Raw genomic sequence first — 57,671 nt, 5'->3', positions numbered from 1 at the left:
TGCAGGAAGACAAGGCGACCCTGGAACCACGAGATTCTTCCTCAGTTTAGAGGATAACCTACTACGGATTTTTGGTGGCGATCGCGTTGCTGGGTTAATGAATGCCTTCCAAGTGGAAGAAGATATGCCCATCGAATCTGGGATGCTTACCCGCAGTTTGGAAGGCGCCCAGAAAAAAGTTGAAACTTACTACTATGACATTCGGAAGCAAGTATTTGAGTATGACGAGGTGATGAATAATCAACGTCGTGCTATTTATGCTGAACGCCGCCGAGTTCTAGAAGGTCAAGATTTGAAAGAACAGGTAATTAAATACGCTGAAAAAACGATGGATGACATCGTTGACTACTACATCAACGTAGACTTGCCCTCGGAAGAGTGGGAGTTAGAAAAGTTGGTTGAGAAAGTCAAAGAATTCGTCTATCTGCTAGCGGATTTACAAGCGAGTCAATTAGAAGATATCACAGTCAGCGAGATTAAAGCCTTCCTCCACGAACAGGTGCGAATTGCTTACGACCTCAAAGAAGCGCAGATTGACCAAGTTCAACCCGGACTGATGCGCCAAGCTGAACGCTTCTTTATCTTGCAACGCATTGATACCCTGTGGCGGGAACACCTGCAACAAATGGATGCCTTGCGCGAATCGGTGGGATTACGTGGTTACGGGCAAAAAGATCCACTGATTGAGTATAAGAGCGAGGGGTATGAATTGTTCTTGGATATGATGGTTAACATTCGTCGGGATGTGGTTTACTCGTTGTTCATGTTCCAGCCGCAGCCGCAGCAGATGGTGCAGCCTTCGTCTGAGATGGTGTAGTAGGGGATATATCACGCAGAGACGCAGAGGTGCAGAGAGTGCTTTTGCGTCTTTGTGTTTTAAGGCATCTCTCAAAAATACTGTGTTTTCAGGAGTTTGCTGAAATGGGTAAGCTAATACTACCAAATCTTCAGGGTAAGCAAATGGGGCAAGTAATAGTTACCCTCACTGTCACGAATCGAATTGATCGAGTTCTGGCACAACGAGGCTTTATTTCTTCGGATGAAGTTCGCTCTTATACTCTGGATGATGTTTTAGTTGATACGGGCGCAACTTTGCTGTGTTTACCTGCTAACATTATTAGTCAACTAGGTTTAGTCCAAGGTGGAGAAGCCCAGGTAGAAACTGCTGCTGGAGTTAAGCAGGGACGAATTTTCCGAGATGTTGAACTTAGTATTGCAGAGCGTCAAGGAACCTTTGATTGTCTGGAACTCACAGAAGTACCTTATGCCCTTTTAGGTGTAACACCAATGGAAGTTTTAGGGTTAAAACCAGACCTTAAAAATCAGAAGTTGCGGATTTTACCGATGAATTCTGAGCAAACTTATCTGAGTGTATTGTAAGCGATCGCTCTAGATTAAATATTAAAAGGGTTGCACGATACGATCGCTTCAGATTAATTAATGAAAAAGCTTTTATTTATCTGTAGCCAGAATAAACTGCGAAGTCCCACTGCCGAGGCTGTATTTTCTGAATATGATGGATTTGAAACAGACTCGGCAGGTTTAGATCGCCATGCCGAAGTACCATTATCAACGGAGGCTATTCAATGGGCTGACATTATCTTTGTGATGGAAAAATCTCATAAAAATAGACTATCCAAAAATTTTCAGCCTTTTTTGAAAGATAAAAAAATTATCTGTTTAGATATACCAGATGACTATGAATATATGGAACCAGCTTTAATTGAGTTGCTAAAACAGAAAGTTTTACCTCTATTAAAAATAAAAAAATGAATATTCAAGAAGCTTTTAATATTGCCGCAGGAGATTACGATAACTTACGTCGTGTTTTAATTCCCTGTTTTGATGACTTTTACAAAACAGCCGTTGAAATCATCCCAGGCGATTGCACTGCACCGCTGAAGGTTCTAGATTTGGGAGCTGGTACTGGACTTTACTCAAGTATGGTTCAGTCCGTTTTCCCGAATGCAGAGTTCACCTTGTTGGACTTAGCCCCTGAAATGTTAGAAAAAGCTAAGTTGAGATTTAGCCAAATGGGTAAATCTCCCAAAATCTTAATTGGTGACTATATTGAGACTGATTTAGGTAGTTCATATAACCTGATAATCTCTGCCTTATCGATTCATCATCTGTCAGATGTTGACAAAGAACTTCTTTATCAACGGATTTATGATGTCCTCAATCCTGGAGGGATATTTGTCAATGCCGATCAAGTTCTCGGCAAAACGCCTGATTTAGAACAACTTTACCGTCAACACTGGTTAGATTCTGTCCGCGCGAAGAATATCTCAGAGGAGGATCTCAAGGCTGCACAGAAACGCATGGAATACGATCGCATGGCAACCCTGGATATTCAACTTAGCTGGTTAGAAGCGGCTGGCTTCCAAAATGTGGATTGCTGGTACAAAAATTTTAGCTTTGCTGTTTTTGGTGGTTATCGACCAAGTATTTAACCGCTATTTTTGCGATCGAGATTCCAGGCAGAGGAAAATGGATTATTTGCCAGAACAGTAGCTATTAATTTCGTTGACTATTGAACTTTCTTCGCTACTACTCTTTTGCAGAGATACTAAAAAGCCCTTTGCTGCTGGTAGATTCTTTTTATCTATGGCTGTTGCTGCATTATTCAATTCCTTGCTGATGTTCTGATAGAGTGTGAGAAAGCGTCCTTGGAAACCTTGCAATTTTTCATCTTTAATTTCCAGTGCTTTCATCTCTTTGGCAAGTGGGTCTATCTTACCAGAAAGTTCAGTTAGAGCTTTGGAACCTTTTGCAGGATTGGGATTTTTCGCGAATTCCTGACCTAGAGTAGATGCCTGATTGGCAACCTTTATGACTTTGTTACATTGAGCAACTTTACTTTCGCCACAACCTGCAAATAATAAAGCGATCGCAGTAGTGACTGAAAGTATAAAATTTTGCTTAAATACGCGTTGCATAGGTTTTATGATCTCCAACTATGTTTAGTGAAAGTTGGACAGTAGAATGGATGATCGGCGAAAATACTTTTTCTAAAAAGAATATATATTTCTGTTTTTAACCTTCTTTCTGCCCTGTTACTTTATACTTCATTTTTTCGATAATGTGTATGTAATTACACGCAAATAACGCAATTTTAAATTAGATAGTCGTGTCGTCCTTTACTCTACCAATTTTGGAATTAATCTCAGTGTGGCAGTCGTATTTTCTGTAACATCCTTTGATTCCCATCATATTCATCCGTCCAACCAGGAACAGGATAACGCCCATCTCCCTGAGCGCGGATGGGGAATTTACCAGGCATCTGGTAGCCAATATTGCCATCAATATCAGCGTAGACTAAATTTTGAGCCGGGACATCATAATTGCTGGCAGCAGTGCGGAATTCCTGCCAGTTTTGAGCGCGATTTATTTGGGGAACGGCATACGCTAGTTTGGAAGGTGCTAGGGCTGTCCAACGTAGGGCTACGGCGTAATTTTGCGGTAATTCTAGCGGCTGATTTGACTTGAATTGCTTTAGATTTGGCGAAACATCAGAGAGAATCGGCCCATGTCGGGTATAGCGCACCGTTTGCACAATCGGCTGACTTCCGGCTACTTGAATCGTCTCTTGCACGAGTTGCATATCAACCCATTTACCATTTACCTCATACTGATTGGAGTTTTTTGGGTTGATTTTCTCAATGTATAAATCCATCACATCAGATTGTACATTGGTGACACCCCAGGCAATGCGATCGCTATGACTGATAATTACCCCAATCATTCCCGCAAAGGAAAAGCCAGAAACGTTGTAGGGACATTCTGCACTCTTCGGTGTGCAGTGCAAACCAACCTCGTACCAGATAGAGGGTATTTGCACACCTAAATGGGGGTCATTCGCCAAGATAGGTTTACCTGTCGTGGTTCGCTGACCAGATATTACCCAGTTGTTCGAGCCAATACCTATTCCCCTGGGCCCAATGAGTTGTTCTAAGGCTATCATCGGCTTAGTAATTGACTCTAAAGCAGGTAATACATCTGGAGAATTGAGAAGTACTTCAACATTCTTGTTCCTCCCTTTCCCTGCTCTTTCTCCTTGCTGTAACTCAGGTAAAATAACTGGCAAGTCTTGAGGGTATGGTGGAAAAAGTTCCTCTACTTGATTAGGAGTAAGAGTTTTGAGCAAAATAGCACGTTCAATTTCGCTCTCGAAATTTCTGCCCAAGTCGTAAGCCATTACCTTACCCCAAGTCAGAGAATGCAGTATTTGCCAAGGTTCTGGCTTATACCCAGGATTGAGAAACTTTAGCACAGTGTATTCTAGACTCAGGGCGCTACCTTGATGCTCTGTCAAATAGGCATTGACACCATCGGCATAAGCTTCCAAGTATGCCTTCATCTCTGCATTAATTTCCTGAATTTCTTGCTGCGCCACCCTCGCCCAACCCATTGTCCGCAGATATTTATCAGTGTCAACTTGAGAAGAACCAAACATTTCTGAGAGTCGCCCAGAACCAATGTGTCGCCAAAAGTCCATTTGCCAAAAGCGTTCTTGGGCGTGGATATAACCTTGCGCCATAAATAAATCGTGGGAGTTGGCAGCATAAATATGGGGAATTCCCCATTTATCGCGCTGGACGCTTACTTCAGCTTTCAGTTCAGGTATTTGAATTGTCCCGCTCTCTTGCGGAAAGGATTGGCGCACGGTGTAGGTAGCAAATCCCACTAACAATAGCCCTAGCACTAACAGGAAAATCAGAGTAATTTTGAGTCTTTTACGTAACCAACCCTTCCTGGAGTTTTTCATTGGAGATTCCCGTGGCATTGTTTAGAAAAGTGCAATCTACCCATTGAAAATACACCTACATGATCTGAATTTCTCACAAGTGGGTGGGGGTGTGGGGAGTGTGGGAGGTGTGGGAAGTGTGGGAAGTGTGGGAGACACTTTAGAAAAACATGCGCCCATTCTCCTCATCCTCCCCACCCACTTGTGAGAAATCGGGGCTGAGTACACTGCTAAAATTTTGTTGTACTTAGCTGCCAGTGGAACAATAGTATCGCTCTCCTATTTTCCAAAGCTGGAGCGCAACCATCAGAAAGATAATGCCTGCGATTGGTGAGACATAACAAAACCATAAAGGCACTAAAAAAGCATCTTCTTTTTCAAGTACTGCAAGTAAAGGAAAATAGCTGACACAAGCAAGCGGTATCAAGAAAGTAAAGAATCGCTGAAACCACTTACTATAAATTGCAAGAGGGTACTGAGCCGTTTCGACTCCTCCATAAGTGAGGATATTCATAATTTCGAGAGATTCAATAGTCCAGAAGGTGATGGTTGCTTGCATAATGACAATGCCAACAAAGAGTGCAACTCCACCAAAAAATGAAGTACCCAAAAGCCATAAAGTTTTAAAAGTTAAAGGGATGTGGAGTGATGAAAGTGACCACGACATAACAACAATTCCTTGAAATAATCTTCCGATTCGTTTCAAAGTAAATTCTTTACCTAAAAGTTGAAGTGCTGTGGTGCGTGGACGAACAAGTAAACGGTCAAAGTCTCCACTTTTAATTATTGTTGTAAATGAGTCAAACCCTTTTCCAAAAGCATCAGCACAGGCGAAAGAAATATTAATTATTCCATAAAATAGAGCAACTTCATTTAAAGTCCACGTACCAATACTATTAAAACGACTAAAAAGTGCCCAAACTCCAAAAAATTCAACAGCAGTTCCTAAAAGCTGCCCTATGACTTGCAGCCAGAAAGAAACTTTGTACTGCATCTGCGACTTGAAAGATACAGAAATATATCGAAGGTAAAGCAAAAAATCATTCATAGTCGCTTTGTAATTTTTATATAAAATAAATTACTTAACCTATCTTCCTACTAAAAAAATTACGAATTACGAATTACGAACTTGTACTGAGCGTAGCCGTAAAGCCTGCGGCATAGCTACGCTTAGGGCGCAGCCTCTCCAAGAGTTGTATTACGAATTATTTACTTATCCGCCTTGAATGACAAGCTTTCTGATCCCATATTTCACAAGGATACGCCCAATAATAACAATGACAACTATCCAGAAAGTTTGATGCAGCAAAACATTAAATAGGGCATTTGGTTGAAGATTACCATTAAAAAGACGAAAAGGTTTGTCAATTAATCCTGAGAAAGGAAGTACATTCAAAAAAGGCTTGCTCCACTCAGGGAAAAGTGGCAACGGAACAATCATGCCAGAGAAGATACTAACAAGAGTAGGTAGAATACTATTAATCCCCTCGCCCGAAATTGTCCACATCATTGATACAGTCAGAAGCATAGTTAATGCAGACGAAAGTAAAATTGCGCCAATAAAAGAGATAAAAAAGGCAACAAAAGAAGCAAAGGAGGGTGGAAAAGAAAGCGACCATTCATCAAGTCCTAAAAGGGGAAAAAGAAAAATTGTGACACTAAGAAGCGGAATGCTACGAAGTATCAGGGGCGTTGTGCGAAGTGCCAAAGCGCGAGTAAACCAAAAATTATAAAGGTCTGTGGGTCGGAGAAGATCGTATCCTACAGCACCAGTTCGGATGAGTTCTTGAATATCTCTATCACCTCCCCAAGGGACAATCGCCATTAGAAACGCCTGTCCCAGCCATACATATCCTACAGTTTCTGGAAAAGTCATCGGTTGAGCAGAGGTTGTATGAGTAAAGAATGCCTGTAAAACCATTACTTTCACTAACCCCCAGAAAAGCTGAGTTCCAATGCCAGCCAAAGCAGCAGCACGGTATTGTAACAGCAGTGTAAATCTAGCAACAAATAGTGACCAATATGCTTTCATGGGATAATTCCGGCTGAAATTGCATAAAGTTCAGCAACTATCTCTTCAATGGGTGGATTTTCTACAAAAAGATCCTCTACTTCGTGTTGCGAGGTAACTTGGCTAATCAAAGACGCAGCAGAAAGCTTTGTGGGATCGAAGGCGAGAGTTACGGTGCGACCTTCTTTAGAGATAATACTGACTCCTTCTTGTTCAAAAAAGAAATCATCGTTTGCTAGGTCGATTCTTAAGTACCGACGCGAAGAAACTTGAGAACGCAGTGCTGCTAAAGTTCCATCACAAAGGATTTCACCTCCACCAATAATAATTATGCGATCGCACAATGCCTCGATATCATCCATATCATGGGTAGTCAGGATGGTGGTTACTTGATGAGTTTTATTTAGCGCTTTGATAAATTTTCTGACTGCAAGTTTGGAAACTGCATCAAGCCCGATGGTGGGTTCATCAAGAAAAAGAATTTCCGGTCTGTGAAGCATTGCGGCTGCAAAGTCACATCGCATCCTTTGACCAAGGCTTAACTGCCTCACCGGAGTGGAGAGAAAGCTTTCAAGACCAAGCAAATCAATCATTTCTTCGCGTGTCTGGCGATACTCCGATTGGGGAACGCGATAAATATCCCGCAGCAAATCGAAAGACTCTATCACTGGCAAATCCCACCAGAGTTGCGTTCTTTGACCAAACACTACACCGATACGATTAACGTGCTTAATTCGATCTTTCCAAGGAGTTCTTCCGCCAATTAGGCATTTTCCACTGGAAGGTACGAGAATACCGCTTAAAATTTTAATCGTGGTCGATTTACCAGCCCCATTTGGGCCAATGTATCCTACAAGTTCTCCCCGTTCCAGGGAAAACGAAACTCCTTTGAGGGCATAAACTTCTCTAGTTTTTCGCTGCACAAGCCCTCGTATTGAACCGAAAAGCCCAGAGGAACGTTCAGACACAAAGAAAGTCTTCCTGAGATTTTCGACCAGAATGTGAGACATATTTGGGCAGGGGGCAGGGGGCAGGGGGCAGGGAGCAAAAAATGGGCTTGGTGGATTAAGAATTGTCTTGGTAGAGGTAGCTGGGGTGAGTAATGTCGGAGCGATCGCTAGGGGAATGAAAAATTTCGAGATATATCATTTAATAATAAGTAAATTGCCAATGCAATACCCATACCAAGAATCACCCTAGAAGTATCAATCTACATTCCAATACAAAGAAATACTCCCTCGGCAAATGCATTGTAGGATTAGCATAAGAAGAGGGAGAAATGAAGTATTATTGCTAATGATTAAAATCTGTTGCGGAACTTCTTAAGTACCCCTAAGTAAATATACTTGATATCTTTCTTCAGCTATCGTGACATCTGGACAAACAGTCAGGATTCAAATACCAACTTATAACCAGTTAGCAGGTTCCAGTTCTAATCGGGCTGTAATTGTCAATTCACATTTTTGACCTGACATCAGACGCGCTTTAATCTGATTTTGTCCAGTCGTGGTCGCGCAGATAGGATTCAAAGTCGCTTGGGGAAGGAAAGTCACGTTTCAACTGCGCTAAATCCGCTCCGTAGCCGACGTTCTCAAACCAGCGATACATCGTGGTTACTTCCTCTCCGACTTGCTGCTCAAATGCTTCAAACGGAATTTGTTGGTAGTTGACAGTTTTACCCAGAACGCGGCTGAATGCGGCAGCAATTTCTGTCATAGTCATATCTACACTTGCGACTTCTTTTTGGCAATTCAAGAATTCTGCGGGACGCTCGAACACAGAAGCGACCATTTTCCCGTAATCTTCTTCGGAAAGTTGTTGCAATTTTGTTTCAGGATTGAGCGGTTGGAGAAGCGTTCCTTGCTCAATCATCGGACGCATCGTGTTGTAATTATAGAAAAAGAAAACTGGACGCATCATCGTGTAGGGCAAACCAAGCGATCGAATGTATTCTTCGACTTGAAACTTGCTGTCGAAATGTGGAATGCCCGTGTTGCGTTCTGCGCTTCCCACTGAACTGTAGACGAAATGCTGAATGCCTGCCGATGAAGCTGCATCTGCGATCGCTTTGCCATCTCGGATCTCGGCTTCTAATCCGCCTTCTTTAAGAAAGGTCTGCAACGAAAAAACGCCATAAGCACCTTCCAAAGCGCGATCAACGGAAGCGCGATCGCTGAAGTCTCCTGTTACGAGTTCTGCCCCCGCTTGTTGGAGTGCTTGGGCGGCAGGCTTGTTTGGATCGCGCACAAAGGCACGCACCTTGAAGTTACCGCGCTTTAAAAGATGACGCGCCACTGCGCCGCCCTGATTGCCCGTGGCTCCGGTGACTAAGATAATTTGTTCTGCTGTTGTTTGCTGTGTCATGTCTGTTTTTTTAATGCTGTTTGTGTATTTGAAATTTATCTTGTCTAAACAGTAGCTTGTGCAGCAAAAGAGAAAAAGTAGTTAAAATTCAAAACAGTTGTGCAAAAAATTCAAAGATGCGTTTCGGTTAATGGACAAGCTGAAAAGCCTGACGATCTTTATCCGCTCTGCTCAATCTGGCAGTTTTTCGGAAGCAGCACGACACTTAGGTATGGCTCCTTCAGCCGTGAGTCGAGCCGTATTGCGCTTGGAAGATGACTTGGGGGTGCGCTTGCTCCAGCGAACAACTCGTAGCTTGACGCTGACCGAAGATGGCAACCGATTTTATCAACGCTGTCAGCAAATTCTCAACGATTTGGAAGAAGCCGAACTCGAAGTCAAACAATCGCAATCAATGCCGCTTGGAACATTGCGGCTCGATCTGAGCTTTGTGTTTGGCAAAATACATATCGCTCCGGCTCTGCTGCAATTTGTCACACAATATCCAAAGCTAAATCTGAATGTTTCTTTTAACGATCGCACCATCGATCTGATTGAGGAAGGTATTGACGCGACAGTGCGGATTGGAATGAGCAGTGATAGCCGTTTAATCATGCACCATCTGGCAACTGCACGCTACATCACTTGTGCCTCGCCGCAGTATCTCGCCCAGTATGGCACGCCTACAACACCCACAGAACTTTTGCAGCATCGCTGTGTCAACTTTATCTATCCACAGACTGGGCGAGAGCCTAAATGGAAGTTTGAACAAGATGGAAAAGCGATTGACCTTTCTGTTGACAGTTATCTGCGATTCGATAATTCAGAAGTCATTTTAGAGGCGGTCATTCAAGGAGCCGGCGTAGTTCAATTTCCCAAATTTATCGCAGCCAAAGCGATCGCGCGTGGAGACCTCCAACCAATTCTTCAATCCTACGCGACCCAAGTTGGATTACCGATCTCCGTGTTGTACCCGCAAAAACGCTATCTCTGTGCTAAAGTTCGTGTCTTTATTGAGTTTATGACAGAATTGACGGGTGCATTAAAGCGAGTTGATGTTGTAGATTGAAAGCTCGAACTAGTGGAAGAACGACTAGCCCAACGGCAAAGATTGCCCTGAACTCTTCAGACCTGACGCAGGCATTCACTTACACAGCTAAAATGATTTTAAGGAAACTCTTCAGCAGAAACACGACGCTGAAAATTAGCCTGTAAGGATTATCTGGTGCGATCGCAGGAGGAAAAAAATGGGCTTGGCTGGATTAAGAATTGTGTTGGTAGAACCAGCTGGGCCGATCAATATCGGCGCGATCGCCAGGGTAATGAAAAATTTCGGTCTATATAATTTAGTATTAGTGAACCCCCAATGCGATCCGCTATCGACGGAAGCTTTGATGATGGCTGTTCACGCTCAAGAAATTATAGAATCTGCGGTATTAGTGCCGACATTACCAGAAGCATTGCATGGATGTGTACGGGCGATCGCTACTACTGGTCGCGTTCGCAGTTTGGAAACACCCTTAGAAAATCCTCGCACTGCACTACCCTGGTTACTGGAGGAACCAGAAAAACCCACAGCCCTGATTTTTGGCAGGGAAGACCGGGGATTAAGCAATGAAGAATTAAATTATGCACAGCGGTTTGTTGGCATTCCCACGAGTCAAGATTATGTCGCCCTGAATTTGGCTACTGCTGTCGCAATTTGTTGTTATGAATTGTCACAATCTGCCCAAAAACTTGACATTCAAACCTTACCTCAAACTGAATTCGCACCTTTGGATGTTGTGGAAGGATACTACCAGCAATTAGAATCAATATTACTGAAAATTGGTTATGTATATCCCCATACGGCAGCTAGTCGTATGGGAAAATTTCGCCAATTGTATAATCGCGCTCACTTGAAAACTGGGGAGGTAGCTATGTTGCGAGGAATTTTGCAGCAGGTAGAATGGGCCCTGAAAAACCAGAGGGATAGTGAAAACTTGTAATTATTCGTTTAATATATACGCAATCATCCCCCCAAAATAATTAATATGGCTTAAACTAAACACAAAAATGCTACTTAGTGGCAAAGTGGAATTTGAGTATTAATATTGCTTAAAGATTAAGTTTGGGGTCAAGAGTCGGCAAGAAAACAGTCAAGTCGGTCACAAGGAGTAACGGTGTCAGAATCAAGTGGCGAACTAACAGCTTTCTCGCGGCGTCAACCCTTAAATCGTCGCCAGCAGCCACAAAAAGTTCAAAAAGTGGTCAAAAAGAGAGTTAAAGCTAACAGTCAGCAGCAAATTACAAATGGCCAAGAAGGGGTACTAACACGCCCAAAAAATCAAATCAGTCCTCCCCCAATCTCTGGCGCTACACGTAAGGTAAAATCGGGGTTAGTCATGCCAACATCAGTAAAACCAATACCTAGTGTCAAGGGAAAAATTCCTCCCTTCCGACCAGGTGCTGTGATGGTTAAAACAGTGCGGATGGAAAAGCCAAAAACAGGCAGACGCTCATCGCGAAAAACCCAGTTAAAGCCAATGGCCAAAACCGTATTGTATGTTTTGCGGTTATTGATTGTGGGTGTTGGGATGGGTGCAATTGTGGGCACGGTGTTGTCAGTATTAGACCCAGCCAATCGCATCAGCACAAATTCGGCGTCGCAATCTAATAATAATGTTACTAATGTGGCGCGATCGCAGCCACAACCTACCCAAACTCCCCCAGCCGCAGCTTCGAGTCTATACCTATCTCAAGAAATTACCTCTTTGAAAAATGCCGTGCAAAATTTGGCGGCTACCAACCCAAATCTTACACCTGGAATTTTCTTAGTAGATTTGGATACTGGTAATTATGTAGATATCAATGCCTCTACCAGTTTTCCGGCAGCTAGTACGATTAAAGTACCGATTTTGATTGCCTTTTTTCAGGATGTGGACGCGGGGAAGATTCGCCTAGATGATATGCTGACCATGCAACAGGATATGGTAGCCGGCGGTTCGGGAGATTTGCAATACAAACCACCAGGAACTCAGTATGCCGCTTTGGAAGTAGTCACTAAAATGATTACAATCAGCGATAACACGGCGACAAATATGCTGATTGCCCGACTGGGAGGAATAGACGCTTTAAACCAGCGTTTCCGTAGTTGGGGATTGACAACCACAACAATTCGTAATCAACTCCCAGATTTGCAAGGGACAAACACCACTAGCCCCAAAGAACTAGGGAATTTGATGGCAATTGTGAGTCAAGGAAATTTAGTCAGTATGCCATCACGCGATCTCATGCTTGATATCTTGCGTCGCACCCAAAAAGACACTCTGCTGCCATCAGGTTTGGGGACAGGTGCAAGAGCATACCATAAAACGGGTGATATCGGCACAATGTTGGCAGATACAGGTTTAATTGTTGTTCCAACTGGCAAGCGCTACATAGCCTCTGTAATGGTACAACGTCCAGCAAACGATCCCCGCGCCGAAAAATTTATTAGCTCAATTTCTCGTGCAGCCTACCAAGAGTTTAGCCAAAATCCTGTCACACCCAACGCCACTACAAACACTGTACCTGCAAATGGTTATCAGCCCCAGGTTGCGAATCCTGCTTTACCTAACGGCGCAACAGGCACTGCGCCCATGAGCATTTATCAGCCTCCTGTTGTCACTCCTGTACCTAATGGGATAGGAAGTACAGTACCCACAAACGGTTATCAATCTCCAGTTATGAATCCCCAGTATTATCCTCAAAGATAATTTGTAATTCGTAATACTCTCAAATATGTAAAACTATTAAGATTTGATGATTTGATTAGGGTCTCAATTACCATTCAAATCTTAAGAGTTCCCAATTCCTAATCCCTAGTTTCAACACCAAACGCAATTTCTTTTGAATACTTATAGTCAATTGAATTGTTCTAACAATGTCTCAACACTAGCATTTCGATCCAAAAAAGAAAATAAATGCCAGTAGCGCAGTTTTCCTTCTTTATCTAATACAAACTGTGCTGGTAAAGGCGCTCCTAGTGCCTGTCCTGCTTGATATGTACGAAATACTCGACAACTAGGATCGCTCAATAGTGGCATTTTTAAGCCTAAATCTTTGACAACTATTTGACTCTGCCTTTCATCGGTACTAGTAATCATTAAAACTTCTATACCGCGATTTTTAAATTGCTCGTAATTTTTATTCAAAGCTTTGATGTGAGGAAAACACAAAGGGCAATATTGCTTTTCGGTAAAAATGCGAGTAAAGGCGAGTAACACAGGTTGTTTGCCTTTATAATCAGACAATCTTACTAAAGTTCCGTTGGTAATATCTGGCAATTGAAAGTCTGGTGTTCCCACTCCCAATCTAAGTTGATTGCTAGCTGGAACTGGTAAAAAGTTGCGGAAGAATCGCTCATTTAATAAGCCACTAAAGTCAGTTGAAGTCAACATATTTTTAACCTTGATTATTTAAATACTATTTTATAAAAAACCACAGATATTTACGCAGGTTGACATTGTTTAATGTGTATCTCTGTTTATCTGTGGTTTTCATTGATTTTGCTTTCAACTCCAAAAGGCTGGATTAGAGTTTTTTAGCTAGCGAAATTTAGACAGCAGAGAAGTAGACTTTAGACTTCACTGGGTCAGGATTCATCGTCTTGTCACCAGGTTGCCAACCAGCTGGGCAAACTTCATCAGGGTGAGACTGAACATACTGAATTGCTTGTAATGTCCGCAGGGTTTCATCAACGCTACGACCAAAAGCTAGATTGTTAATGGTGGCGTGCTGTATGATACCATCTTTATCGATGATGAACAGACCACGCAAGGCAATGCCTGCTGCTGGGTCAAGAACGTTGTAAGCGGCGCTGATCTCTTTCTTGATATCGGAGACTAGAGGATAATTCAGGTCGCCGACGCCACCAGACTTACGATCTGTTTGAATCCAAGCGAGGTGAGAGAATTCACTGTCAACGGAAGCCCCAAGGACTTCAGTATTGATTTTCTTGAATTCTTCGTAGCGATCGCTAAATGCTGTGATTTCAGTAGGACAAACAAAGGTAAAGTCTAATGGGTAGAAAAAGAGAACAACATACTTACCGCGATAATCGGAAAGTTTGATTGTCTTAAATTCCTGATCTACCACAGCCGTTGCTGTGAAATCGGGAGCTTGTTGACCAACGCGGAGGCTTCCTTCGGTTCCGTAAGTAAGGGACATTAACCTAATTCTCCTTTATCGGTTTAGTAGCGTTGGAATTTGGGTCAAGTAAAATTTACCCATCCACGCTCTCACAGTTTAATTACGATCTGTTACGACTATATCATACTCATAACGATTTTGAGTAGCAAATGCCTGATTTAGATACAAGAGAATGGTTGCTTACCAACGGCTTAGGAAGTTTTGCCAGCGGTACAGTTTCTGATGTCCGTACACGCACCTATCATGGTTGGCTGTTTGCCGCCACAAACCCACCTTCTGGAAGGACTCTGCTGTTTTCGCACCTAGAAGCTAGCTTGGAAATATTAGGGCGCGTTGTGGCGTTGGGGACAAATGTTTGGGGTAACGGTCAGATTGAGCGGACAGGCTACGAACAGCTACGCCGTTTTGATATTAACCCAGTTCCTAAATGGACTTGGGGTCAAGATAACTGGCAATTAACCAGACAATTGGTAATGCCCTATGGTTTGGTGGGGGCTGGGGGCTGGGGGCAGGGGGGCGGGGGAGCAGGAGAGCAGGGGAGCAGGGGAGAAGTTGCAGAAAGTTTTTCCCCTCCGCCCCTCTGCCCCTCCGCCCCTCTGCCTCTTATACCCAATGCCCAATTTTGCCATCGAATTTTAATCCAGTATCGCTACGAGGGAACTGAAACAGCGATTTTACGGTTGCGACTGTTGATAGCAGAACGTGACTTTCACCACCAGCAGACTGCTCAAGAATTACAGTTTTCACAATTGCTAGGGGAACAGCAAGTCTGTTTACAAGCAATCAATTCTGGGCGCTTCGGTATACCTTGGCACTTGCGCTGGACACAAGGAAATTATCAACCAGATGCAGTTTGGTATTGGGATTATAGATTGTCTGAGGAGACAAAACGGGGATTAGGCGACAACGAAGACCTCCACAGTCCTGGTTACTTGATAGTCACACTTCAACCAGGAGATACGGTGACTTTAGAAGCACGAGTCGGTTTTCCTGACTCAGTGCCAGGTGTTCTCAGCGTCAAAACCTTCGCAGAAGCTGTGGAGGCAGAGCAAGAAAGGCTCTCACAGATTTTTGGATGGAGAGAGAGGGGCAGAGGGGCAGGGGAGCAGGGGAGCAGGGGAGCAGGGGAGCGGGAGAATAACTACGAATATCCAATGCCCCATACCCCATGTCCAATTCCCAATGCCCAATTCCCAATCTGGCAACAACTACTCAAAGCAAGCGATCAGTTTATCGTCTATCGAGCCTCAATTGCAGGCCCTACGGTCATTGCTGGTTATCATTGGTTTAATGATTGGGGACGCGATACATTAATCGCTTTACCGGGGTTGGCACTAGTTCCACAGCGCTTTGACCTAGCAAAAGGAGTACTGCGAACTTTTGGGCATTATTGTCGCCACGGTTTGATTGCGAATGCATTTCCCGATCTCAATGGCGAACCAATTTATAACAGCATTGATGCGGCATTGTGGTGGATTGAAACTTTAGGACTTTATTTAGAAGCTAGCCAAGACTGGGATTTTTTGGCAGAGCAATTCCCTGTAGTACAGCAAATCTATAAAGCATTTGTCGGTGGTACACATTTCAATATCCAGGTTGATGCTACCGATGGGTTAGTTAGTTGGGATGCTCGTGGTGTAGCTCTCACCTGGATGGATGTGGTAATTGGGGCACACCCCGTCACACCCCGTTACGGGAAGCCCGTGGAAATCAATGCGCTGTGGTATTCTGCTTTATGTTGGCTGAGTCAGTGGGCAGAGCGCCTGAGCCAAATAGAATATGGCTCACCATTGCGTCTCACTAAGCAAGCACTGCGTTATGCTAACCAAGCACAACACGTGAAAACCTCACTGCAAAAATTTTGGAATCCTCAGCTAGGTTATCTGTACGATACTATTGAGCCGGACGATCGCCGGAATTTTCAAATTCGTCCGAATGCCGTTTTGGCACTGTCGCTACACCATTGTGGGTTTCCCGAACAGCAAGGGTGTCAGATATTAGATTTGGCAACTACCAGCTTGCTCACACCTTATGGTCTTCGCAGTCTCGATCCAGGAGATCCCGAATATAAAGGGAAATATGAGGGCAATCAACAGCAACGCGATCGCGCTTATCACCAAGGCACTGTTTGGACTTGGCTAATTGGGCCGTATATTCGGGCTTGGCAACGTTTTTATCCACAACAATCGCTGCCTTTTGATTGGCAACCCTTGCTAGATCACTTTTTCTTTGATGCTTGTCTTGGTTCTATTTCTGAGATTTTTGATGGCGATTCACCTCACACACCCAGAGGAGCGATCGCTCAAGCTTGGTCAGTTGCCGAAGTAATCCGCCACATTAAATAGTTGTAGGCATACAGATGGTCTGGAATAATTATTCTTGATTAATATCTGTTCACAAATTAATGTTGCTAGTTGGAACCTAGAAAAACCTTACTATACAAGCTTTTTATTAATCGATCTGATTATCCAAAAGCGATTAGATATTTTCGATGATTTCACAAATTGAGGCCGCAAAACCAAAGATGTTTATTTTTTTCTGTGAGAAAATATGTGATGATAAAACTCCATGAATAAGATGTAGTATTATTTATAATGACAATGTATTTCAGGTTTCATTTAGATACTCTAGAGGATGAATGATTGACAGCGCCATTACTATTTATAAAGCTGATTTTACATTCCCTGATTATAAAACACATCATATCTTAACGCTAAATAAGCCTAAAGAAGTATAGATATAAATTGAGAAATCAATTAATAAAATAAAGTACAAAAAATCAAGTCCACGTAGGAATAATTGTAAATAAAGTGACTCAACCTAATAACAATACTAACCTTCAAGAGGAAACAGATTTAGGGACTTTCATTGCTCAGGCTACTACTACAGATAAATGGCAAGTATTGTCGTACAATGCTCCAATCCTACCTATACATGCCGCTCTACTTCGTACTGGTAAGATATTCTTTTTCTGTGGCTCAGGTAACGATCCCAATCGGTTAAATACTCCCTATGACAGTGTGGTCTGGGATGTCAAAAAGGGAACCTTTTCCCGGCAAGCGCCTCCATTGGATAGTAACAATCAACCGATGGATCTTTTTTGCGCTGGTCACTCTTTCCGCCCTGATGGTCAGTTACTAGTTGCAGGTGGAACTTTGCGTTATGACCCATTTTATGGTTCACCTTATGCTCTGATGTTCGATCCGATTGCTGAGAAATGGGTCAAGATCCTATCAATGAATAATGGTCGCTGGTATCCTACTGTGTTAACACTAGGCAGCGGTCGAGTCTTAGCAGTGTCTGGGCCGGATAAAGATGGCAAGCTCAATAGACAACCAGAAATTTATTCTGCTTTCTTTCCAAATGGTTGGAAAGCTTTTCCAACAACTAGTGCTTTACCGGCATACGCACATTTGTTTTTACTAAGTAGTGGAAAAATTTTTTATTCAGGTGCCCAGATGGGTGGCACTGGAGTGACACCAAGGATATTAACCCTGCCAGAGACATTTACACAATCCATTACAGAAACAGTGGTGACAGGGCTGCAAGACATAGCTTTTGGCGATCAAGCTGCCAGTCTTCTTTTACCACCCGCACAAGATCAAAAGGTGATGATTCTCGGTGGGGGTAGTGGTAAGACAGCAACAAAGAGGGTAAATATTGTCGATTTAAAAGCTAGTAATCCAACTTACGTAGCAGCAAAGCCTTTAAACTATGCCCGGATGCATCACAGTGCAGTTTTGTTGCCCGATCGCACAGTGTTTGTTTGCAATGGTAGCAAAATGAATGAGGACACAACACAATCAATGCTGCCAGCAGAAATCTACAATCCAGCGACAAATACCTGGACGGTAGTAGCTAAACAAACTATCCCCCGCGTATATCACTCCGTAGCCTTGCTGCTACCAGATGGTAGGGTCGTCACAGCTGGGGGGAACCCTCAACGAAGAGTCAATGAACTGCGATTAGAAATCTACAGTCCTGCATATATGTCGCGATCGCGTCCAGTTATTCAGAGCGCTCCTCAAACTGTTACCTACGGGCAGCAATTTACGATTCAGACACCCCAAGCTGCGAATATTAAGTGGGTTAGTTTTATTAGACCAATGGCAACTACCCATTCCTGCGATACAGAACAAAGGTTAGTGGATGCACCCATTGTTTCTAGAAACGCTACTTCTCTTAAGGTCACGGTCATAAACAATCGAAACATCGCACCCCCAGGCTGGTACATGCTTTTTATTAGTGACAAGAATGGAACACCCTCAGTAGCAACCTGGACGCAAATATATTAGAGGATGTTTGAAAAAGGTTTGCTTGAGCCTCAAGTCTACTCAGGAGCGCGATCTTAAATCCCAAAATTCCGATTCTCTCGTAGCAGTTCTCGGTAGCCAGGGTAGTGAAACACACGCTTGAGGACTTTTCAAACAACCTCTTAGCCTTATCTGTTTATGTTCGCACTGCTACCTAATAAAAGTCATTAATTTTAGGAAGGAAAATATGAATTACAAGGTATCACGCCGACGGTTTGGACAGTTGGCACTTGCTGGAACTCTAGTATCTGGACTTAGTTATCTAACCAAGAAAGCCTTGGCAGAAACACCAAGTTTAAATATTGTAGGTATAGGTTCTAGCCCGATCGTTACTACTGACCAAAGGGTTATTACAGAGGTAAACACCACTGAATTAGTAGAGAACACTGCCCTAAACAGTGTAAGCACAGATATTAAGCCTGTAGGACTAGTTTTGCAATCTTTAATGACAGGAAAAGCTCAGGTACTTACGGATAAAAGTACACCTCTATTAGAGCCTAATGAGATATTGAGTGGTTTTACCTCTTTAAGCGATGGCACACTTGTTGTAGCCATTACTCCGGTTGCGATTAGTCGGAGACAGGCCACACCTACTCGCATTACATTTTTGGGTACACCTGTAAAAACTTTGATAGTCTCAGGACTTAAACCAAATCAACAGCTTGGGAGCTTGCTAGGTACTAATGATGGACGACTCATTGGTCTAGTAGGTAAGAAGAATGGTACACCACCGATCAGATTGGTGGATATTAACCTTCAAACAGGAGAGATAAGTTCTATTAGTAAGGTTAAATTCCTGGACGATGAGAGAGTCAGCAATCTAGCTGAGTGCCCAGATGGAATACTTTATACCTCTATAGTTGGTGCGTATGGTGAGACAACTCTGGTGCAGCTAGATCCAAATCAAAAAAAGCCGATCAGACTAGGACAATTGAAAGTTAATGGTCAAGCATGGAATAATGGCTTACAAAGCTTAGTTTGCTCTACAACAGGTCAACTCCTCGCCTTTGGAGCGATGAGATATGAGACACCTAATGCTGTGTTTATTGTTGATAAGAACAGTGGAAATATGACTCGGCTACAAGACTTTGATACTACTCAGATTACGCGTACTCGTGCTTAGAAGGAATTGAGATCGTATCTCTAGCAAAAAAACTGCCTAGCCCTCATCTTTGTTTGAGGGCTTTTTATTGGCATTGATTGGTGCAGCTTATTATTAAGAATATTTTTGACCGATTTTCTAATTAGTTAACCTGGAAATTCTGATTAATACAGAACAGCAGTAACTTAAACAAATTTATAATAATTTTGAGAGATAGCTTATATCAGGAAAGGTTGCCAAAGTTCAAAACTTACTCATTAGATTCTCCTTTGGAGTACAGCGATCGCCTTTTCGATAGCTAAGAATCTAATGAGAGTGTGTTAGCATAACTAACCGAAAGTATTACTAGTTGTTAATTACGACGGAAATTTCTCTTGCGTTGTTTGTGTCTAGCGACTTCTTTGCGCTTGTGTTTTTCCAAAGGCGTTTCAAAGTGACGATTCTTTCTCATGTCTGGAAAAATACCTGCTTTGGAAACTTCCCTCTTAAATCGGCGTAAGGCTGACTCAATTCCTTCATTTTCGCCCACAAATACTTGGGTCATTTATCATCTCCTACTTAATTGGTACTGGGCAATTTAAGCCATCCAGTAGACCGGAGCGCAAAAAGGGCAGATAATGATTCTGCCCTTTAGACGTTAAAACTTAATTTTTGATCTTAAAGCTTAGTAGCGGGATCTATTGTATCCACCACCACCACCACCGCCGCGGCGATCGCCACCACCACCAAAAGAACCACCTCTATCTTCTTTTGGTTTAGCCTTATTGACTTTGAGGTCGCGTCCCATCCATTCAGCTCCATCAAGAGCGTCAATGGCAGCTGTTTCTTCAGCTTCTGTGCCCATCTCTACAAAGGCAAAGCCGCGTGGACGTCCTGTTTCACGGTCAGTAGGTAACTGAACCCGCTTTACAGTACCGTGTTCGGCAAACACAGAATTGAGGTCATCTTGTGTGACCTCGTAGGATAGATTACCTACATAAATTGACATGCATTATCTCCAAAATCATAGGTGTGTAGAGATTTAGATTTCGGAGGCAAGCTTGTTAAGACCAAAAGGAAAAAGCCTGTCAATACTAAAAACAAAGAATGTAACCGAATTTTATTCTCACTTGATTATCTTAGCACATCATTGAGTTCTTACCCACCGTAACTCAAGATTGGGGATTGGAGATTGGGCACAAAAGGCAGAATTGCAAAGGGGCACAGAGTAAAAACTTACTGCAACTTCTCCTCTGTTTTTGCACTCACTCATACCAATTTTAAAAATGATTGCGACAGATGGATTCACACCAAGCCAGAGGCACCAAGGCAATTCCCAATCCAAAATCTAAAATCGTTCGACTGAACGTAGCCGTACTCCTTCGGAGAAGCAAGCTACGCGTAGCGTTCCGCAGGAAAGTCTAAAATCTAAAATGGTATCATCTCCCCCAGTACAGAGTCTCCTCGTAATATTGATTAGCAGAAATTACCCAAATAATTGCAAAATAAATGCAGTTCGTCATTGTTACTAATTGGAAATGCCGACTACACTTGCTGACGCACAAAATTTACTTTCTGACCTGATCGCTCGCTACTCAGGGCGTGTAGATTATCTGATGATTCGCCTTGAAGAAGCAGAAGGGACTGATATCTTGTTGCGTGGCGACAAGGTAGAAACCCTCAGTGAAGGCATCTCCATTGGTGGTCATATTCGCGCTTGTTATAAAGGCGGATGGGGGTTGAGCTGCTTTAACCAGCTGGCAACAATCAAAGATCGCATAGAAGAAGCGATCGCGGCTGCGCGGATGGTTGGTGATGAAGAAACTTTACTTGCACCCATTGACCCGGTGCAAGCAGTATGCGTTCTACCCCTAAAAGGTACTGACCCCCGAAACATCCCACTCTCGCAGAAAAAACAATTGTGCGATCGCTATGCCCAATTGCTTAAAAGCGTCGATCCCCGAATTACCACTACCTCGGTGCGTTACGGTGACAGCGCCCAAAAAGTCATCATTGCTACTTCCGAAGGTACTTCGATCGAGCAATCTTGGGTGGATATGGAAATGCGCTTTGCCGCCACCGCCAGAAATGGCGAAACCGTACAAACTGGACGGGAAACTAATGGCTCTCGCAAAGGTTACGAAGATTTAACTGGTTTAGATGAACAGGTAAAAGGTGCAGCTCAAAGAGCGATCGCCGCTTTATCTCTACCACCAGTCAAAGGCAATACTTACACTGTAGTCATCGATCCAATTCTCACGGGTTTATTTGTCCACGAAGCCTTCGGACATCTTTCTGAGGCTGATATGGCTTACGAAAACCCCGATATCCTGGAAGTTATGACCATCGGACGGCGGTTTGGCCCAGAAGAACTGCAAATTTTTGATGGTGCGGCTCCAGAGGGACATCGCGGTAGCTATTTTTACGATGATGAAGGCACACCTGCCACTACTACTCAGCTAATTAAAGATGGAGTTTTAGTGGGACGTTTACATTCTCGTGAAACCGCTGGCAAATTGGAGGAAGCGCCTACGGGTAACGCCCGCTGTCTTAACTATCACTTTACTCCCATTGTGCGGATGACAAATACCTGGATTGAACGGGGTAAAACACCAGTTGCAGACTTATTCACCGATATCAAGGAAGGAGTTTATGCCCGTAATTGGTTGGGTGGGATGACAAATGGGGAAATGTTTACCTTTAGTGCTGGGGAAGCGTGGATGATTAGGAACGGCAAAATTGCTGAACCTGTCCGAGATGTAACGCTTTCGGGAAATGTATTCCAAACTTTAGCGGATATTGAGGCACTTGGTGATGATTTTTATTGGGATGAATCTGGCGGTTGTGGTAAGGGAGGGCAAAATGGCTTGTCAGTGGGTTGTGGTGGCCCTAGCCTCCGAATTCGAGATGTAGTGGTTGGCGGAGAAACATGAACTATCCGCTTCAGTCGTAAGAATCATAATCTGCAAAAGAATAGGAATTGGTTTTGCCATAACCTCTGCCAGACGAACAACACAATTGAGTATAGCGATCGCTTTGCACTAATGCTTAACGTGAGCCTCCGTTGGAGGCTCACGTTAATCCTTATTTTAAGGCGAACAACATCCCTCCCAAGTATGAAATTAACTCATAACTCTAGGTAGTAGCGCTAGTAGTTAAAAATAGCTAGTCTAGACAAAGTTGATTCAATATACCCTCTAATTTGATTCATCACACTAATCCTCCGTGGCGCGTGCTGGGGATTTACAGTTAGTCTGGATAGTTGAAAACTATTCATAATCGATTGCTTGCAGACTCACTATTACTGCGCTAACGTAATTCGTAATTAAAGACTATTTCAGACTCTTATTTAGAGCCAAACTGAAATAAAGCCACGTATATATAAAGGCGAATTACACTCAAAAATTACGAATTACGAATTACGAATTACGAATTAGTTAAACGTTCCTTAGCACAGCGACAGATATGAAAGCAGACCAACTCCTGAAAAACTATGCCGCAGGTGTCAGAGACTTTACTGGTGTGAATCTGAGCGAGGCCAATTTAAGGGAAGCCAATCTCAGTGGCGTAATTTTAGATCGAGCAATTTTAGATGGAGCTAATCTGAGTCACGCTAATTTAGCCCACGCCAGTTTGATTGAAGCAGACTTAAATGGAGCAGATTTGAGCAATGCCGATCTCAGTAGTAGCAACTTAAGCGGAGCAATTTTGGATGGAGCTATCTTGGATGGAGCAGATTTGGATGGAGCTAATTTGAGTCATGCTGATTTGACGGTTGCGAAATTGATTGAAACTAATTTGAGTGAGGCGGATTTGCAGGAAGCAAACTTGATTGCGGCGAATCTAGATGGAGCGGATTTAAGTGGTGCAGACTTAACTGTAGCCGACTTATCTCAGGCAAATCTCACTCAAGCAGATTTGAGCCAGACAAATTTGAGCGGAGCCAATTTGGATGGAGCCAATATAGAAGGAACTATTTTGGATGAGAATGTTTAATCTCATTTTCCTACAGAGCAAGGGTTCTGGGTTGCTGAATCAATACATAAACCAAAACAGTACCTTGGAACACCAAGATTAAAACTCGAAACTTGAGCTTCATTTTATGTTTGTTTGATTACTTAACTAAACCCGGAGAACCTCACACGCCAGATGCTCTACTTGGCGAGACCCCAGACGTTCGCAGACTCGCTATCGCTCTTGGAATCTCCTCTTGTCCCAAAGAGAGAGGCTAGCGCTAAGGGGGAAGACCGCGATGGTTCCCTTAATTTCCTCTCCGCAGGTGCGACAGCTTACACACAAGTTTTTTAGAGTTGCAATGCCATTGTTTCGACTGACAATGCGATTATTTCGACTGACAATGCGATTGTTTCGACTAACAATGCGATTGTTTCGGTTAAGAGACTTCCAGTTAAACAATAGACCTCTTGCATAAGTCGAATCGACCCCCCTTAATCCCCCCGATATATTGGGAGGAAACTTGAAATTTTGCTCCCTCCCCAATACATCTACGGAGTATACACAAGTCTTCTAGAGTTGCGCCACAGGCTTTTGATCCCCCCAACCCCCCTTAAAAAATGGGGCAAAAAGCTCTCAAAGTCCCCCTTTTTAAGGGGGATTTAGGGGGATCTAGAACGATTTTGGTTTTCTAGAAAGATGTGTGTACACCGTAGCCCCAATACATACGAGGAGGGTTGGGGAGGGGTGATTCAACGATTTTTGCAAGTCCCTAACAATGACATGGAGATGAGAACTTGGAATATTGCATAAAAGTCTATAACCTTTGTTTACACACGATCTGCTTCTCAGAAAAAGTCAGGTGGATATATTTTCTATACACAAAGATATTACTGTGAAAAAGTTTGCTACAAGTAGTGTTATTTACGATTGTCATAATTAAAACAATTGACTCTCAACTATCAATGGTGAACTCTACCCTCGTCGTCACACTTTATGTCAATCCTATGACAGGGAATGATAGCAATACTGGTTCACGGTTGAGTCCATTTAAAAGCCTCACCCGTGCTTTAAAAGTAATCAAAATCCCGACGATAATTCATCTGGAGTCGGGGACTTACAACGCCACTAGTGGTGAGGTGTTTCCACTAATCGTCCCTGGAAGAGCGACAGTGGTGGGTAATGAAGCTAACAAAGGTGCAGGGATTGCAATTTCTGGGAGTGGCGAGTTTCAAAGTCCCAGTTTTGGTATACAAAATATTACGCTGCTCTTGGTAGATAATGCCAGTCTTTTAGGTGTAACTGTCAACAATCCCTCAGTCAAGGGTACTGGTATCTGGATTGAATCGGCTGCACCTACTTTAAGTAACAATACTCTGAGTAACTGTGGGCGGGAAGGTGTCTTTACCACTGGTACTGCCAAACCTACAATTTTAGATAACGTATTTGTGCAAAATACTGCTAGCGGGTTAGTAATGGCAGGTCATAGCCAGGGAGAGGTACGGCGGAATGTATTTCAAAGAAACCCTTTAGGCATAGCAATTAGTGACTTTGCCGCGCCAACGATCGCCAATAATAAGTTATCCGAAAATCGCACCGCGATCGCACTTTCTCGCCATGCCCAACCTGTACTACGTCAAAATCTCATTGCTAAAAATACTCAAGGTGGTTTATTAGTCAATGGCAATGCAGTACCCGATTTAGGTAATACCGAAGATCCAGGTGATAATATTTTTCGCGATCATAGTGAATTTGATTTATATAATGCCACTACACAAAAGCTAATTTCCGTAGGTAATCAATTAAATTTGTCTCTAGTCAAGGGTTTGGTAGAATTACTCCCAAACAATCGAGTCGCCACTTTGACCGAATCCTCATCTCCCGAATTAGAGGGACATTGGGCAGAATCATTTATTCAGGCATTAGCGAGCATGGATTTAACTCATGCGTTTGCCAATGGTAGTTACCAGCCAGATAAACCCATGACTCGCGCCCAGTATGCAGCTTTAGTGGCGATCGCTTTTAACCCATTTCCCAAAATCCCGGCACCGGATTTTACGGATGTACCCAAAGATTTTTGGGCTTATAGCGCTATCCAAATCGCGGCTAGCGGTGGCTTTGTTGGCGGATTTAGCGATCGCACTTTCCGCCCCGATCGAAGTGTGCAGCGGCTACAGGTGATTGTCTCCTTAGTAAACGGACTGGGACTACCAGCTGTCGATCGCGATGTTTTAGAAGTATATAGCGATCGTCATACCATTCCCGACTACGCCCGAACAGCTGTTGCTACTGCTACACAACGGGAAATCGTTGTCAACTATCCAGATCCGAAAGTGCTTGCACCTTTACGTTTGGCAACACGTGCCGAAGTTGCAGTGATGGTTTATCAGGCATTAGTCGCCATTGGGCGGACATCTGCGATTAAATCAGTCTATGTGGGGTTGCATTCTAGAAGTTGACAAGTAGAATAAGGAACACTGCCTATTGGCTTAATAACTATTGGAAAAATAAACCATGTAGTTAAAAGCACGCTAGGCTAATATGCGATGGGTGACAAATCTTAGACCTATTGCCTAAAGCTAATAGCCCCATGTTAACAACACTTCCAGACACCTCTGCCAACTTGGCGATCGCCTTATTAATTAACTATAGTTTCGATCTCAGTGGGTATAGTGCCAATGAGCTAGTTGAGCGTTGGCAAACGCAATACCCCCTTAATTGGCTACACCTGGCAGTGATTGAGGCACTATATCAAGGTCGTTATAAAGCCGTTTCCGTGCAACAAATTTTAGTATTTTGGCAGCGCCGGGATCAAGCTACATATCATTTCAACATGGAATTTGAACGGATGATTTGTAGCAAATTTCCCCAAAGCTTAACGTCATCGGCTGCACCAGTTCTACCGCCAGCCAAGAAAAAACCCACTGTAGAGCAAGTGACGAGTCCTCAATTACCACCAGCTAGGATTCGCAATGGCTATCAACACAGCAATACTGCGACTCTCCAACTGAAAAGTTATGAACCAAAGACACCTTTGAGCGAAGAAGAAGGAAAGCAGGAAGATAGAGATAATAAAACTGTTTTGAAGTCTCCGCTTTCTGGGAAATTTACCTCTTCGGCAACCCTTGAGCGATTATCTGCTGTCAGCCAGAGGCAAACTTCACAAGAAAGTCCAGCGCCTTCCCCATCACCAAACCATCATCAACGACAGCCAAAACTGCTCCCACCTGCTCCTATTCATGCCCCAATCGGGCAATTTACCCCCGAAACAAGCCATCGCTCTGATTCTTTTACATCTAAGCTCAAAGCTATGTCTAGCGAACATAACCCAGGTGTGGGGAGCAGGAGGGCAGGGGAGCAGGGGAGCAGGGGAGCGGGGGAGCAGAGGAGCAGAGGAGCAGAGGAGCAGGGGAGCAGGGGAGCAGGGGAGAATGACGAATGACAAATACTTCTCTGCGAGACGCTACGCGAACGACTACGCTCAGTACAAATGACGAATGACAAATGACATTTTATTGTGCAACTAACAGCTTAAAGCGCTCATCGTCGGCAATATCATCAAAATCTAGGTCAGTTGCTGCGTCTTCTTTATACCTGGGATTAAGTTCAATTGCTTGTTGTAGAGTTAACAGAGATCGGTCAACTTGTCTTTGTAGTGCGTAACAGGCTGCTTTGTTGTAATAGGCACTGGCATAATCGGGCTTAATTTCTAAGGCTTTGTTAAAACTAGCGATCGCTTCATCATCGCGTCCCAATCTTACCAATGTATAACCATGTTTATCCCAGATTTTGGGAGAATTAGGTTGGAATTCCAGCGCTTTCTCAAAGGAGATTACTGCCTCTTCGTATTGTTCTAATGCTACTAGAGAAAGACCGCGATTTAACCAGGCAACGGCATCGTCAGGTTTGATATGTGTAGCTTTGTCAAATGAGGCAAAGGCTTGCTGATGCTGTTGTAAGTTTCCAAAAGCAACGCCGCGATCGCACCACGCTTGATGATAATCTGGCTGAATCGCAATCGCTTTATCATAAGATGCGATCGCATCTTGGTAGCGTTTCAACCTTCCCAGAGTTAGACCACGTTTTAACCAACTCACAGGTTCATCAGGTTGGATTTTAACTGCTTGGCTGTAAGCTGCGATCGCATCTTCGTAGCGCCTTTGAGAAAACAGATCGTCTGCCTGTTTTACATACTCATCGGCAGTGAATTCTGGTTGTTGTGGCTGTTCCTGTATTTCTTGCTCAAATTCAGAATTTACCACTTCTAGAATCGATTCCGGCGTAATTTCAGTTAGTTCTTGAAGAATCAGATCCTTTCTTTCTTCGGCATCCAATTGTAACTCAGAGAGTTGAGAAACAAACTCAGTTTCTAATCTTTCTAACTTCTCTAAAATTAGAATCTTTTGTTGTTGAGCATTCCATTGTAATTCTGAGAATTGCGAACTAAACTCAGAGCCAGATTTTTCTAAATTCTCAATGATTAGCTCTTTGGATTTTTGAGCATCGGATTGTAATTCCGATAATTGAAATTTAAATTCTGACTGCAATACTTCTAAACTTGCAAGAATTTTATTTTTTTGTTCTTGAGCATCTACCTGTAATTCCGATAATTGAGATTTAAGTTCCCGCTCAAATATGCCTAAGCTGTCAACGGCAATCTCTTTTTGCGTTTGAGCATCAACCTGTAATTCGGATAACTTTTCTCCAAATTCTAACTGTAATTTTGTTAAACTTTCAAAAATTATATCTTTTTGTTGTTGAGCATCAGATTGCCATCCAGAAAGTTGAGATGTGAACTCAGACTTTGATATTTCTAAATCAGCAACGGTTAGTTCTTGTTGTTGTTGCACACCTAACTTTAACTTAGACAGTTCTTCTGCGATCGCAGATGCTAATTTTCCTAAATTCTCCAGTGCTATATCTTTTTGTTGTTGAGCATCAAACTCTAACTTAGATAACCCAGAAGCAAATTTTGACTCTAAATTTTCTATATTTTCTTGAGATTTTTTTAGTTCCGCTTCTAATCTACTTAAAACCTGCGCTTTAGCTAAATCTAGATCGGATATTAGAATAGATACATTTTCTTGTTCGTGTTTAATTTTTTGTTGTAAAGCAGTCGTTTCCTGTTCTAATTCATAATTTATTTTTTTAGCATCTTGAATAACATTTTCAGCTTCTTGTTTAACGGTGGTTAGCTGATTTTGTAATTTTTCCATTCCTTGGACTTGTTGCATTGCCCTATCAACAATTTCCCGGATTATCACCCGTCGTAACAGCCATAACAAAGCAATGACTGCGACTGGAAAGAGACTTAGTATAACTAGCCAAATATCGAGTAATATAGTTGTGCGGCTAAAAGTGCTTTTAAAATCAGATTGGACTTGCTGTTGAATTCGTTTTTCTGCTCGTAGTCGTGCTAACTCTTCCCGTTCTGAATTCGATAACACCGGAGTCGGAGTTAGTGCTGGGTTGGGTGATGGTGCAGATTGTCCACTGGCGATTCCAATGGATAACAATAAGGGTAAAAATACAATCGTACTTTTTCCAATTAAAGCGAAAACAGCTTGATTTTTGCTCTGCATAACAACCATCTGAGTCTGTTGGTCAGTTTTTGAAGCGGCTTGCCTCTCTCCAATCTATAACAGAATTAAGTGGTTAAATGTTGTAGAGGCAGTGTAAAATTCTGAACTATCCTTAACTAATCCGTTTTCTCGTCCTGAGTGTACGTACAACTTTAGTCGTAGAGTGTAGTCAAATTTATGACAAGTTTTGGTGAGGTACTACTATAATATTACTACGTTGCGATCGCTGCTAAAGATGATGAGAGTCAAGCAGTAAAAATAATAATTTATCAGCCAGTGGAAGACAAAATGCGAAAGCATCGACGCTTTTTTAGACCATCCACCGAACAAGGTTCGGACTTTGTTTTTATAGATAAAAGGGCGGTGAAACTGAAAGTTCTACCTGTATGGGAAGTGTCAGGTGTGGTTACTTCGCATTAACATTAGATTATCTACGGTCAGTAGATTACTTGTCCTCAAATTAACTTAACAAAGGCGGTAGAAAATGGGTCGCATAAATCCTTACACACTGCAATTGCAGATTACCCGAATGTTTGAGCAAGGGCAATCATTATTCGCCACAACCAAGGTACAGGAATGGTTGAAAGAACGTAAACACAATCCAGAAGATTATGACATTCTTTTCCATAAAAAACCTGCACCTCCTGGTTCCAAAGAAGTGATGGTTGTGGAAATTGAATTACGTCGGAAAGATGGACAACCTGTAGATCCGTGGTTGCAGGAACAAGCAAATCTTCATGCCTGATTTTCGTAACTATAGCAGTCCTAAATTAGATGTGAAAACTTCTTTTTCTCTTCTTGGCATTTCGTAGAAAACGTGGTTTGTTCATTTTCACAACTTAGATAGGATTGCTATATGTGAGGGCTGCGCCTACGCCCCAACTCAAAACATAACCTACTGTAAATATTGAAATAAGTTTACACAAAATTTATATATAGCTAGCAAACTTAAAGATTTAACGGAGATAATCTTTTGTTTGTTATATCTTAACCTGTATACATTGGTTAAAAGTTTATTTAAGTGAAATTACAGAATTATTCATTTTTTAGTTTCGGAGCTTTTTCTGATGAAATTAGCTAAAGATATTAGCATGGCGGCTTTTGCTGTTGCTATCTCGATTGCTGCTGTTGTTAAACCGACGCAAGCTGCCTTAGTTAATTATGATTTCACCGTAAACGCGACATCTGGCGATCGCCCCGGTCAGTATTTCGGCTCTTTTCGGTATGATGACTCGACTTTAACTGCGATCGGTGACGAAACTCTGGGCGTTAGCAATGGATTATCTATTGTATTTGACTACTTGGCTACTCAGTATACAGAGGCAATTGATTTTGATTACCCATCATCTCCTGTAGTCAGCTTTACAAATGGCAACCTATCAGGACTGAGCTATTTAGTTGAAGATCGGTTTTTCATTGGCAACGATCCAGGTAATCCAAATACAGGAGGAACAAAATTTTATAGCATTCTGAGTGCCGACTTATTATCTACAACCGAGGTGGGTACGGTAACTTACTCTAAAAGTACATCCGTACCAGAACCGATGACTCTTAGTGGTATAGCGATCGCAAGTGCTATGGCGTTGGGGATGAAACGCAAGAAAAAACTATCTGGAGTGACAAATTAATAGTCCTACTTTGAAAATTAATATAGAGACGTTAGATAATAACGTCTCTACACAGATAGTTTTAAGTAAAACTACCAGTAGGATTCTTACGTTTAATGCCAATTACAGATGGTTTGGGAAGACTTATAGGTTGACCCTTACCACCGTCAGCAGCTGGAATGTTACTTGGCCAACTACTACCACGAGGCACAGTCCGAGCCTGATTGAATGTAACACCATTCAAATCCAATAATTCAATCTCACGACTCAGGATCGTGCCATCATTAATTGGGCTATCTTCGCCGGGATGCTGTACCGAAATAATCAGCGTATCTCCCACAAAAGTTGGCCCAGTCATCTCACAACGCACTGGCCCGTGAGCAAAAGGTATTACCTCTCCGGCATTCTTACCAGTAGTAGGAATATAGAATAGCCAGTTATTACCGAAAACTCCTGTGAAGTTAGAAACATTACCACTAACTGTGTGGTCGATGGTAGTTACTGTCCCAGCAGCACCGACATTAAAACCATTGTGAGTGGTGGTAGACATATCTGTTACCCCCCAAATATTTGCCTTATTGTCGAATACCAGGTTATCTACATTGGCAAAACCAGCACCAGAAATCGATCCGGCTTCTCCACCTTGGGCAAATCTCTGCCAACGGAAGGTTAGACCTGTACCATCGGCACTATCTTCAATAATCTTGTACAATCCTCCTGATTGTTGCGTTGCGTTGACATCTGTACTCAACTTGGCAACCTGGAAAATGCGCGAATCTGGATAACCGTCACTTCCTGGCGCACCATCAGTATAGGCAATGAACACTTCTTTGGTGGTCGGATGCACTTCTATATCTTCTGGACGTGCGGTGGGAGTTCCGCCAGCCAAATTCGCTGCTAAGAAGGCATCGCTAAGAATAGCACCTTGGGAAGTGTAGAAGTCAGATAGCTTCTTACCTTGATAAGCAGGTAGCCTCTCTGCTTCGTTGGTGCGATCGACTGCGAGGGAACCACCATCTGTAGTTTGACCTGCAATACCATTGCGTTTTGGCAGGGGTAAAAGACCATTTCTTTGAGCCGAACCCAAAGCAGCAAACTCCACAGAAGAAATCACCGATGGTGAAATGGGATTGGTGGGACTGTTTAAACTTAACGGTATCCATTGACCCGTACCATTTGGATTGTAACGGGCGACATACAACGTACCACTTTCCCACAAACTGCTGTTAGCTTTACTGGTTGGTGAAGAAATAACACCTGCACTGATAAATTTCCAGGTGTGTCCGCCACGTCTATCATCACCCATGTAGGCAATTAACGGTTTTTTAGCTTCGGCACGGATGGCAACGTTTTCATGGCGGAAACGACCCAACGAAGTATGTTTGCGAGGGCGGAAATTTGGATTAACGGGGTCAATTTCTGTAATCCAACCGTATTTTTCGCCAACTAAACCGAAAGTCTTACCAGTAGTACCATCGATGTAACCTGTTTGAGTACCATTAGGGTTGACTGATTCTGTGACACCAACAAAAGATCCTACACTTCCTTGAAAGTTTTCTTCTGCACTTAAAATCGTTCCCCAAGGAGTTGTACCGCCAGAGCAGTTATAGCCAGTGCCAATAATTTTGTTACCCAATCCATCAGAGGAGAGGTTAAATACTTGGGTTGCAGCTGGGCCAGTTGCGATGAGATAGTTTTGATCGCCTTTTTGGTGGCTACGACTTCCCCAAGAAGTGACATTTTTATATTCATCACTCCTTTGGCTATTAATTCCCAACCCAGAAAGACCATGAAGGCGGCGATTTCTCGCATCACCTTTAACCACAGCATAACGGTTACTGGAATTACGTCGGGAGATGCGGACGATCGATCCGCCTAAGTTATATAGTGCTTCGCCGTCAAATTCAATACTTCTAGTGGAAGGTAAAGCCCGACCAATCACTGATTCAAAGGTGGTAGGTAATCCTTTAACATCGGCAGGAGCTTCTGGTGCTAGATCGGAAAAAGGAAAACTTACGTATTCATGATTAACCCACAAATAGCCTATATCGTTAGTTCTGCCCAGAGGAATGAAACCCGTATAATCGTTGTTGTAACCGAAATAATCATCAGTGTTAGGAAAGACGCGATCGCCCCAGCTGATAATTACATAACGTTCGTACTCTGGTGGCACTACCACATCATCAACTACGTTGTAGCTATTTAACTTCGCATTTGCAGATGCATTGATTACCTGTCCTTGACCGATTCCCGTTGGCAAGAAACTTTTCTGCTGTTTATAAATCGCTAAGGAATGAGGTAAGCGCACTGGTGTAAAGCTCAATCGCCTGTTGTTTGCTCCTGCAATACTAGAAACACCATCTAGAATTGTGTCTCCCAAGACAGCAGCACCAGCACTGCCAGCAAAAAATACTAAAATTTGTCTGCGACTTAATTTAGACATAAAACTCTCCTCTGTTGTGACACCAAAAATTTCATCAAGGCAAATCTTGATTACTGACAGAAAAAGCCATCAATTTTACGTGAAATGCCACAGATTTTGAATAGTAAGTAACCTGTTATTAACAAAAGGTTGTTTGCTATTTAGGTCAGCTAACTAGACAAAAAATTTTAAGTTTGTCATATAATCTAATGACCAAAAATTAACCCCAGGTTATATCTTGATTAATGGGGATTTATTTTGTAGTTGATTAAAGCCTTTTTTCGCTACTAAATCTCAAAGTAAGAAGTTATACCAATTCAAAAAATGTTTGCGATAGATACCCCATCTGCGCTGACTGCATCGCCGATGCTTTAGCGAGAGGTGTTATACATCTGTTGCATTCTTTTGCTGTTTTTCTCAACAAAAATTAGTTAAGGAACAGTGTCAGCGCCTCATCTGTCCTATCCTGGAGATGTGTAAATAGCGTTGTGGGTGAGACTGTGTTTTTCAGCGTTGTAATACCGACTTATAATCGCCAACCGATTTTAGAAAAGTGCCTCCGCGCCTTGGAGTTGCAGGAGTTAAGTCAGCCAAGTTCGGTTACTAATTACGAGATTATCTTGGTAGATGATGGTTCTACTGATGGCACATTGGAGTGGTTAGCAGCACACAAAAAAGAGTTTCCCCATGTGCGCTGGTTTCAACAAGATCATGCTGGCCCGGCTGCGGCTCGGAATTTGGGAGTAGAAAAGGCAGAGGGAGACACAATTATCTTTATTGATAGCGATCTGGTAGTGCTGAAGAATTTCCTGCAAGCTCATGCTGACGCGCTAGTAGAAGGGAAAGAGAAATTGGGGAGCGATCGCTTTTTCACTTACGGTGCAGTTATTAATACTTGCAATTTCAACAACCCAACTGCTGAACCCTACAAAGTCACAGATTTTTCAGCGGCTTTTTTTGCTACGGGAAATGTAGCAATTCCCAAACATTGGTTAGATAAAGCGGGACTTTTTGACACAAGCTTTCAACTCTATGGCTGGGAAGATTTAGAATTAGGAGTGCGGCTGAAAAAACTAGGTTTGACACTAATTAAATGTCCAGAAGCCGTAGGATATCACTGGCATCCAGCATTTAACTTAGAGCAAATTCCCCGATTAATTGACCAAGAGATTCAACGCGGACGTATGGGAGTTTTGTTTTATCAAAAGCATCCCACATGGGAAGTGCGAATGATGATTCAAATGACTTGGCTGCATCGCTTACTTTGGGGGATTTTGTCACTTAACGGTGCGTTAAATGAACGGACAATGGCTCCGTTATTGCAATGGCTAATTAACTTAGATAAACCGCAATTAGCTTTAGAAATTGCCCGAATTTTCCTCAACTGGTATAACGTGAAAGGTGTCTATGAAGCCTATGCTCAAATGCAGCAATTATTGTGAGTTTGAGCTTCATTTGGTCATCTGGGTTATCGCTTTTCTACAATCTTTTGCATTTTCAGTCATCTCCATTTGCTGATATAGATTAAAAGCTTTTTCATACGCATAAATAGCATCTGAATAATGCTGTAGACACTCTAGAGCCAATGCTAAATTAAACCAGCCATTAGCTTCAAATTGATTATGATGACTATGGTGAGCAGCTTCTATCCCGCGTTGAAGGTAAGAAATAGTTTGTTCATATTTTTCTAGCTGGCGGTATGTGTTGCCTATATTAATTAATGACCCTGCTGCTCCTTGAGGATCATTAAGCTTTGATTTAATTTCTAACGAAAAATGATAATAATCAATAGCTAATTGGTACTCTTCAAGATCACTGTAAATCATGCCTAAGTTATTTAGTGCATTGGCTTCAAATTCTCTGTTTCCACTCTCTCTTGCAATTTCTAAACCAAGTCGGCTATAGTCAAGTGCTTCTTCATAGTTTTCTAAAGAAAAGTAGGCAAGACCCAAATTTACAAGAGAACCACCAATGTTGTCTATATCATCAATTTCCTCAGCAATTTTCAAGCAATTTTGATAATGTCCAATGGCTACTTCGTGATTGCCCATCCGATCATGAGCATCGCCTAAACAAGCAAGTGTAGTTATAAATTCCCACTTTTCGACTTTTCGGGGCATCCAAGATTCTATTAATCGCTCATAAAGAGCAATTATGATATTTAAGTAGCCATGCGAACTCAAGAAATTATAAACACAATTTTCATAATCGTCAGTATCAAAAATTGTGTAAAAAGCTTTTGTATAACTTTCAAAGTTACAGAAGTTGTGAAATTTATCAATATAAGGTTGAACTTGCTCAATTGTCTGCCATGTATACTCTTTAATTAGGCTTATATCTTCTATATTGTTGTTGGCTTCATAATTCGGCTCATCTTTTTGCCCAAAATTAGAAACACTTGCTTGGGATATTTTTTTATAATTCCTCAAAATTAGATAACGAGCTTTTGTCTCTGTCATGTTTCCCTCTGTAGTTTCATCTGGGAAAAGCATTTTAATAAGCTCGTAAGGCTTTTTTAAATAGCTCTTTACTGTATCAGTTGTAATTTTTAGTTTTTTAGCAATCTGATCGCGAGGTAAGTCAATAGCAATGGCTTTCAAACATCTCTGCTCTTGAGGACTCAATCCATATCCACCATTGCAATTCAATAGATCCAGGTAAAATCTCTCCCATTCGTATAATTGGTAAACTGTTGAGAAATCTTCGTTTAACTGATCTGTTAAATTTGGCATCGCTTCAATGTCTTTGTATTTACTGCTCAAGGTTATCAATTTCTTTGGGTGAGAGACCACCCACAAAATTACCCACAAAATTGCCTACGTTTGTGGGGAGATTTTGTTAGGGTTTTCCAGATAGGTTGTAAACATATAGATAAACGAATCTGGAGAAAGTTAAATGACCGATCATTACAACGCAGTCTACACTAGCTATGCAAGATCCAACCACGCTGATTTTCACCAATCTAAATTATTTAGTGGAGATACACATTTCTTCACTGCCGACTTTGAGCGAGGAGAATTGATAAGTGGTTACGCCCTGTCTATCATGGAATTGGTGCGTGGTATTTTGGGCGAAAACTACTGGTACTTCACCGAATTTCCTTTGCAAATAGCCTGCCCTAAACGGGAAGGGGTTTACTTAGAGGACAAAACCTTGTGGCAATTCTGGGTTAACTCTAGGGTAGACATTATTGTGATGAACCCTAATTTGGGTGAACACTGCCGTAAAGCTTGTCTAATGTTGGAATGTCAGTCTCCCTGGCATGATCTGGAAGATACTCAACGGCGCGATCGCACAAAATTTAATATTATCGGCTCTACAAAAACCTCTCTAATTTACGTTCGTTACGCCGACTACCCTAGAATTTTGCGTTTTTGGAATCAGGGTAATAGCGATGAGGTGTTTTATAATCCCTTTACTCAAGACGGTAAGACACAGTTGAAGGAATTCTTCACACTTTACTGTCTGTGAATTTGGAGCGATCGCTGAAGTTTGACTCTAATGCTTTCCTCGCCACTTCTGGCAATGTGCCTACGTTCGCCAGTAGTTGTACTGTACTTATCTTTTTCTCAACTTGGTTGCACTAATGGGAAATTGTATTCCTGCTCCAACTTGCGAATTACGCTTCACTTCTGCGATCGTCCCAGCTATCAGAAACTGTAGTACCATCTATATCTAGTAGCTGTTTATCATCAAGACAAGATAAACTAAGTCAAAATTGCCCCACCCATCAATCGCTCATATCGATATTTCAATTCTTCTTTCATCAAATACCAGCGCTCTAAAGTTGCATCCATTTCTATTATTTTCTCCGCTGCTTGCCGCGCTAAAAGTAAAACTTCCTCATCGTCAACCAAACTCGCTAAGGTAAAATCTGGCACTCCAGATTGACGAGTTCCTAGTACTTGCCCTGGCCCACGAAAACGCATATCCATCTCTGAGATGAAAAAGCCATCCTGAGATTGTTCCAGTACCTTCAGTCGTTGTTGAGCATCAGGACTTCTGGAACTGCTCATCAACAAACAGTAAGATTGAGCCGCACCACGACCAACACGCCCACGCAGTTGGTGGAGTTGCGATAAGCCAAATCGCTCCGCATTTTCGATGAGCATCACTGTAGCATTGGGTACGTCTACACCCACCTCAACAACTGTAGTAGAAACCAAAACCTGCGTTTGGTTATCACGAAATTTGGTAATAGATTCGTCCTTCTCGGCTGAACTCATGCGACCGTGTAGCAGCCCAACTTGAAAGTCGGGAAAAACACTTTCTTGTAACTTTTGATGCTCGTCAACAGCCGATCGCAGATCCAATTTTTCTGATTCTTCCACTAATGGCAAAACCACATAAACTTGTCTACCTTGGACAATTTCTCGGCGGATCAGGTCGTAAGCATGGTTGCGTTGCTGACCAGACAATACTGTTGTCTGAATCTTTTGTCGTCCCGGTGGTAACTCATCAATTTGGCTTACATCCAAATCCCCGTGTATCGTCAGTGCTAAGGTTCGGGGAATTGGGGTAGCTGTCATAGTTAACACATGAGGTTGATTGCCTTTTTGCTGCAAACGTGCCCGTTGTTCTACTCCAAAGCGATGCTGTTCATCTATCACTACTAACCCTAGTTGTTGGAAATTTACAGGGTCTTGAATCAATGCATGGGTTCCTACTAGCAGAGGTAATTCACCAGTTCCTAGCTGAGAATGTATTTGTCTTCGTTTAGCAGCTTTAGTCGAACCTGTCAGTAATTCCACTGGTAAATGCAAGAGGTTAAACCAACTAACCAACTTGCGATAATGTTGTTCTGCCAAAACTTCTGTGGGAGCCATCAGCGCCGCTTGGTAGCCAGATTGAATTGCTGCAAGGATAGCCAGCACGGCGACGACTGTTTTACCAGAACCGACATCACCTTGCACCAAACGATTCATCGGCACAGGTTTTTGTAAATCGTTGAGAATGTCGTTCAGAACTCGTTGCTGTGCGCCAGTGAGTTGAAAAGGCAGTATTTCGTGGAATTTCTCTACAAGTTGACCGCGTGGGACGAGGATGGCGCTGGTTTGAATCGCTCTTGCTTGCTGTTGACGTTGCAGTAACCCAAGTTGTAGGTAGAAAAATTCGTCAAAAACCAGGCGACGACGGGCAACTTGGAGGGCGGCGCTATCGCTGGGAAAATGAATATTAGCGATCGCATCTTTCAATTCCATCAAACCATACTTCTGCCGCAAACCACTTGGCAAAGGGTCTTTCAGGTTAGCCGCAGCAGGTAAAGCAGCAATTACCGCCTGTCGCACTGTATTCGCCACCACGCCTTCAGTTAGCCCATAAATTGGTACTACCCGCCCAATATTCAACGACTCAATCGTATCCCCTGGATTTCCCAAAACCTCTAGTTCTGGATTATCCAGTGTCAAGCCGTATTTACTTTCTTTCACCAACCCACACGCCGCCAGAATGCTACCCACTGCATAACGGCGTTTTAAACTTTCTTGCCAAGCGCGACTGCTAAAGCGCGTACCTGCGTAAAAACGGCCAATTTTGATTTGACCGCTGTTATCTTTTACTACCAGTTCTAAAATTGATAATTTCTGATTTTTAGGGCTAGAAAAGCAGTTGCAACGCTTCACTGTAGCCACTATTGTCACCGTCTCACCCGCCTGTAGCTCGCGGATATTTACCTGACGCGCATAATCAATATGGTCACGAGGATAGTAGAAAAGCAAGTCACGGACGGTATGTAAACCAAGCCGTGCCAAATTATCAGCTTTTTTAAAACCTATTTCTGGTAAATCACTGAGTTTTTGCTCAATTTTCGGTGCAAGTCTCCGACTCACCTCAGAGATGATTTTAGATTTTGGATTTTGGATTTTGGATTGATAAGTTTTCCCTTGCTCCCCTGCTCCCCTGCTTCCCTGCTTCCCCTGCTCCCCCTGCTCTTCTTGCTGTAGTTGGGAAAGATACCTACGAGTCTCTGCTACTAAATGCTGCCTTTCTTCCTGTGCTAGATGTGGATAACTAGCAAATTGCACCGCTAATCCTTGCCAACGGCGGCGTTCAGTATGGGGTAAGCCTGTTGGGAATTTGCCCAAAGTTAAGCTCAGAAATTCACTGAAACGGTATTCTCTGCCCATCAAGTCTGTAAAGCCACGTTCAGCTTCTATTGCCAGGGCTTTGTGCAATCGTATCCAATCTGGTTTTTCATTAGTCATTGGTCAGCAGAGTTAGGAGTTAGGAGTTAGGAGTGAGGAGTTAAGAGCTAGGAATAAATAACTCATAACTCATAATTCATAACTCATAACTTTATTCAAACCAACTAGCGCGCCATGCAGCTTCCGCTTCAGCGATCGCTTTTTCTTTATATCTCTTTTTATACTCTCGTCCTAGTTTGTTTAGCTGGACTAAAATACTGCGGATTCGCTTGCGCTCAGAGGAAAGTGTCACATCAGCAAATTCAATTTCTCCTAGCCGCAGGTTAATAGCCATAATTTGAGTCAGTCCAGAATCTTCTGACTGTTGCTCATTTTCAATTTCAATTACTAAGTTTAATAAATTGGGTGGTCCTGGCATGACCTCAGCAGATGCTTCTGATGCTGCCGCAGCTGCTGCTAAAATCGGTTCTGGTAATTTTTTCGGTAATATTCCAGCTTTTTGTAACAAAATATTAGCATCATGGGAAAGTTTTTTCAGTATCTCTTGCGCGGCTTCTTCTAATTTCTGTTGCCATTTTGCCAGTTCTATCGGATCGGAGGTGTTGGCAGTGAGATATTGAGAATTAGAAGTGTTCAGAAATAGTGAAGATGAAGAGGATGTTACTTCCTCATCCACCTCATCCACCTCATCTTCCTCATCCATATCGTCTCCCTCATCCACCTCATCTTCCCCTGATTCTTCACTTGTAAGATAAATGAGCAATTGTTCAGCTGTGAGTTGACCCAACTTGCGGATGGCTTGTTGCAATTGCTGGCGCTGATTCAATGACAAATGCAGAAAGTTTTCGGGATATCCTTGAGTGCAGAGGTGGTAACTCGCGAGAATCAACTGTTTGCGTACAGCTAGCCCCAAGGTATTTAGATAACTAGCATAAGCACTTTGTAGTTCGATTGCGATCGCCCGGATCGCTTCTTGGAGTGCTGCAATATCCTGCTCAATTCGCTCGATTGCTCTTGCCATATTTTTTCGCTCTTGACCATCTGAACCATTACATAGTACAAATGTACAAATTTATTTTAAGATAACTTTCCAGAGAATTTTAGATTTTAAATTAAATGCGAAATTTTCTGTCTTTACTAAATAAAATACAGGTCAAGCAAATAAGCTGACCTGTATTTTAAGGAGTCATTAGTCATTCGTCATTTGTCCTTGGTAAAGACTAATGACTAATGACCAATGACTAATATTATTTGGTGCCCATTTGTGCAGCGACTTCATCAGCAAAGCTGATTTCTTGCTTTTCAATGCCTTCGCCCAGTATATAACGGACAAAGCGAGTCACTTTAATCTCTTCGCCTAATTGTGCCTTCACTTGCTTTATCAAGTCTTCCACGGAAATACTTTGATCGCGAATGTAAGGCTGATCGAGCAAAGTCAATTCTTTCAAGCGTTTTTCAATCCGTCCCTGAACAATCTTTTCTTTGATGTTTTCAGGCTTGTTCGCCAAATCATCCTTGCCCATTTCAATGTCTTTTTCCTTTTGGGCAATTTCGGCGGGGATTTGGTCTACGCTCACATACTCGACATTGGGACAAGCCGCAACTTGCATTGCAGTGTTCCGTGCCAAGGTTTGGAACTCTGAATTAGCAGCCACTGACTCAGTTTGGGAACCCAGTTCTACTAATACACCAACTCGACCGCCAGTGTGAATGTAGCTGTCTACCACACCTTGTGTACCTTCTGCTATTGCAAAATTAACAAAGCGGCGCACTTGGATGTTTTCACCAAGGGTGGCAATGGTTTGCTTGATGGATTCTTCTACAGTCGCACTTTCATTCTCAATATAGGGTTGAGCCAGCAAAGACTCAACACTATCAGCTGTCGCTGCTTGCTTTGCTAGATTCTTAACTAAAGCTTTAAAAGCCTCGTTACGAGCAACAAAGTCTGTTTGGCAGTTGACTTCTATGAGTACACCCACCCGACCTTCAGGCTGAATGTAAGTGTCTACTAGACCTTCTGCCGCAATGCGATCGCTTTTTGCCCCCGCTTTAGAGATGCCCTTTTTCCGTAGCCAGTCTGCGGCTTCTTCTACGTTGCCTTCAGTCTCTATCAGCGCCTTTTTGCAGTCCATCATGCCAGCACCAGTTTTTTGGCGTAGCTCTTGGACGAGTTTTGCAGATATTTCCGCCATGTTGCCTCAATTCCTAACTTGACCTCGAGTTGTAATCGCTCACCTAATTTAGTACTGAGTACTGAGTTTTGTTAGCGTTAGCAGGGCGTTTAGCCCGTGCTGAGTTTTGAGTGTTCAGTTATCAATTTTATTCTTCATTGACAAATCACAACTTACAACTTCAAAAATCAAGACTCAGCACTATTCAATTTGCTGAGTCTTTCTATCTTACTCAGGACTTAGCACTCTTCACTCAGCACTATTCTTCTGTTTCCTCATCGGGAATTACGGCATCAGTATATTCGGTTTCTTCGTAGTCATCGTCATACTCACTGCCGTCGTAATCTTCGTAATCATCTTCAGCATCCAGCTGACCGTGACGACCTTCATAAATGGCATCTGCCAATTTTCCGACTATCAGCTTAATCGATCTGATAGCATCGTCGTTTGCGGGGATGGGGATATCTACTACATCGGGGTCACAGTTTGTATCCAACATGGACACAATGGGAATATTCAGCTTTTGGCATTCTTGAACTGCGTTATATTCCCGACGTTGGTCTACGATTACCACGATATCGGGCACTTTCCGCATTGTTTTAATGCCGCCCAAGTATTTCTGAAGCTTCGTCATTTCCCGACGTAGCATTGATGCTTCTTTTTTCGGCAATAAATCTAGTGCGCCAGTTTCTTCACGGCGTTCTAAATCTTTCAGACGGTCAACCCGTGTTTTGATGGTTGCCCAGTTGGTCAACATTCCGCCCAACCAGCGTTGGTTAATGTAGTGGGAACCACAACGGCTAGCTTCTTGGGCAATAATTCCAGCTGCTTGGCGCTTGGTGCCGACGAAAAGAAATTTCTTCCCTTGTTCCGCGTGCGATCGCATGTAGTTGTAAGCATTATCCATCAACTGGGCAGTTTGCACCAAGTCGATAATATGCACGCCATTGCGGGAAGTATAAATGTAGGGAGACATTTTTGGGTTCCAACGCCGGGTCTGATGCCCAAAGTGAACCCCTGACTCCATCATTTGAGCCAATGAAACTACTGGCATATATTTTTCAACTCCAATTCGGGTTAAACCTCCATCCAAGTGTATTTCCCAATCGGGAAACACCCGAATTCTTAGATGTGCGAGATTAGTTAACCATACTAGGTTAACATATTCTGAAGAGTTGTAGTTGCTTGACCGAGTGAGTCCAAGAAAATAGTGCTGCCTACTCAACAATTGGGCAGCACTATTAATGAAAATCTTGCTGTTTTAAAGGTCTACTAGCGGTCTTCTCGATCTTCGGGTTTAGGTTTTTGTCGCCGTTGTTCGAGCCGATCGTCGATAGTTTCTCTCATTTTGCGATCGGCAGCGTCCATCGCAGAATACTTAAAGCGGTTGAGTATGCCACTGAATAAGTTGCCAAAGAATCTTTCAATTTCTTGCATAATTTTATACCTCGCTATTTAAAGGTAAATTCTTATTGATCTTGGACTTTCTAGTGGAAGTAGGAAATAAAACGCTAACCTATCCTTGAAATATCTGTTAATCTCTTAGTGTCTCTGGGTGCTTAAAGGGCTGGCGGTTTATTTATCCTTTGATTCAGTTTTGCTTGTGAATGACTGTATAAAACAGTCTTCTCAATAAAATCAGTATTGTTGAGACTTATTAGATTGAAACGCCCTAGAGATTCATCCATTGTATTCTGTCTCAGGTAATAAATGTAGCAAAGACACAGGTAACAAATTGTCTACTAGTTCATAACACTTGCTACATCTACAACGAGCGTAACTATAGCAACTTCTGGTGCATGTTACTCAATAGTATCGGGGTCTACATTGAGCGATCGCAACCTTGCCTTTAACTGTTCTATCTGTAACTCTGCCTGTTCTGCTCGTTGGCGTTCTTGTTCTGCTCGTTGACGTTCTTGTTCTGTTCGTTGGCGTTCCTGTTCTGCTCGTTGACGTTCCTGTTCTACTAGTTCTTCTGCTTGCTGTCTTGCTAAAACTTCTTGTCGTAAAGCCTCTACTAGTTCACCAGGAATCAGTAATTTTTCCCCTGTAGCCTCTCGATAAAACCCAATTAGCCTTCCCTCAACCACCAAGCGCAGTTGTAACGGTTCACTGCGTCCATCTTGTATCGGTTCGTAGATTTCTCCCCGCAGGCGATAGCCACGTAACTGTTGTTCCACCCACTCGCCTTTAGGGTCAAATAGCCAGTATTCCTTGACACCTAGCTGTTCATAGAGGGTCTTTTTGAAGATTTCGTCTTGTCCTTTTGTCCCAAAGGATGTCATTTCAAAAATAACTGTGGGTACTTGACCCTCTTCCCAGATTTTATAGTTGTCTCGACCGCCAGATGCAACATCAAAAATCACCATCACATCTGGGGCTACCCGTAATTTGGGAAAGCCCTGTGCATAGTAAAGAAATTGATTTGCCAATACTGTTGCCCGACGATTTGCTAGATACTGTTTCAGGACTTCTAAGGTAGTTAGTAAGGCATAAAGGTGGTCGTAGGTTTCTGCCACTGGTTGACCATCAGCACTAGGGTAAAATATTTCTGATTCGACACTAACAGGTACAGTAGCCGTCATAGTTATAAAATCAGTGCTACGAAATGATTCTAGAACAACTCTAGTTCTTCCTAACTTGAGATGTGCAAGCTTTTTAAAATATAACTAGATAACTCACAAAATCCTTCCCCTTCAGCAGCAGTGGTAATGTAAGCAGGCTGATATTTCAACTGATTCACATATTCCAGGACATTTGCCACGCCTACAGAAACAGGAAAATAACGCCGATCAAATAAACTTTCATCATTGGGGCTATCGCCAACAGTAACAATTTGTTCTGATGAATACTGGGGCAAATATTCGCGCAATACCTGCAATAATCCTACAGCTTTATCTTGCCCTTGGGGTTTAATGTGACACTGCACGTTGCTATAGGTAAATCCCCAACCCATTTGTTGACAAAGATTATCTAGGGTTTGTAGTTCGTTTTCACGCAAACCAGCTACATCAAAAGTCCAGTCAGTGACGCGAAAGCGATTATCAGCAGATTCTTGAATTTGGGGAAATTTAGTTTGTAAATTCTTAAAAGTCGTAGCCAAGTACTGGCGATGTTGAACTAAATCAGGAATCGCTGTTAAAACTACTGGTTTCTGATTTCCAGGTGGAAAGTACAAACCGCCATTTTCTGCCATCCCACCTGCTACTGGCATCAAACTACTCAATCCACTTACCCAGCCAGCCGAACGTCCGGTGACAATTAGCACTTTAATGTCAGATGTAGCTAAATCCTCTAAAGCTTGTAGCAGTGCGGGAGTAAATTTTCCTCGTCTAGTCAGGGTGCCATCCATATCTGTGGCTATCAGACGAATCTTACTCAGGCAAATAGATGAAACCTCAGATAGGGGAGCGAGGCTCAAATCTCTGGACATATACGGTTTGTAAAAGGCTGTAAAAAATATTAATCATACAGCAAGATGACCCTGAAGATTTGGGCATCCTAAACATCAGGAGTCAAGTTTTTCAGTTTCCCACCATGTCCACTTCAATGTTTCTTGCCCAATCCTCTGGGAAAAAGACTACTAAAAAGGCATCCCAGGAAGTGCCAGCAAGTAATCCTCAAATACCACCATTATTGTTGGTAACTTCTGGAGGACTGGCTTTAGTGGTGATTGCTTTGATTGTATATATTAAACTCCAGAAGGATAAGCTGGAGAAAAAACTTAAGTTTGAACAATTCCGCGCGCGAGAACTAGAGAAAAAGTTTAAGCTGGCGCTGGAAACAATTCGCAAAATGGAAACTAATCCCGATTTGGTGAACTCACGGGACTTTAACCTGGATTATCTGCGAATGCGGATGTCAGAGGAGGTGTTTCATTTTGCAATTCTTAATCAAATAAAGATTCAGATCAAAGAAAAAATTTCTCAAGCCCTGCGTCCAAATCAAGCCCAACAAGGATCGGTTGGAATTGCTAATAGTGCTGGACGGCAAGTAGATGAAATTTTTGATGTCGAGTATGAGACTGGTAGTCCAGGAAATTCTGCTAAACGGGTGCTGTTTCGGATTCAAATCAAGTTAATGAAGTTACCGACGCAAGCAACTTCTGCGACTATTAGTCAAATTATTGATTGTATAGAAACTTACTTAAGCCCTATAGAAGACGAAGATAGTTGGCAACCAATAATTCAAGGTCGGATTGCTACCATGCATTGGGATCAAAAGGCTAAACCTACGCCTCTACTTGTGCTGGAACAATCGAATGAAGGCGTGAATGTAACTTTTCGTACTACTCGCCAACCAAATACTCCAACTCCACCAAAGCCATCTGGAATTAAAAAATCAGGCTCGGCTAGACAATAATTTATGGTTGTCATTAGTCATTAGTCATTGGTCATTAGTCACTTGTACAGAGTTTCGACTGCGCTCAACTACCGCGTAGTCGTTGGCGTGGTAACAGAGCGTAGTCGTACCACTTCGTGGAAGCAAGCGTCTCGTAGAGAAGTGCAGCCTCTCCAAGAGTTGTATTGGTCATTCACAAAGGACAAATGACTAATGACTAAAAATCATGACTGAATAACTGTATTGGGGGAATTACGGGTTAAAAGACCATCTTCCATTTCGACAATGCGATCGGCTATGTCTAAAATACGGTTGTCGTGTGTCACCAATAAGATAGTAGTTCCCTGATTTTTGGCTAGACTCTGCATTATTTCCACGACATCGCGTCCTGATTGTTTGTCTAATGCTGCTGTTGGTTCGTCTGCTAGTACCAAAGGAGGACGATTCACCAAGGCGCGGGCGATCGCAATTCTTTGTTTTTGTCCACCAGAAAGATTGTCTGGGTAGTAATCAACTCGTTCTTCCAAACCAACAGACCCCAGCATAGCTTTTGATTTAGCCACTGCTTCTGCTTGAGAAATATTATCGTTCAATTCCACTGCCATTTGCACATTTTGCTTGGCTGTCAAGAACCCTAGCAAATTGTGAGCTTGGAAAATATAACCAATGTTGCGTCGCATCTGCACTAATTTGTTTTGACTGACGCCAATAAGTTCTTCACCTAAAAATTTTAAACTTCCTTCTTGTACAGACCGCAAACCGCCAATTAAGCTCAGTAATGTTGTTTTACCTGAACCTGATGGCCCAGTCATAATCACAATCTCACCTGGATAAATGTCTAGGTTGATATCAAATAATATCTGTTTTCTCAGTGCGCCTTTGCCATAGAAGTGATTGAGATTTTTAATGGCGATTACAGGTTCTTTTTCCATCATATTTTTGTTAGTTATAAATTAGTAGTTCCAAAATTTAACTGTAGTAACTGTCAAAAAGTAAATTTTCTTAGTTTTGATCGTAAGTCAAATTTATTGTTAACATATTTTAATTAACATTGAATTAATTAAAAGATATCTGCTGGATCGGCAGAGCGTAATTTTCTAACTGCGATCGCACCAGAAATAATGCACATCAGCATGGTCAAAATCAATACCATTGTCGCGCGTTCAAAACTCATAAAGACTGGTAAGAGTGTTGCATTTCTGGCACTGTCATACATAAATAAGGCAAAAACTATTCCAGGAAAATAGCCTAAAACTGCTAATAATAAAGCTTCTTGAAGAATGACTGTCAATAAATAGTTTTGTGTGTAACCTATCGCTTTCAGGGTAGCGTACTCGGCTAAGTGATCGGCAACTTCTGTGTAAAGAATTTGATAAACAATCACAGTACCCACAATGAAACCCATGACAGTTCCTAATGTGAAAATAAAGCCAATAGCTGTACTATTCGCCCAGTAACTCCGCTCAAAATCAATAAATTCTTGTTTAGTTAAAACATTTACTTCATTAGGTAAATACTTTCGTAATTGTTGGGCAACAACATTAGCATCTGCTCCCGGCTTTAATCTAATTAGCCCAATATCAATTAATCCTTTTTGACGATTGCTGAATATTCGGAAAAAATTGAGATCGCTTGTAATTAAATTACCATCTGCGCCAAATGATGCACCTAATGTAAAGAGTCCTCCTACTTTAATTCGCCGCCTTCGTACTTCTGCCATTACAGGTTTTCCTTGGTCATAATTAGCAGCGATCGGCCCATACTCTACCCTAGAAGAACGGTCAAATAGAACTACATCAGGTAGTTTAAGTTTATCTAAATTTTCCTGAACTCCAGGTAAATTAACTAGGTTAGTTTCTGGGTTCATTCCAAAAATTAGGATACTCCGAGGACGACCTGTTACAGGATTTTTCCAGATTGTAAAGTCCAAATAGATCGGATGTACTGATTGAACTGCGGGTAATTCTAAAGCTTTATATAATCGTCGTTGAGAAAAGCTTCTCATCGCCAATATAGCGTTCGATTGACTATTAATTAAAACAATATCGCCTTGCAAGCTGTTATGGAATCGAACGTTACTATAATACAGAGCATCCCGAAAGCCGAGTTGCATAAACATTAAAATATCGGCAAAAGCAATTCCTGCTAAAGCTACAGCTAGGCGGGTTTTTTCCCTTGTCAGTTGTAGCCACGACAGAGGTATTTTTTGATTCATTTTATAGGCGTCTCAGCAATTTTAGCGTTTTAGATTTTCAACCTATTATCGTGACATCCGTACCGGATTGATAGAATGTTTAAAATTGCTTAAACAGACTATTAACGAATATTTTTAATCCAAAATATCAAATCATGGATTAGGATTACTGCTCACCGACAACTTAATTAATTATTAATATCAACAAGAACTTTGGCGTAAGTTAAACCAGAAACTTTTTGGCTATCTTCTGGAGATAGAGCAATTTTCACTTCTACTACTCTGGCATCCACATCTGCGGCTGGATCTGTATTCAGCACATCTTTTTTACCAATTTTTCTGCCAATTTCAGTGACAATTCCCTTTAATTCACCGTTAAATGCGCCGTTATCACTGGTGATAGTAGCATTTTGACCAAGACGCACTTTACCAATGCTGTCTTCGGCGACTTCAGCAATTACAAACATTTGGTTGGTTTGGCCAATTTCAGCAATGCCATTTGCGCCGATCGCTTCACCCGATTTGGTGTAAACTTTTAAAATCTCTCCAGCGATTGGTGCTTGAACGTAGCTCAATCTTAGTTCTGCTTCGGCTTTTCTGACATTTGCGATCGCATTACTAACTTGGGCTTGCGCTACTTGCACATCGGTAGGACTAACATCTAAAATTCGGCTTAGTTTGGCCTTTTCTTCATCGATTTGTCTTTGCAAAGTTGCGACATTTTTATCGCGGTTAACTTTAGCTTCGATTAACTGCTGTTGCAAAGTTGCTGAATTTTGTATTTGGTTGGCTCTAGCCTCAGCAAGTTGCTGTCGCAAGGTTGCCAATGTCTGCTTTAGGGTAGCTTGGCTTTCAGCCACCTGCTGATTAGCAGTTATTGCACTCAAGCGTCTTCTGTCCCGCTCTTGCTGAGAAATAGCACCTTCTTTGTATAAATAATCATAGCGTCCGGCATCGACTTGAGCATTGCGCTGTTCGGCTTGAATACGTGTAATCGTTGCTCTGAGAGCATCTCTTTGCCCACTAAGTTCAGCTTCTAGGCGATTCACGGTTGCTTGTTGGACAAGTTTATCACCACTTAACTGAGCTGCAACCCGCGCGATCGTTGCTTGCCCTGCATTCCTTTCGCCAATTAACTGCGCTTGTAGGCGAGCGATAACTGCTCTTTGAGCTTGAATATCTCTGGGAGAGCCAGCCCTGACTTGCGCTAAATTCGCACTGGCTTCTTGGACTTTCGCTTTTGCCTCTTGTAATCCGGCTACTTGGGTATCGCGGTTGTCCAAAATTGCCACAATTTGACCTTGCTTTACCCGTTCACCCTCTTTCACCAGAAGTTGCTGAATTCGTGACGATGGCGCTAATCCTGATGATGGGGCGGACAATTTAACAACTTCGCCTCGCGGTTCCAAACGCCCTACAGCACTAATGCTATTGGTAGATGGCATTACAGGTGCGGATGTAGTTAGTTTTCTTAACTGCTCGATTTTAGCCGTACCTAGTATGCCAGCGGCGATTACTACTGGCACGGCTACAGCGATACCCCACCAAATCTTAGGTTGTTCATGATTTAGTGTCTGTTCACTTGGTTTCGGCTTTTCAGTCACCCTTGACATAGTATGTTGCCCATTTACCTGAATTGTGCTGATGGAAATAAAAATAAAAAGGTTTTTAATCAACAGCCAGCTGTTAGGACAAACAACAGTGGTTTCAAGCTGGGTATGGCTTAAAAATCCATTGTGTGATGAACGTTCAACACTATGGCTTTACAAAATGGTGTTTTCTATAGCCGCTCATTATGTATGCAATACACTTTGACCTTTCTCCCAACGGCTTTGAGGCTTACTAGGGGGCGGGGATAAGCCTGTATTGAAACTGAGAAACGCTATAGTAGCTGGCTATTCAATAACTCTGAGTATTATTGAGACATGAGTGCAATGGGAGTTAGCAGAATTCACAAGCAGTATGAATCTAGATATAGAGACGCGATATATTGCGTCTCTATAAAAAATTCTAAATTGGTATGATGCGGTACTTTACTGCTACATTCACTACAGCTATAGTTAGTCACAAAATTGAAAAGAAACATCAAAAATAGACTGTTGCCTTTGTTGGACACAATCTTGCTAAAAAAGTTAGTCTTCCTTAAGTCAATCAACGATTAACTAACTAAAAAATATCTGTTCACCCTGAGCGAAGTCGAAGGGTCAATTTAAACATTCCTAACATCAGAGTTTCCTTAACTTTCTGGTCAATGAGTTAGCTGTCTCTAGTTGTTTGCACCTACCAAGACAACAAACCATTTTGTGATATTCGCTTCAAAGACCTTACTATTCTCCCTGTTCTGTTTTGGAACTCCATAAAACTCTCGTTGAATGAATTCTACATTTATCCATTAGCTGAAAACGTAGCAGAGCCTACAGATGGGGGAGATGAGCGTGATGGAGAGGATGATTAAGTTGGGAGGTCGAATAAAACTGTGGTCATATAATTTTCTGCCCAAGCTGGGCCAAAGGCTTTTTCTAATACGCGGCGGGTTTTATCATTTTGCTGCTGTTTGGTGCAGTAGTTGTGTTGTCCGGCGAGATTTTGGGTGACTTGTTCAACTGAAACAGGATGTGAGGCGATCGCTTGGGTACAATGAATGTCTAAAAATTCTCGCACCCGCGACAAAAACATTGTTTCTTCTTCAGGAGAACTGGGGCGCACAAAAATACAAAAATCTGAAAAAATATTTCCCCATTCTGGTAATTCACGGGGTTGGGAAAAGTTAAGCACTGTTAACTGTGTCAGTGCAGAAGTATAAGATTCTGGTAAGGTACGTTCTACTTGGATAGGAGAAAGGTCTGCGATCGCAGCACTAATTTGACCTCTACCCCCAACTAAATCACAACCAAACATCGGCAGGTTGTATTCTGGACGGGGAAACATGACGCAGTGCAAAATATCCAACATATTTCCGATTTTTGCCAGTTCCAAGTGCATTTTCCGAAACTGGGGGGTTTGATAGCACCGGTTTTCAATCGTCAGTTTTTCGCCTTCTAATCTACCTTCCACATACCCCAACTCATTAGGCAAATGGTAGGGGGATAAATCCAGGTGCTGATGCCAAGCTGCCTCAATACAATCAGCTAGCTGACGAATTAGGGGATGTTGTTGCTCGCGCAGCGAGGGCATAGAAGTAAATGACATATTCTAGTTGGGAATGCGATCTAATGGCCAGTCTACAACCTGTCGTGCCATACCTGTTGTGGTCTGCAATATAAGCAAACACTTACACCCAGCCAACGTAAATTTATAAGACAGATGCTTTTCACAATGATTATTTATTTTGTAGTCTAGGTTACAGAAATAATTTTAGATTAGCCCATTTGTGAAGGTTAATAGAAAGCTATGAAACTAGATTCTCATAGACCGGATTTTGCTGTGCAAGCAAGAAGGCACAATCTGGAAGGCTTACAGAGGTTCAGAGCTTCTACTTGGGTAAACCTTTTGCAACTTCCCAGCCCCTTTAGTTTTGACGAAGCACTTTTATTGTGTCCTGTTTCAGCAGATGAGTGGCTAGTCTGGATTCCAGATCATGGCGAAGCAATACTGAATATCAGGCAATTTAGTTATTAGTTATTGGTCATTGGTTATTCACTTTGGATAAATGACAAATGACAAATGACAAATGACAAATGACAAATGACTATTGCTGCCAGAAATCAGTGACATCGTATCCCAATTCTTCTAGCATGTGCCGCAGCAGGGGTAAACTGAGTCCAATTACATTGCTGTGACAGCCTTCAATTTTTTCCACGAAGAAACTACCAAAACCCTCAATGGCAAAGGCACCAGCACACTTGAGTGGTTCACCAGTGGCAACATAAGCTTTAATTGCCTTTTCGCTCATTTGAGCAAAGTAAACTCTTGTAACTTGAGACTTGACTAAAGTCCGTTTTTGCTGATTATCAATTAAGGCGTGACCTGTGTATAAGTCGCCAAAGTTACCTTGCATTATCTGCCAACGAGCGATCGCTTCAGAGAAGTCTGCTGGTTTGCCGTAAATTTCACCATTGATGGACAAAACTGAATCACAACCGATAATCAAAGCTGATTCAAACTGTGGGGCTACAGTTTCCGCTTTATACAGGGCAAGAGTTTTGACCAATTCTGCTGGTTCACTTAGTTCAATTTGCGACTCATCAAACTCACTAGGTTGAACTATCGGTTCAATACCAACAGTTTGCAGCAAGCGGCGTCGGGCTGGAGAAGCTGAAGCAAGTACAAAAGGTGGAATTTTCATGAGATTTTAGAAAAATTTGTTAATTGGGCATTCGGCGATTCAATTTTGGATTTTGGATTTTAAATTTTGGATTAAATTCCAATCTAAAATCTAAAATCTAAAATCTAAAATTCTTACTTGCCACTCCCCAATTAATAAACAGAAAAAGAATTAACAACCTCATCAATCATTCGTTTAACTTTCTGCCAGCGTTTTTCAGGAATTGAGGCGTTGAAGGTAAAAAGTTTACCACGGCTCACAGCAACGCTGGCGATGTTGTGTCGTTGCTGTTGATTGGGGAGTTTAACCTCATACTCTAAAAGATAGTATGTTTTACCGTCTACTTCTCGCTGGGCAGCATTGACTAATTCAGCCGAACGACCAGAATCAGGAGGCGCGAGAGCTGCTTTTCCTAATTTGTATCCTACTTCTGTTGGGGTTCCCAATTCTGACAAAGTTTTGCCTTCAGGAACTGGGCTAATTACAACCGAAACATTTTCAGACACCTCAATCAAATCGTGGAAAACCACATCTGGCCCATCGGCAACTTTAACTGGCAGCCAGCCGTTAGGATATAAAAACTGATAGCCATCACCACTGTCTACAAAGCTTTTGAGTCCAGCCGCAGCCGCTACATCCGAATTACTCAGACTGAAGCTCAACACCAATAGCAAAATTAATACAATTCGTTTCCACATTTCTATAGATTCCTTTGGGCTGGAGATAACACAAGGCTTGCATCATTTCTCGTCTTTATTCTCCCACCAAGCGGGACGCTTAGGATAATGCATTAGATGGTGAAGTATAAATGCTTATGTTGCCTAACGCCTAATTTTGAAAAGAATTCAGTATTCAAAATCAAGACGCTTCTCGTAGAGTGCCGTTGGCAAAATCTCTCCTTCGCGCAGCGTTTCCGACAGGAAAAGGAGAAGAGAAGGCTTTAGCTACGCTATCCGTCAGTGTAGAGAATTCAGTTGGGAATTCTGTACACTGACGTCTTTATTCTGTTCCATAAAAAAGGAGAGGCAGATAATTCTACCTCTCCTATACAGGGACAAACAAATGACTTGAACTATCCCATGATTAATTCCAACTGACTAGGCTTAGTATCTGTTGGCTTTGTTGGGTTTGTGAACAAGAAAGCTGAGAATTTGGCACTGCTTGATGTTGTCAAAACCCACAACACGGATATAGCTAGTGTTGAATTGAGAACGGCATCCTTGAACTTCGCTCAATACTTCTTGAGTAGATTTAGCACCGAACAAAGGCAGCTTCCACATTGTCCAATATAATTCTGTTGGCTCAGAAGTTTCGTTGAACTCGATCGCTGGAATGTAACCTTGATTCAAAATGTACTGGATCTGCTTGGCAATTTGAGCGTCAGTCAGGGGTGGCAGATAAGAAAGGGTTTCGTAACGACGCTCTTTTGGTAAAGTTTGCATAGCTTTATGATAATGTGTTGCGATTTTTGACTACTAGGTTGACCGAACTAATTGGATAAGTTATCCAAATCCCGATCTGAAGTTGTTTGCTGTTCTGGTTGCAGACTGGGGTTAGATGTGTCTACTACTTGTGTGATGCGTTCTAAATGCTGGCGACGTTGCTCCATATTGCCTTGCTGAATGCCAGTGCGAACCATTTCCGGTAAAAATTCTGCAATTTCTTCCGCAATGTGTTCTCTGACAGTCATGATTCGCAAAGCCAAATCTGGTTTTTCTCGCAACAGTTGCTCAATGAATGACTCACCATTTTGAATTTTGCCAGACGAAAAGTTATGCAACCAAAGTTCTAATGGTGGATTCGTTTCGCCTAGCTGTGCCAATACTGTCCTTAGAGCCTGATAAGTCAGATAGCTTTGGAGAGTTTTGGCTGTGTCCTTCGCAATTTGCTTAAGATTCATGCTTGACCCCAGCCCTGAAGAGTTATGAGTTATGAGTTATGAGTTATGAATTAATGCAAAGCAAATCCTAACTCTTGTACAGACGCAATGAATCGCGTCTCTACTTCTAACTCTTAACTCTTAACTGTTAACCCAGATCAGACGGTATCCATTGCTTCAAACTCGAACTTGATTTCTTTCCACAGTTCGCAAGCAACAGCCAGTTCAGGAGACCACTTGGCAGCTTCGCGGATGATATCGTTACCTTCACGAGCCAAGTTACGGCCTTCGTTACGAGCTTGAACAACAGCTTCTAAGGCGACGCGGTTAGCGGTTGCACCAGGAGCGTTACCCCAAGGGTGTCCCAGAGTACCACCACCGAATTGTAGTACGGAGTCATCACCAAAGATTTCTACTAGTGCGGGCATGTGCCATACGTGGATACCACCAGAAGCAACTGCCATTACACCAGGTAGAGAAGCCCAGTCTTGGGTAAAGTAAATACCACGAGACTTGTCTTGCTCAATGTAGTTTTCACGCAACAGGTCAACGAAGCCCATTGTGATGCCGCGCTCACCTTCCAACTTACCAACTACTGTACCTGTGTGGATGTGATCGCCACCAGATAAACGTAGGGCTTTAGCCAATACACGGAAGTGGATACCGTGGTTCTTTTGACGGTCGATTACAGCGTGCATAGCACGGTGAATGTGTAGCAAGATACCGTTATCGCGGCACCAACGAGACAATGTGGTGTTGGCGGTGAAACCTGCGGTGAGGTAGTCATGCATGATGATGGGCATTTTGAGTTCTTTTGCATACTCAGCCCGCTTCAGCATTTCTTCACAAGTAGGAGCGGTTACGTTTAGGTAGTGACCTTTAATTTCACCAGTTTCTGCTTGAGCTTTGTTGATAGCTTCAGCTACGAACAAGAAGCGATCGCGCCATCTTTGGAATGGTGCGGAGTTGATGTTTTCGTCGTCTTTGGTGAAGTCCAAACCACCGCGTAAGCACTCGTATACAGCACGTCCGTAGTTCTTAGCGGAAAGACCCAATTTGGGCTTAATGGTACAACCCAGCAAAGGACGACCGTATTTGTTTAACTTATCGCGCTCAACTTGGATACCGTGAGGAGGCCCTTGGAAGGTCTTGATGTAAGCTACTGGGAAACGGATGTCTTCTAGACGCAGTGCCCGTAAAGCTTTGAAACCAAATACGTTACCAACAATTGAGGTCAATACGTTGGTTACAGAACCTTCTTCAAACAAGTCCAAAGGATAGGCAACGTAACAAATGTACTGGTTGTCTTCGCCGGGAACTGGTTCGATATCATAGCAACGACCTTTGTAGCGATCGAGGTCGGTGAGCAAATCTGTCCACACAGTTGTCCAAGTACCTGTGGAAGATTCAGCCGCAACAGCCGCACCTGCTTCTTCGGGAGGAACACCAGGCTGAGGTGTCATACGGAACGCAGCTAGAAGATCGGTATCTTTTGGTGTGTAATCCGGTGTGTAATAAGTTAGTCTGTAATCTTTAACCCCGGCTTGATACCCAGATTTGCTCTGAGTCTTCGTTTGAGCGTAAGACATAATTTTATCCTTCCCTGAAATCACTCTTTTTAATTATCAAATCACGTTTTGTGCAACTTCCCCTCACCCCGCTCTTGCCCCCCTTGAGCGAGGGGAAGATCGGAAAAATTTTTTGTTAGAAGTTGCCTTTGGCAAAGGTTAGCAGTTTTTTTTGCGGCGGACACTTTGGTAGCGGTGGTAGCCCTCCTCACCAGTGTTTTCCCCTTCTAGAGGTACACGACCTAGCGCTTCTACTGTTCCCTCTTGCTAAAAATCAAAATTCTTGTTTACCTCTTCTTCGCACCCAACTAAACCTTCTCAATTTCACCAAAACTTCCGCCTTTTGTGGGCAGCATTTAGATAATTCCCCCCATAAATCAGGGTATTCAGGGGATTGGGCTGGCTGGCACACATTCCCGCCTTTACACTCCTTATATCTTGACCTTTGATGGAAAAGATACCAGAAAAGAATTTACTTGACAGAGATTTAGCAGAGTGGTGAGCAAAAGATAAAAGAATTGCACACCACGTAATTTGTAACTTGTTTCACAATATATCAAGAATTCGATAAGTTATTCTTTGAAAGTTTTTAACTTATCTATTTAATTTTGTTATTACATAAAGATTTAAACTTTTTGTTACAAAAGCTTTACAAAATGTCATTAATAACTGTAAAGGACTTAAAAGATGAGGGAGATGGAGAAATCCCCAGTTCCCAGCAATGCATTGAGTTTGGACTACGCGGTAATCGAGCGAAGTCGAGATTCAACTACCGCTTGTCGTTGGCGTAGCCTCTCCAAGAGTTGTGTCCCCAATCCCCAATGTTTAAAAAATCCCAGCAAGGGGAACACTGAAATTAACCCAAAGCCAGTTTAGGTAAATGCTATGGGTACTGTCTCCAAAGGAAATGTCACCGTGGTATTGTTTTACAAGCGTACTAGTTTATTAATTACTTCTATCTTGCTGGGGTTGATAGCTTTGCCAAATATGGGATGGGCGCAAAAAACCCCTGATATTAATTCATCTGATGTAACCCCCGCTTACCCATCTTCCGCACCGCCACCGCGAGTAGAATCTTTGCCCGATGAGCGGGGAGTTGAAGAAAATTCGCCGAAAACTGATTATCGTGTTGGTAATTTATTGGGAGATATTACAGGTAATCTTTGGGTAGGTTCTTGGCGGGGACTATCGCGGATCGATCCTAAAACCGGCAAGATTATTTCTCGTGTGAGCTTACCGAATGTTGCCATTGGTGCTTTAGCCCAAGACAAAGTAGGACGTTTGTGGGTAGGAAGTTATGAGGGACTAGTTCGAGTTGACCCCCGCACAAACGAAATCACCGCACAAAATTTATTTTTGCCTTCTAAACGCGTGTTGTCACTGTTACTTGACAAAAGGGGTTATTTGTGGACTGGAACCGATAGCGGTTTAGCTCTAATTAGTCCCGACCAAGGCTTGATTATGACAACATTAAAAAATCTGCCTGGTGTCAGCGCTAACGCCCTGACTTTAGATGCTGAAGGTCAATTGTGGGTTGGTACTCTAGATGGATTGGTGCGGGTAAATACTGCTAGTGCTGCGATTATGAAGCGAATAGCCGATTTACCAGGGACGACTGTACAAGCTTTAGCTATTAGTCCAGAAGGGTTAATTTGGGCAGGAATGCCGAATAATTTGCTAGTTATTAACCCAAAAACTGGTGCAGTGTTGCGGTCTGTAACCCGCTTGCGTGGGCGTGATGTAACGGCGATACGTTTTGCTAAAGATGGTAGTGTCTGGGTCGGGACTAATAATGGTTTGTTACGATTAGATCCAAATACAGGAGCTGTATTAGACGGAGAAGTTGCTGGACTTCCTTCTAGTCGGGTTATTACCCTTG

General features: G+C 42.5%; 52 protein-coding genes (2 of these 52 cut by a window edge). 23 read left to right on the top strand and 29 right to left on the bottom strand.

Annotated elements, in window-relative coordinates:
- From secA to V7K84_RS03980, 4 genes are all read left to right on the top strand, one after another.
- Positions 1-817: the final stretch of a preprotein translocase subunit SecA gene (gene secA / locus V7K84_RS03995; protein ID WP_334836566.1), read on the top strand. It extends 1,976 nt beyond the left edge of the window; 817 of the gene's 2,793 nt are visible here — the last part of the coding sequence; its start codon lies off the left edge, out of view; it ends in the stop codon at positions 815-817.
- Between the two features lie 104 nt (positions 818-921).
- Positions 922-1,380, top strand: a complete 459-nt coding sequence (locus tag V7K84_RS03990) for an aspartyl protease family protein (protein WP_334836565.1) — start codon at positions 922-924, stop codon at positions 1,378-1,380.
- Positions 1,381-1,440: 60 nt separating this feature from the next.
- Entirely contained in the window at positions 1,441-1,773 is a 333-nt protein-coding gene (locus tag V7K84_RS03985; RefSeq protein ID WP_334836564.1) for a low molecular weight protein tyrosine phosphatase family protein, read from the top strand.
- A complete protein-coding gene (locus tag V7K84_RS03980; RefSeq protein ID WP_334836563.1) occupies positions 1,770-2,453 on the top strand; it encodes a class I SAM-dependent methyltransferase in 684 nt (227 codons plus the stop codon). Before V7K84_RS03985 ends, V7K84_RS03980 begins: the two co-directional genes overlap by 4 nt.
- A 42-nt stretch (positions 2,454-2,495) precedes the next feature.
- Here the strand turns inward: V7K84_RS03980 and V7K84_RS03975 are convergent, their stop codons facing one another.
- The 6 genes from V7K84_RS03975 to V7K84_RS03950 all read right to left on the bottom strand — a co-directional run bounded on the left by V7K84_RS03975 (position 2,496) and on the right by V7K84_RS03950 (position 9,122).
- The gene (locus V7K84_RS03975; RefSeq protein ID WP_334836562.1) at positions 2,496-2,939 is read right to left on the bottom strand and encodes a hypothetical protein; all 444 of its coding nucleotides are present in this window, start codon (positions 2,937-2,939) and stop codon (positions 2,496-2,498) included.
- A 227-nt stretch (positions 2,940-3,166) separates the two neighbouring features.
- Positions 3,167-4,768, bottom strand: coding sequence for a penicillin acylase family protein (locus tag V7K84_RS03970; protein ID WP_442940923.1), 1,602 nt, complete (start codon positions 4,766-4,768; stop codon positions 3,167-3,169).
- A gap of 226 nt (positions 4,769-4,994) precedes the next feature.
- Complete coding sequence (locus V7K84_RS03965; protein WP_334836561.1) at positions 4,995-5,795, bottom strand: ABC transporter permease; 801 nt, start codon at positions 5,793-5,795, stop codon at positions 4,995-4,997.
- 165 nt (positions 5,796-5,960) lie between these two features.
- Complete coding sequence (locus tag V7K84_RS03960) at positions 5,961-6,779, bottom strand: ABC transporter permease (RefSeq protein ID WP_334836560.1); 819 nt, start codon at positions 6,777-6,779, stop codon at positions 5,961-5,963.
- Positions 6,776-7,726, bottom strand: a complete 951-nt coding sequence (locus V7K84_RS03955; protein WP_334836559.1) for an ABC transporter ATP-binding protein — start codon at positions 7,724-7,726, stop codon at positions 6,776-6,778. The genes V7K84_RS03960 and V7K84_RS03955 overlap by 4 nt, the downstream gene beginning before the upstream one ends.
- 517 nt (positions 7,727-8,243) lie before the next feature.
- Positions 8,244-9,122, bottom strand: coding sequence for an NmrA/HSCARG family protein (locus V7K84_RS03950; RefSeq protein ID WP_334836558.1), 879 nt, complete (start codon positions 9,120-9,122; stop codon positions 8,244-8,246).
- A gap of 130 nt (positions 9,123-9,252) precedes the next feature.
- Here V7K84_RS03950 and V7K84_RS03945 point away from each other — a divergent pair, with 130 nt between their 5' ends.
- The 3 genes from V7K84_RS03945 (at position 9,253) to V7K84_RS03935 (ending at position 12,838) form a co-directional block, all read left to right on the top strand.
- Positions 9,253-10,170 carry a LysR family transcriptional regulator gene (locus V7K84_RS03945; protein ID WP_334836557.1) on the top strand — a complete coding sequence of 306 codons (918 nt, stop codon included), beginning with the start codon at positions 9,253-9,255 and terminating at the stop codon, positions 10,168-10,170.
- 178 nt (positions 10,171-10,348) lie between these two features.
- On the top strand, positions 10,349-11,089 hold the full coding sequence (locus tag V7K84_RS03940) for an RNA methyltransferase (protein ID WP_334836556.1): 741 nt from the start codon (positions 10,349-10,351) through the stop codon (positions 11,087-11,089).
- Between the two features lie 174 nt (positions 11,090-11,263).
- Complete coding sequence (locus V7K84_RS03935; RefSeq protein WP_334836555.1) at positions 11,264-12,838, top strand: serine hydrolase; 1,575 nt, start codon at positions 11,264-11,266, stop codon at positions 12,836-12,838.
- Between the two features lie 147 nt (positions 12,839-12,985).
- On the opposite strand, the gene V7K84_RS03930 is transcribed toward V7K84_RS03935, so the two are convergent.
- Entirely contained in the window at positions 12,986-13,522 is a 537-nt protein-coding gene (locus V7K84_RS03930) for a peroxiredoxin family protein (RefSeq protein ID WP_334836554.1), read from the bottom strand.
- Between the two features lie 157 nt (positions 13,523-13,679).
- Positions 13,680-14,291 carry a peroxiredoxin gene (locus V7K84_RS03925; RefSeq protein ID WP_069068387.1) on the bottom strand — a complete coding sequence of 204 codons (612 nt, stop codon included), beginning with the start codon at positions 14,289-14,291 and terminating at the stop codon, positions 13,680-13,682.
- Positions 14,292-14,422: 131 nt separating this feature from the next.
- On the opposite strand from V7K84_RS03925, the gene V7K84_RS03920 reads away from it, so the two are divergent.
- The 3 genes from V7K84_RS03920 to V7K84_RS03910 all read left to right on the top strand — a co-directional run bounded on the left by V7K84_RS03920 (position 14,423) and on the right by V7K84_RS03910 (position 19,709).
- A complete protein-coding gene (locus V7K84_RS03920) occupies positions 14,423-16,618 on the top strand; it encodes an amylo-alpha-1,6-glucosidase (protein WP_334836553.1) in 2,196 nt (731 codons plus the stop codon).
- 465 nt (positions 16,619-17,083) lie between these two features.
- On the top strand, positions 17,084-18,568 hold the full coding sequence (locus tag V7K84_RS03915; RefSeq protein ID WP_334836552.1) for a galactose oxidase-like domain-containing protein: 1,485 nt from the start codon (positions 17,084-17,086) through the stop codon (positions 18,566-18,568).
- A 205-nt stretch (positions 18,569-18,773) separates the two neighbouring features.
- On the top strand, positions 18,774-19,709 hold the full coding sequence (locus tag V7K84_RS03910; RefSeq protein ID WP_334836551.1) for a hypothetical protein: 936 nt from the start codon (positions 18,774-18,776) through the stop codon (positions 19,707-19,709).
- A 331-nt stretch (positions 19,710-20,040) separates the two neighbouring features.
- Here V7K84_RS03910 and rpsU read toward each other — a convergent pair whose 3' ends face one another.
- Together rpsU and V7K84_RS03900 are read right to left on the bottom strand one after the other, a co-directional pair.
- A complete protein-coding gene (gene rpsU, locus V7K84_RS03905) occupies positions 20,041-20,232 on the bottom strand; it encodes a 30S ribosomal protein S21 (RefSeq protein ID WP_069073774.1) in 192 nt (63 codons plus the stop codon).
- A 120-nt stretch (positions 20,233-20,352) separates the two neighbouring features.
- A complete protein-coding gene (locus V7K84_RS03900) occupies positions 20,353-20,676 on the bottom strand; it encodes an RNA recognition motif domain-containing protein (protein WP_094350164.1) in 324 nt (107 codons plus the stop codon).
- Positions 20,677-21,205: 529 nt separating this feature from the next.
- On the opposite strand from V7K84_RS03900, the gene V7K84_RS03895 reads away from it, so the two are divergent.
- The 4 genes from V7K84_RS03895 to V7K84_RS03880 all read left to right on the top strand — a co-directional run bounded on the left by V7K84_RS03895 (position 21,206) and on the right by V7K84_RS03880 (position 27,063).
- Entirely contained in the window at positions 21,206-22,600 is a 1,395-nt protein-coding gene (locus tag V7K84_RS03895; RefSeq protein ID WP_334836550.1) for a TldD/PmbA family protein, read from the top strand.
- Between the two features lie 532 nt (positions 22,601-23,132).
- The gene (locus tag V7K84_RS03890) at positions 23,133-23,663 is read left to right on the top strand and encodes a pentapeptide repeat-containing protein (protein ID WP_334836549.1); all 531 of its coding nucleotides are present in this window, start codon (positions 23,133-23,135) and stop codon (positions 23,661-23,663) included.
- Between the two features lie 923 nt (positions 23,664-24,586).
- On the top strand, positions 24,587-26,080 hold the full coding sequence (locus V7K84_RS03885; protein ID WP_334836548.1) for a DUF1565 domain-containing protein: 1,494 nt from the start codon (positions 24,587-24,589) through the stop codon (positions 26,078-26,080).
- Positions 26,081-26,211: 131 nt separating this feature from the next.
- Positions 26,212-27,063: a hypothetical protein gene (locus V7K84_RS03880; RefSeq protein ID WP_334836547.1), complete on the top strand. Its 852-nt coding sequence runs from the start codon at positions 26,212-26,214 to the stop codon at positions 27,061-27,063.
- 70 nt (positions 27,064-27,133) lie between these two features.
- Here V7K84_RS03880 and V7K84_RS03875 read toward each other — a convergent pair whose 3' ends face one another.
- Positions 27,134-29,203, bottom strand: a complete 2,070-nt coding sequence (locus V7K84_RS03875; protein ID WP_334836546.1) for a tetratricopeptide repeat protein — start codon at positions 29,201-29,203, stop codon at positions 27,134-27,136.
- A gap of 288 nt (positions 29,204-29,491) precedes the next feature.
- Between V7K84_RS03875 and V7K84_RS03870 the strand changes: the two genes are divergently transcribed.
- From V7K84_RS03870 to V7K84_RS03860, 3 genes are all read left to right on the top strand, one after another.
- A complete protein-coding gene (locus tag V7K84_RS03870) occupies positions 29,492-29,623 on the top strand; it encodes a hypothetical protein (protein ID WP_334718729.1) in 132 nt (43 codons plus the stop codon).
- A gap of 64 nt (positions 29,624-29,687) precedes the next feature.
- The gene (locus V7K84_RS03865; RefSeq protein ID WP_099102761.1) at positions 29,688-29,948 is read left to right on the top strand and encodes a hypothetical protein; all 261 of its coding nucleotides are present in this window, start codon (positions 29,688-29,690) and stop codon (positions 29,946-29,948) included.
- Positions 29,949-30,270: 322 nt separating this feature from the next.
- A complete protein-coding gene (locus V7K84_RS03860; protein WP_334836545.1) occupies positions 30,271-30,831 on the top strand; it encodes a PEP-CTERM sorting domain-containing protein in 561 nt (186 codons plus the stop codon).
- 61 nt (positions 30,832-30,892) lie between these two features.
- Here the strand turns inward: V7K84_RS03860 and V7K84_RS03855 are convergent, their stop codons facing one another.
- Positions 30,893-33,253, bottom strand: a complete 2,361-nt coding sequence (locus tag V7K84_RS03855) for a PhoX family protein (protein WP_334836544.1) — start codon at positions 33,251-33,253, stop codon at positions 30,893-30,895.
- 467 nt (positions 33,254-33,720) lie between these two features.
- Here V7K84_RS03855 and V7K84_RS03850 point away from each other — a divergent pair, with 467 nt between their 5' ends.
- A complete protein-coding gene (locus tag V7K84_RS03850; protein WP_334836543.1) occupies positions 33,721-34,674 on the top strand; it encodes a glycosyltransferase family 2 protein in 954 nt (317 codons plus the stop codon).
- A 9-nt stretch (positions 34,675-34,683) separates the two neighbouring features.
- Here V7K84_RS03850 and V7K84_RS03845 read toward each other — a convergent pair whose 3' ends face one another.
- The gene (locus V7K84_RS03845; protein ID WP_334836542.1) at positions 34,684-35,964 is read right to left on the bottom strand and encodes a tetratricopeptide repeat protein; all 1,281 of its coding nucleotides are present in this window, start codon (positions 35,962-35,964) and stop codon (positions 34,684-34,686) included.
- A gap of 163 nt (positions 35,965-36,127) precedes the next feature.
- Here V7K84_RS03845 and V7K84_RS03840 point away from each other — a divergent pair, with 163 nt between their 5' ends.
- Entirely contained in the window at positions 36,128-36,703 is a 576-nt protein-coding gene (locus tag V7K84_RS03840; RefSeq protein WP_334836541.1) for a hypothetical protein, read from the top strand.
- A 236-nt stretch (positions 36,704-36,939) separates the two neighbouring features.
- Here the strand turns inward: V7K84_RS03840 and recG are convergent, their stop codons facing one another.
- The 7 genes from recG to V7K84_RS03805 form a co-directional block, all read right to left on the bottom strand.
- Positions 36,940-39,435 carry an ATP-dependent DNA helicase RecG gene (recG, locus tag V7K84_RS03835; RefSeq protein WP_334836540.1) on the bottom strand — a complete coding sequence of 832 codons (2,496 nt, stop codon included), beginning with the start codon at positions 39,433-39,435 and terminating at the stop codon, positions 36,940-36,942.
- A gap of 91 nt (positions 39,436-39,526) precedes the next feature.
- A complete protein-coding gene (locus V7K84_RS03830; RefSeq protein WP_334836539.1) occupies positions 39,527-40,396 on the bottom strand; it encodes a hypothetical protein in 870 nt (289 codons plus the stop codon).
- Positions 40,397-40,622: 226 nt separating this feature from the next.
- The gene (gene tsf, locus V7K84_RS03825) at positions 40,623-41,567 is read right to left on the bottom strand and encodes a translation elongation factor Ts (RefSeq protein WP_334836537.1); all 945 of its coding nucleotides are present in this window, start codon (positions 41,565-41,567) and stop codon (positions 40,623-40,625) included.
- 238 nt (positions 41,568-41,805) lie between these two features.
- Positions 41,806-42,600, bottom strand: coding sequence for a 30S ribosomal protein S2 (gene rpsB / locus V7K84_RS03820; protein ID WP_012411819.1), 795 nt, complete (start codon positions 42,598-42,600; stop codon positions 41,806-41,808).
- A gap of 218 nt (positions 42,601-42,818) precedes the next feature.
- A complete protein-coding gene (locus V7K84_RS03815) occupies positions 42,819-42,983 on the bottom strand; it encodes a hypothetical protein (protein WP_334836535.1) in 165 nt (54 codons plus the stop codon).
- A gap of 365 nt (positions 42,984-43,348) precedes the next feature.
- On the bottom strand, positions 43,349-44,131 hold the full coding sequence (locus tag V7K84_RS03810; RefSeq protein ID WP_334836533.1) for a Uma2 family endonuclease: 783 nt from the start codon (positions 44,129-44,131) through the stop codon (positions 43,349-43,351).
- Between the two features lie 50 nt (positions 44,132-44,181).
- Complete coding sequence (locus V7K84_RS03805) at positions 44,182-44,979, bottom strand: HAD family hydrolase (protein WP_334836530.1); 798 nt, start codon at positions 44,977-44,979, stop codon at positions 44,182-44,184.
- A 104-nt stretch (positions 44,980-45,083) separates the two neighbouring features.
- On the opposite strand from V7K84_RS03805, the gene V7K84_RS03800 reads away from it, so the two are divergent.
- A complete protein-coding gene (locus V7K84_RS03800; RefSeq protein WP_334836529.1) occupies positions 45,084-45,908 on the top strand; it encodes a hypothetical protein in 825 nt (274 codons plus the stop codon).
- A 203-nt stretch (positions 45,909-46,111) separates the two neighbouring features.
- Here V7K84_RS03800 and V7K84_RS03795 read toward each other — a convergent pair whose 3' ends face one another.
- From V7K84_RS03795 to V7K84_RS03780, 4 genes are all read right to left on the bottom strand, one after another.
- Positions 46,112-46,819 carry a DevA family ABC transporter ATP-binding protein gene (locus V7K84_RS03795; RefSeq protein ID WP_322705359.1) on the bottom strand — a complete coding sequence of 236 codons (708 nt, stop codon included), beginning with the start codon at positions 46,817-46,819 and terminating at the stop codon, positions 46,112-46,114.
- A 128-nt stretch (positions 46,820-46,947) separates the two neighbouring features.
- Complete coding sequence (gene devC, locus V7K84_RS03790) at positions 46,948-48,102, bottom strand: ABC transporter permease DevC (RefSeq protein WP_334836527.1); 1,155 nt, start codon at positions 48,100-48,102, stop codon at positions 46,948-46,950.
- Between the two features lie 167 nt (positions 48,103-48,269).
- A complete protein-coding gene (locus tag V7K84_RS03785; protein ID WP_334836525.1) occupies positions 48,270-49,694 on the bottom strand; it encodes an HlyD family efflux transporter periplasmic adaptor subunit in 1,425 nt (474 codons plus the stop codon).
- An 838-nt stretch (positions 49,695-50,532) separates the two neighbouring features.
- On the bottom strand, positions 50,533-51,270 hold the full coding sequence (locus V7K84_RS03780) for a phycocyanobilin:ferredoxin oxidoreductase (RefSeq protein WP_334836523.1): 738 nt from the start codon (positions 51,268-51,270) through the stop codon (positions 50,533-50,535).
- Positions 51,271-51,471: 201 nt separating this feature from the next.
- On the opposite strand from V7K84_RS03780, the gene V7K84_RS03775 reads away from it, so the two are divergent.
- Positions 51,472-51,699 (top strand): hypothetical protein, encoded by a 228-nt coding sequence (locus tag V7K84_RS03775; protein ID WP_334836521.1) that lies wholly within the window; start codon positions 51,472-51,474, stop codon positions 51,697-51,699.
- Between the two features lie 70 nt (positions 51,700-51,769).
- Here the strand turns inward: V7K84_RS03775 and V7K84_RS03770 are convergent, their stop codons facing one another.
- The 5 genes from V7K84_RS03770 to V7K84_RS03750 all read right to left on the bottom strand — a co-directional run bounded on the left by V7K84_RS03770 (position 51,770) and on the right by V7K84_RS03750 (position 55,813).
- Positions 51,770-52,366 carry a Maf family protein gene (locus V7K84_RS03770; RefSeq protein WP_334836519.1) on the bottom strand — a complete coding sequence of 199 codons (597 nt, stop codon included), beginning with the start codon at positions 52,364-52,366 and terminating at the stop codon, positions 51,770-51,772.
- Between the two features lie 131 nt (positions 52,367-52,497).
- Positions 52,498-53,043, bottom strand: coding sequence for a photosystem II reaction center PsbP (gene psbP / locus V7K84_RS03765; protein ID WP_334836517.1), 546 nt, complete (start codon positions 53,041-53,043; stop codon positions 52,498-52,500).
- A 405-nt stretch (positions 53,044-53,448) separates the two neighbouring features.
- Complete coding sequence (locus V7K84_RS03760) at positions 53,449-53,787, bottom strand: ribulose bisphosphate carboxylase small subunit (protein ID WP_094327886.1); 339 nt, start codon at positions 53,785-53,787, stop codon at positions 53,449-53,451.
- 47 nt (positions 53,788-53,834) lie between these two features.
- Positions 53,835-54,245 carry a RuBisCO chaperone RbcX gene (gene rcbX / locus V7K84_RS03755; RefSeq protein ID WP_334836514.1) on the bottom strand — a complete coding sequence of 137 codons (411 nt, stop codon included), beginning with the start codon at positions 54,243-54,245 and terminating at the stop codon, positions 53,835-53,837.
- A gap of 137 nt (positions 54,246-54,382) precedes the next feature.
- Positions 54,383-55,813 (bottom strand): form I ribulose bisphosphate carboxylase large subunit, encoded by a 1,431-nt coding sequence (locus V7K84_RS03750; RefSeq protein WP_334836511.1) that lies wholly within the window; start codon positions 55,811-55,813, stop codon positions 54,383-54,385.
- A 635-nt stretch (positions 55,814-56,448) separates the two neighbouring features.
- On the opposite strand from V7K84_RS03750, the gene V7K84_RS03745 reads away from it, so the two are divergent.
- Positions 56,449-56,583: a hypothetical protein gene (locus V7K84_RS03745; protein WP_334836508.1), complete on the top strand. Its 135-nt coding sequence runs from the start codon at positions 56,449-56,451 to the stop codon at positions 56,581-56,583.
- A gap of 94 nt (positions 56,584-56,677) precedes the next feature.
- Positions 56,678-57,671 carry the 5' portion of a ligand-binding sensor domain-containing protein gene (locus tag V7K84_RS03740; RefSeq protein ID WP_334836506.1) on the top strand. The gene runs 113 nt beyond the window's last position, so the window shows 994 of its 1,107 coding nt (coding positions 1-994); its start codon is at positions 56,678-56,680; the stop codon falls past the right edge of the window.

The organism is Nostoc sp., assembly GCF_036917315.1.
GTDB lineage: Bacteria > Cyanobacteriota > Cyanobacteriia > Cyanobacteriales > Nostocaceae > Nostoc.
The sequence above is the reverse complement of the archived record's forward strand: the minus strand, read 5'-3'. Positions and strand labels throughout refer to the sequence as shown.

Excerpts from the sequence above, each read along its gene's own strand:
- V7K84_RS03875 (WP_334836546.1), bottom strand. The coding sequence starts at position 29,203 with ATGCAGAGCAAAAATCAAGCTGTTTTCGCTTTAATTGGAAAAAGTACG.
- V7K84_RS03750 (WP_334836511.1), bottom strand. The coding sequence starts at position 55,813 with ATGTCTTACGCTCAAACGAAGACTCAGAGCAAATCTGGGTATCAAGCC.
- V7K84_RS03860 (WP_334836545.1), top strand. The coding sequence starts at position 30,271 with ATGAAATTAGCTAAAGATATTAGCATGGCGGCTTTTGCTGTTGCTATC.
- V7K84_RS03900 (WP_094350164.1), bottom strand. The coding sequence starts at position 20,676 with ATGTCAATTTATGTAGGTAATCTATCCTACGAGGTCACACAAGATGAC.
- V7K84_RS03925 (WP_069068387.1), bottom strand. The coding sequence starts at position 14,291 with ATGTCCCTTACTTACGGAACCGAAGGAAGCCTCCGCGTTGGTCAACAA.
- V7K84_RS03985 (WP_334836564.1), top strand. The coding sequence starts at position 1,441 with ATGAAAAAGCTTTTATTTATCTGTAGCCAGAATAAACTGCGAAGTCCC.
- V7K84_RS03775 (WP_334836521.1), top strand. The coding sequence starts at position 51,472 with ATGAAACTAGATTCTCATAGACCGGATTTTGCTGTGCAAGCAAGAAGG.
- V7K84_RS03760 (WP_094327886.1), bottom strand. The coding sequence starts at position 53,787 with ATGCAAACTTTACCAAAAGAGCGTCGTTACGAAACCCTTTCTTATCTG.
- V7K84_RS03920 (WP_334836553.1), top strand. The coding sequence starts at position 14,423 with ATGCCTGATTTAGATACAAGAGAATGGTTGCTTACCAACGGCTTAGGA.
- V7K84_RS03745 (WP_334836508.1), top strand. The coding sequence starts at position 56,449 with ATGTCATTAATAACTGTAAAGGACTTAAAAGATGAGGGAGATGGAGAA.
- V7K84_RS03940 (WP_334836556.1), top strand. The coding sequence starts at position 10,349 with ATGGGCTTGGCTGGATTAAGAATTGTGTTGGTAGAACCAGCTGGGCCG.
- V7K84_RS03980 (WP_334836563.1), top strand. The coding sequence starts at position 1,770 with ATGAATATTCAAGAAGCTTTTAATATTGCCGCAGGAGATTACGATAAC.
- recG (WP_334836540.1), bottom strand. The coding sequence starts at position 39,435 with ATGACTAATGAAAAACCAGATTGGATACGATTGCACAAAGCCCTGGCA.
- V7K84_RS03815 (WP_334836535.1), bottom strand. The coding sequence starts at position 42,983 with ATGCAAGAAATTGAAAGATTCTTTGGCAACTTATTCAGTGGCATACTC.
- V7K84_RS03930 (WP_334836554.1), bottom strand. The coding sequence starts at position 13,522 with ATGTTGACTTCAACTGACTTTAGTGGCTTATTAAATGAGCGATTCTTC.
- V7K84_RS03945 (WP_334836557.1), top strand. The coding sequence starts at position 9,253 with ATGGACAAGCTGAAAAGCCTGACGATCTTTATCCGCTCTGCTCAATCT.
- V7K84_RS03840 (WP_334836541.1), top strand. The coding sequence starts at position 36,128 with ATGACCGATCATTACAACGCAGTCTACACTAGCTATGCAAGATCCAAC.
- tsf (WP_334836537.1), bottom strand. The coding sequence starts at position 41,567 with ATGGCGGAAATATCTGCAAAACTCGTCCAAGAGCTACGCCAAAAAACT.
- V7K84_RS03975 (WP_334836562.1), bottom strand. The coding sequence starts at position 2,939 with ATGCAACGCGTATTTAAGCAAAATTTTATACTTTCAGTCACTACTGCG.
- V7K84_RS03865 (WP_099102761.1), top strand. The coding sequence starts at position 29,688 with ATGGGTCGCATAAATCCTTACACACTGCAATTGCAGATTACCCGAATG.
- V7K84_RS03885 (WP_334836548.1), top strand. The coding sequence starts at position 24,587 with ATGGTGAACTCTACCCTCGTCGTCACACTTTATGTCAATCCTATGACA.
- V7K84_RS03870 (WP_334718729.1), top strand. The coding sequence starts at position 29,492 with ATGCGAAAGCATCGACGCTTTTTTAGACCATCCACCGAACAAGGTTCG.
- V7K84_RS03990 (WP_334836565.1), top strand. The coding sequence starts at position 922 with ATGGGTAAGCTAATACTACCAAATCTTCAGGGTAAGCAAATGGGGCAA.
- V7K84_RS03960 (WP_334836560.1), bottom strand. The coding sequence starts at position 6,779 with ATGAAAGCATATTGGTCACTATTTGTTGCTAGATTTACACTGCTGTTA.
- V7K84_RS03785 (WP_334836525.1), bottom strand. The coding sequence starts at position 49,694 with ATGTCAAGGGTGACTGAAAAGCCGAAACCAAGTGAACAGACACTAAAT.
- V7K84_RS03880 (WP_334836547.1), top strand. The coding sequence starts at position 26,212 with ATGTTAACAACACTTCCAGACACCTCTGCCAACTTGGCGATCGCCTTA.
- V7K84_RS03845 (WP_334836542.1), bottom strand. The coding sequence starts at position 35,964 with ATGCCAAATTTAACAGATCAGTTAAACGAAGATTTCTCAACAGTTTAC.
- V7K84_RS03770 (WP_334836519.1), bottom strand. The coding sequence starts at position 52,366 with ATGAAAATTCCACCTTTTGTACTTGCTTCAGCTTCTCCAGCCCGACGC.
- devC (WP_334836527.1), bottom strand. The coding sequence starts at position 48,102 with ATGAATCAAAAAATACCTCTGTCGTGGCTACAACTGACAAGGGAAAAA.
- psbP (WP_334836517.1), bottom strand. The coding sequence starts at position 53,043 with ATGTGGAAACGAATTGTATTAATTTTGCTATTGGTGTTGAGCTTCAGT.
- V7K84_RS03965 (WP_334836561.1), bottom strand. The coding sequence starts at position 5,795 with ATGAATGATTTTTTGCTTTACCTTCGATATATTTCTGTATCTTTCAAG.
- V7K84_RS03895 (WP_334836550.1), top strand. The coding sequence starts at position 21,206 with ATGCCGACTACACTTGCTGACGCACAAAATTTACTTTCTGACCTGATC.
- V7K84_RS03800 (WP_334836529.1), top strand. The coding sequence starts at position 45,084 with ATGTCCACTTCAATGTTTCTTGCCCAATCCTCTGGGAAAAAGACTACT.
- V7K84_RS03810 (WP_334836533.1), bottom strand. The coding sequence starts at position 44,131 with ATGACGGCTACTGTACCTGTTAGTGTCGAATCAGAAATATTTTACCCT.
- V7K84_RS03910 (WP_334836551.1), top strand. The coding sequence starts at position 18,774 with ATGAATTACAAGGTATCACGCCGACGGTTTGGACAGTTGGCACTTGCT.
- V7K84_RS03950 (WP_334836558.1), bottom strand. The coding sequence starts at position 9,122 with ATGACACAGCAAACAACAGCAGAACAAATTATCTTAGTCACCGGAGCC.
- rcbX (WP_334836514.1), bottom strand. The coding sequence starts at position 54,245 with ATGAATCTTAAGCAAATTGCGAAGGACACAGCCAAAACTCTCCAAAGC.
- rpsB (WP_012411819.1), bottom strand. The coding sequence starts at position 42,600 with ATGCCAGTAGTTTCATTGGCTCAAATGATGGAGTCAGGGGTTCACTTT.
- V7K84_RS03855 (WP_334836544.1), bottom strand. The coding sequence starts at position 33,253 with ATGTCTAAATTAAGTCGCAGACAAATTTTAGTATTTTTTGCTGGCAGT.
- V7K84_RS03970 (WP_442940923.1), bottom strand. The coding sequence starts at position 4,768 with ATGAAAAACTCCAGGAAGGGTTGGTTACGTAAAAGACTCAAAATTACT.
- V7K84_RS03830 (WP_334836539.1), bottom strand. The coding sequence starts at position 40,396 with ATGGCAAGAGCAATCGAGCGAATTGAGCAGGATATTGCAGCACTCCAA.
- V7K84_RS03780 (WP_334836523.1), bottom strand. The coding sequence starts at position 51,270 with ATGTCATTTACTTCTATGCCCTCGCTGCGCGAGCAACAACATCCCCTA.
- V7K84_RS03890 (WP_334836549.1), top strand. The coding sequence starts at position 23,133 with ATGAAAGCAGACCAACTCCTGAAAAACTATGCCGCAGGTGTCAGAGAC.
- V7K84_RS03795 (WP_322705359.1), bottom strand. The coding sequence starts at position 46,819 with ATGGAAAAAGAACCTGTAATCGCCATTAAAAATCTCAATCACTTCTAT.
- V7K84_RS03805 (WP_334836530.1), bottom strand. The coding sequence starts at position 44,979 with ATGTCCAGAGATTTGAGCCTCGCTCCCCTATCTGAGGTTTCATCTATT.
- rpsU (WP_069073774.1), bottom strand. The coding sequence starts at position 20,232 with ATGACCCAAGTATTTGTGGGCGAAAATGAAGGAATTGAGTCAGCCTTA.